General features: G+C 51.1%; 54 protein-coding genes and 1 tRNA gene (1 of these 55 cut by a window edge). 31 read left to right on the forward strand and 24 right to left on the reverse strand.

All coding sequences use genetic code 11. The features are described 5' to 3' along the window. Window positions 1-49: 49 nt before the first annotated feature. The gene (locus tag FHT67_RS09470) at window positions 50-1,372 is read right to left on the reverse strand and encodes an ABC transporter substrate-binding protein (RefSeq protein ID WP_167197633.1); all 1,323 of its coding nucleotides are present in this window, start codon (window positions 1,370-1,372) and stop codon (window positions 50-52) included. Window positions 1,373-1,523: 151 nt separating this feature from the next. On the opposite strand from FHT67_RS09470, the gene FHT67_RS09475 reads away from it, so the two are divergent. Next, window positions 1,524-3,293, forward strand: a complete 1,770-nt coding sequence (locus FHT67_RS09475) for a sensor histidine kinase (protein WP_208403204.1) — start codon at window positions 1,524-1,526, stop codon at window positions 3,291-3,293. 16 nt (window positions 3,294-3,309) lie between these two features. After that, window positions 3,310-4,812 carry a response regulator gene (locus FHT67_RS09480; RefSeq protein WP_167197636.1) on the forward strand — a complete coding sequence of 501 codons (1,503 nt, stop codon included), beginning with the start codon at window positions 3,310-3,312 and terminating at the stop codon, window positions 4,810-4,812. Between the two features lie 87 nt (window positions 4,813-4,899). Here FHT67_RS09480 and FHT67_RS09485 read toward each other — a convergent pair. Continuing rightward, window positions 4,900-4,972: transfer RNA gene (locus FHT67_RS09485), tRNA-Val, on the reverse strand. Between the two features lie 133 nt (window positions 4,973-5,105). Between FHT67_RS09485 and FHT67_RS09490 the strand changes: the two genes are divergently transcribed. Next, window positions 5,106-5,444: a cupin domain-containing protein gene (locus tag FHT67_RS09490; protein ID WP_132306197.1), complete on the forward strand. Its 339-nt coding sequence runs from the start codon at window positions 5,106-5,108 to the stop codon at window positions 5,442-5,444. Window positions 5,445-5,499: 55 nt separating this feature from the next. Here FHT67_RS09490 and FHT67_RS09495 read toward each other — a convergent pair whose 3' ends face one another. The 5 genes from FHT67_RS09495 to FHT67_RS09515 all read right to left on the reverse strand — a co-directional run bounded on the left by FHT67_RS09495 (window position 5,500) and on the right by FHT67_RS09515 (window position 9,219). Then, window positions 5,500-6,240 (reverse strand): anti-sigma factor, encoded by a 741-nt coding sequence (locus tag FHT67_RS09495; RefSeq protein ID WP_132307154.1) that lies wholly within the window; start codon window positions 6,238-6,240, stop codon window positions 5,500-5,502. Continuing rightward, window positions 6,237-6,809, reverse strand: a complete 573-nt coding sequence (locus FHT67_RS09500) for an RNA polymerase sigma factor (RefSeq protein WP_132306195.1) — start codon at window positions 6,807-6,809, stop codon at window positions 6,237-6,239. Before FHT67_RS09500 ends, FHT67_RS09495 begins: the two co-directional genes overlap by 4 nt. A gap of 108 nt (window positions 6,810-6,917) precedes the next feature. Continuing rightward, window positions 6,918-7,610 (reverse strand): cupredoxin domain-containing protein, encoded by a 693-nt coding sequence (locus FHT67_RS09505; RefSeq protein WP_167197639.1) that lies wholly within the window; start codon window positions 7,608-7,610, stop codon window positions 6,918-6,920. A 10-nt stretch (window positions 7,611-7,620) separates the two neighbouring features. Continuing rightward, window positions 7,621-8,880, reverse strand: a complete 1,260-nt coding sequence (locus tag FHT67_RS09510; RefSeq protein WP_167197642.1) for a plastocyanin/azurin family copper-binding protein — start codon at window positions 8,878-8,880, stop codon at window positions 7,621-7,623. Window positions 8,881-9,027: 147 nt separating this feature from the next. Beyond that, complete coding sequence (locus tag FHT67_RS09515) at window positions 9,028-9,219, reverse strand: DUF2524 domain-containing protein (protein ID WP_132306189.1); 192 nt, start codon at window positions 9,217-9,219, stop codon at window positions 9,028-9,030. A gap of 165 nt (window positions 9,220-9,384) precedes the next feature. On the opposite strand from FHT67_RS09515, the gene FHT67_RS09520 reads away from it, so the two are divergent. Continuing rightward, window positions 9,385-9,552: a hypothetical protein gene (locus FHT67_RS09520; protein ID WP_165930630.1), complete on the forward strand. Its 168-nt coding sequence runs from the start codon at window positions 9,385-9,387 to the stop codon at window positions 9,550-9,552. Between the two features lie 44 nt (window positions 9,553-9,596). Here the strand turns inward: FHT67_RS09520 and FHT67_RS09525 are convergent, their stop codons facing one another. Beyond that, on the reverse strand, window positions 9,597-9,830 hold the full coding sequence (locus FHT67_RS09525; protein ID WP_132306187.1) for a DUF3892 domain-containing protein: 234 nt from the start codon (window positions 9,828-9,830) through the stop codon (window positions 9,597-9,599). Between the two features lie 159 nt (window positions 9,831-9,989). Then, entirely contained in the window at window positions 9,990-10,709 is a 720-nt protein-coding gene (locus FHT67_RS09530; RefSeq protein ID WP_167198394.1) for an MBL fold metallo-hydrolase, read from the reverse strand. Between the two features lie 145 nt (window positions 10,710-10,854). Here FHT67_RS09530 and FHT67_RS09535 point away from each other — a divergent pair, with 145 nt between their 5' ends. The 3 genes from FHT67_RS09535 (at window position 10,855) to FHT67_RS09545 (ending at window position 12,248) form a co-directional block, all read left to right on the forward strand. Continuing rightward, entirely contained in the window at window positions 10,855-11,070 is a 216-nt protein-coding gene (locus FHT67_RS09535; protein ID WP_132306185.1) for a hypothetical protein, read from the forward strand. A 171-nt stretch (window positions 11,071-11,241) separates the two neighbouring features. Beyond that, entirely contained in the window at window positions 11,242-11,811 is a 570-nt protein-coding gene (locus tag FHT67_RS09540; protein ID WP_132306183.1) for a stalk domain-containing protein, read from the forward strand. Window positions 11,812-11,927: 116 nt separating this feature from the next. Continuing rightward, window positions 11,928-12,248 carry a DUF1292 domain-containing protein gene (locus tag FHT67_RS09545; protein WP_127493555.1) on the forward strand — a complete coding sequence of 107 codons (321 nt, stop codon included), beginning with the start codon at window positions 11,928-11,930 and terminating at the stop codon, window positions 12,246-12,248. Between the two features lie 57 nt (window positions 12,249-12,305). On the opposite strand, the gene FHT67_RS09550 is transcribed toward FHT67_RS09545, so the two are convergent. Both FHT67_RS09550 and FHT67_RS09555 read right to left on the reverse strand, forming a co-directional pair. Further along, entirely contained in the window at window positions 12,306-12,704 is a 399-nt protein-coding gene (locus FHT67_RS09550) for a DUF1885 family protein (protein ID WP_167197645.1), read from the reverse strand. A gap of 111 nt (window positions 12,705-12,815) precedes the next feature. Then, complete coding sequence (locus FHT67_RS09555) at window positions 12,816-14,285, reverse strand: aminotransferase class I/II-fold pyridoxal phosphate-dependent enzyme (RefSeq protein ID WP_132306179.1); 1,470 nt, start codon at window positions 14,283-14,285, stop codon at window positions 12,816-12,818. Window positions 14,286-14,484: 199 nt separating this feature from the next. On the opposite strand from FHT67_RS09555, the gene FHT67_RS09560 reads away from it, so the two are divergent. Continuing rightward, window positions 14,485-15,669, forward strand: a complete 1,185-nt coding sequence (locus tag FHT67_RS09560; RefSeq protein WP_165930629.1) for an MFS transporter — start codon at window positions 14,485-14,487, stop codon at window positions 15,667-15,669. Between the two features lie 123 nt (window positions 15,670-15,792). Next, the gene (locus tag FHT67_RS09565) at window positions 15,793-16,407 is read left to right on the forward strand and encodes a YitT family protein (protein ID WP_208403205.1); all 615 of its coding nucleotides are present in this window, start codon (window positions 15,793-15,795) and stop codon (window positions 16,405-16,407) included. Between the two features lie 83 nt (window positions 16,408-16,490). On the opposite strand, the gene FHT67_RS09570 is transcribed toward FHT67_RS09565, so the two are convergent. From FHT67_RS09570 to FHT67_RS09580, 3 genes are read right to left on the reverse strand one after another with little or no spacing between them, the layout of a single operon-like run. Next, the gene (locus FHT67_RS09570) at window positions 16,491-17,150 is read right to left on the reverse strand and encodes a TetR/AcrR family transcriptional regulator (protein WP_132306173.1); all 660 of its coding nucleotides are present in this window, start codon (window positions 17,148-17,150) and stop codon (window positions 16,491-16,493) included. A 55-nt stretch (window positions 17,151-17,205) separates the two neighbouring features. Next, window positions 17,206-18,225: an ABC transporter permease gene (locus FHT67_RS09575; RefSeq protein ID WP_167197647.1), complete on the reverse strand. Its 1,020-nt coding sequence runs from the start codon at window positions 18,223-18,225 to the stop codon at window positions 17,206-17,208. Beyond that, complete coding sequence (locus FHT67_RS09580; protein ID WP_167198400.1) at window positions 18,222-18,923, reverse strand: ABC transporter ATP-binding protein; 702 nt, start codon at window positions 18,921-18,923, stop codon at window positions 18,222-18,224. The genes FHT67_RS09575 and FHT67_RS09580 overlap by 4 nt, the downstream gene beginning before the upstream one ends. Before the next feature lie 402 nt (window positions 18,924-19,325). On the opposite strand from FHT67_RS09580, the gene FHT67_RS09585 reads away from it, so the two are divergent. Then, complete coding sequence (locus FHT67_RS09585; RefSeq protein WP_167197650.1) at window positions 19,326-22,343, forward strand: efflux RND transporter permease subunit; 3,018 nt, start codon at window positions 19,326-19,328, stop codon at window positions 22,341-22,343. A gap of 250 nt (window positions 22,344-22,593) precedes the next feature. Here the strand turns inward: FHT67_RS09585 and FHT67_RS09590 are convergent, their stop codons facing one another. Further along, window positions 22,594-23,244, reverse strand: coding sequence for a DUF1054 domain-containing protein (locus FHT67_RS09590; protein ID WP_167197653.1), 651 nt, complete (start codon window positions 23,242-23,244; stop codon window positions 22,594-22,596). 401 nt (window positions 23,245-23,645) lie between these two features. Between FHT67_RS09590 and FHT67_RS09595 the strand changes: the two genes are divergently transcribed. The 3 genes from FHT67_RS09595 (at window position 23,646) to gndA (ending at window position 27,827) form a co-directional block, all read left to right on the forward strand. After that, the gene (locus FHT67_RS09595) at window positions 23,646-25,364 is read left to right on the forward strand and encodes a proline--tRNA ligase (RefSeq protein WP_167197656.1); all 1,719 of its coding nucleotides are present in this window, start codon (window positions 23,646-23,648) and stop codon (window positions 25,362-25,364) included. 184 nt (window positions 25,365-25,548) lie between these two features. Further along, window positions 25,549-26,145 (forward strand): hypothetical protein, encoded by a 597-nt coding sequence (locus FHT67_RS09600; RefSeq protein WP_132306163.1) that lies wholly within the window; start codon window positions 25,549-25,551, stop codon window positions 26,143-26,145. A gap of 269 nt (window positions 26,146-26,414) precedes the next feature. Then, window positions 26,415-27,827 (forward strand): NADP-dependent phosphogluconate dehydrogenase, encoded by a 1,413-nt coding sequence (gene gndA, locus FHT67_RS09605; protein WP_132306161.1) that lies wholly within the window; start codon window positions 26,415-26,417, stop codon window positions 27,825-27,827. Between the two features lie 10 nt (window positions 27,828-27,837). On the opposite strand, the gene FHT67_RS09610 is transcribed toward gndA, so the two are convergent. Next, complete coding sequence (locus tag FHT67_RS09610; RefSeq protein WP_132306159.1) at window positions 27,838-28,134, reverse strand: hypothetical protein; 297 nt, start codon at window positions 28,132-28,134, stop codon at window positions 27,838-27,840. Between the two features lie 146 nt (window positions 28,135-28,280). Between FHT67_RS09610 and FHT67_RS09615 the strand changes: the two genes are divergently transcribed. From FHT67_RS09615 to ptsP, 5 genes are all read left to right on the forward strand, one after another. Next, the gene (locus FHT67_RS09615; RefSeq protein WP_132306157.1) at window positions 28,281-28,796 is read left to right on the forward strand and encodes a shikimate kinase; all 516 of its coding nucleotides are present in this window, start codon (window positions 28,281-28,283) and stop codon (window positions 28,794-28,796) included. Window positions 28,797-28,831: 35 nt separating this feature from the next. Then, complete coding sequence (gene aroA / locus FHT67_RS09620; RefSeq protein WP_167197659.1) at window positions 28,832-30,124, forward strand: 3-phosphoshikimate 1-carboxyvinyltransferase; 1,293 nt, start codon at window positions 28,832-28,834, stop codon at window positions 30,122-30,124. Window positions 30,125-30,154: 30 nt separating this feature from the next. Beyond that, the gene (locus FHT67_RS09625) at window positions 30,155-30,589 is read left to right on the forward strand and encodes a CoA-binding protein (protein ID WP_132306153.1); all 435 of its coding nucleotides are present in this window, start codon (window positions 30,155-30,157) and stop codon (window positions 30,587-30,589) included. Between the two features lie 280 nt (window positions 30,590-30,869). Next, the gene (locus FHT67_RS09630) at window positions 30,870-32,756 is read left to right on the forward strand and encodes a glucose PTS transporter subunit IIA (protein WP_167197662.1); all 1,887 of its coding nucleotides are present in this window, start codon (window positions 30,870-30,872) and stop codon (window positions 32,754-32,756) included. Beyond that, window positions 32,753-34,501: a phosphoenolpyruvate--protein phosphotransferase gene (gene ptsP, locus FHT67_RS09635; protein ID WP_132306149.1), complete on the forward strand. Its 1,749-nt coding sequence runs from the start codon at window positions 32,753-32,755 to the stop codon at window positions 34,499-34,501. The genes FHT67_RS09630 and ptsP overlap by 4 nt, the downstream gene beginning before the upstream one ends. Window positions 34,502-34,536: 35 nt before the next feature. Here ptsP and FHT67_RS09640 read toward each other — a convergent pair whose 3' ends face one another. Then, window positions 34,537-35,064 (reverse strand): type 1 glutamine amidotransferase domain-containing protein, encoded by a 528-nt coding sequence (locus FHT67_RS09640; protein ID WP_167197665.1) that lies wholly within the window; start codon window positions 35,062-35,064, stop codon window positions 34,537-34,539. Between the two features lie 55 nt (window positions 35,065-35,119). Between FHT67_RS09640 and FHT67_RS09645 the strand changes: the two genes are divergently transcribed. The 4 genes from FHT67_RS09645 (at window position 35,120) to FHT67_RS09660 (ending at window position 37,930) form a co-directional block, all read left to right on the forward strand. Then, window positions 35,120-35,536 carry a VanZ family protein gene (locus FHT67_RS09645; protein ID WP_132306145.1) on the forward strand — a complete coding sequence of 139 codons (417 nt, stop codon included), beginning with the start codon at window positions 35,120-35,122 and terminating at the stop codon, window positions 35,534-35,536. Window positions 35,537-35,652: 116 nt separating this feature from the next. Continuing rightward, the gene (locus FHT67_RS09650; RefSeq protein ID WP_132306143.1) at window positions 35,653-36,066 is read left to right on the forward strand and encodes a hypothetical protein; all 414 of its coding nucleotides are present in this window, start codon (window positions 35,653-35,655) and stop codon (window positions 36,064-36,066) included. A 155-nt stretch (window positions 36,067-36,221) separates the two neighbouring features. Continuing rightward, window positions 36,222-37,232, forward strand: coding sequence for a catabolite control protein A (ccpA, locus tag FHT67_RS09655; protein ID WP_132306141.1), 1,011 nt, complete (start codon window positions 36,222-36,224; stop codon window positions 37,230-37,232). Further along, a complete protein-coding gene (locus tag FHT67_RS09660; protein ID WP_167197668.1) occupies window positions 37,232-37,930 on the forward strand; it encodes a 5'-methylthioadenosine/adenosylhomocysteine nucleosidase in 699 nt (232 codons plus the stop codon). The genes ccpA and FHT67_RS09660 overlap by 1 nt, the downstream gene beginning before the upstream one ends. Window positions 37,931-37,991: 61 nt before the next feature. Here FHT67_RS09660 and FHT67_RS09665 read toward each other — a convergent pair whose 3' ends face one another. Beyond that, on the reverse strand, window positions 37,992-39,167 hold the full coding sequence (locus FHT67_RS09665; protein WP_167197670.1) for an arginase family protein: 1,176 nt from the start codon (window positions 39,165-39,167) through the stop codon (window positions 37,992-37,994). Between the two features lie 27 nt (window positions 39,168-39,194). Continuing rightward, complete coding sequence (locus FHT67_RS09670; RefSeq protein ID WP_132306135.1) at window positions 39,195-39,830, reverse strand: GNAT family N-acetyltransferase; 636 nt, start codon at window positions 39,828-39,830, stop codon at window positions 39,195-39,197. A gap of 237 nt (window positions 39,831-40,067) precedes the next feature. Between FHT67_RS09670 and acsA the strand changes: the two genes are divergently transcribed. Continuing rightward, window positions 40,068-41,792: an acetate--CoA ligase gene (gene acsA, locus FHT67_RS09675; protein WP_132306133.1), complete on the forward strand. Its 1,725-nt coding sequence runs from the start codon at window positions 40,068-40,070 to the stop codon at window positions 41,790-41,792. Between the two features lie 184 nt (window positions 41,793-41,976). On the opposite strand, the gene FHT67_RS09680 is transcribed toward acsA, so the two are convergent. Further along, a complete protein-coding gene (locus tag FHT67_RS09680; RefSeq protein WP_167197673.1) occupies window positions 41,977-45,066 on the reverse strand; it encodes a penicillin-binding protein 1A in 3,090 nt (1,029 codons plus the stop codon). 457 nt (window positions 45,067-45,523) lie between these two features. Here FHT67_RS09680 and FHT67_RS09685 point away from each other — a divergent pair, with 457 nt between their 5' ends. Together FHT67_RS09685 and FHT67_RS09690 are read left to right on the forward strand one after the other, a co-directional pair. Next, window positions 45,524-46,054, forward strand: a complete 531-nt coding sequence (locus tag FHT67_RS09685) for an NfeD family protein (RefSeq protein WP_132306131.1) — start codon at window positions 45,524-45,526, stop codon at window positions 46,052-46,054. Between the two features lie 28 nt (window positions 46,055-46,082). Then, a complete protein-coding gene (locus tag FHT67_RS09690) occupies window positions 46,083-47,615 on the forward strand; it encodes a flotillin family protein (RefSeq protein ID WP_132306129.1) in 1,533 nt (510 codons plus the stop codon). Window positions 47,616-47,690: 75 nt separating this feature from the next. Here FHT67_RS09690 and FHT67_RS09695 read toward each other — a convergent pair whose 3' ends face one another. Then, window positions 47,691-48,464, reverse strand: coding sequence for a class I SAM-dependent methyltransferase (locus FHT67_RS09695; protein WP_167197676.1), 774 nt, complete (start codon window positions 48,462-48,464; stop codon window positions 47,691-47,693). Between the two features lie 154 nt (window positions 48,465-48,618). Then, complete coding sequence (gene rpsD / locus FHT67_RS09700) at window positions 48,619-49,218, reverse strand: 30S ribosomal protein S4 (RefSeq protein ID WP_132306125.1); 600 nt, start codon at window positions 49,216-49,218, stop codon at window positions 48,619-48,621. Window positions 49,219-49,581: 363 nt separating this feature from the next. On the opposite strand from rpsD, the gene FHT67_RS09705 reads away from it, so the two are divergent. The 5 genes from FHT67_RS09705 to FHT67_RS09725 all read left to right on the forward strand — a co-directional run bounded on the left by FHT67_RS09705 (window position 49,582) and on the right by FHT67_RS09725 (window position 54,325). Continuing rightward, complete coding sequence (locus FHT67_RS09705) at window positions 49,582-51,534, forward strand: diguanylate cyclase (RefSeq protein ID WP_208403208.1); 1,953 nt, start codon at window positions 49,582-49,584, stop codon at window positions 51,532-51,534. A gap of 121 nt (window positions 51,535-51,655) precedes the next feature. After that, a complete protein-coding gene (locus FHT67_RS09710; RefSeq protein ID WP_132306121.1) occupies window positions 51,656-52,357 on the forward strand; it encodes a hypothetical protein in 702 nt (233 codons plus the stop codon). 75 nt (window positions 52,358-52,432) lie between these two features. Next, on the forward strand, window positions 52,433-53,548 hold the full coding sequence (locus tag FHT67_RS09715) for an aminopeptidase (RefSeq protein ID WP_132306119.1): 1,116 nt from the start codon (window positions 52,433-52,435) through the stop codon (window positions 53,546-53,548). A gap of 101 nt (window positions 53,549-53,649) precedes the next feature. Beyond that, window positions 53,650-53,892: an HPr family phosphocarrier protein gene (locus FHT67_RS09720; RefSeq protein WP_015845356.1), complete on the forward strand. Its 243-nt coding sequence runs from the start codon at window positions 53,650-53,652 to the stop codon at window positions 53,890-53,892. Window positions 53,893-54,037: 145 nt separating this feature from the next. After that, the gene (locus FHT67_RS09725; protein WP_127493480.1) at window positions 54,038-54,325 is read left to right on the forward strand and encodes an Fpa/YlaN family protein; all 288 of its coding nucleotides are present in this window, start codon (window positions 54,038-54,040) and stop codon (window positions 54,323-54,325) included. Between the two features lie 33 nt (window positions 54,326-54,358). On the opposite strand, the gene cax is transcribed toward FHT67_RS09725, so the two are convergent. Beyond that, entirely contained in the window at window positions 54,359-55,417 is a 1,059-nt protein-coding gene (cax, locus tag FHT67_RS09730; protein WP_132306117.1) for a calcium/proton exchanger, read from the reverse strand. 184 nt (window positions 55,418-55,601) lie between these two features. On the opposite strand from cax, the gene FHT67_RS09735 reads away from it, so the two are divergent. Beyond that, window positions 55,602-55,985 (forward strand): Asp23/Gls24 family envelope stress response protein, encoded by a 384-nt coding sequence (locus FHT67_RS09735; RefSeq protein ID WP_132306115.1) that lies wholly within the window; start codon window positions 55,602-55,604, stop codon window positions 55,983-55,985. A gap of 61 nt (window positions 55,986-56,046) precedes the next feature. Here the strand turns inward: FHT67_RS09735 and ftsW are convergent, their stop codons facing one another. Continuing rightward, on the reverse strand, window positions 56,047-57,215 hold the 3' portion of the coding sequence (gene ftsW, locus FHT67_RS09740; protein WP_132306113.1) for a putative lipid II flippase FtsW. 7 nt of this gene lie beyond the right edge of the window; 1,169 of the gene's 1,176 nt are visible here — the last part of the coding sequence; its start codon lies off the right edge, out of view; its stop codon occupies window positions 56,047-56,049.

Here is a 57,215-nt window from a genome sequence, read left to right on the forward strand (position 1 = left end):
CGTTTGGAACAGCAGCCGCAGGTACGTCTAACAGGTTTATAATTGTCGCTTAGAAGCCGGCTTCGCCTTTGTCTTTCATCAGCTCGGCAAACTTGTCATTCCAGGTTTGAAGCACTTGCTGGGACGTTTTGCTGCCCGTGAACTGGTCTTGAAGGCTTCTATACAGTTCGCTGCGGTCAACGAGCATGAAAGCGTCCATCGTCATGGCAACCTTCTTAGGCGTAATGTAGTTGTCCAAAATTTCTTGCTTGTAAGCAGGAAGCTCAGGCGTTGTCACGTCATTGAGATTGGACACGTAGCTTTGGTTGTTCACGATTTTTTGCGCTACCTCTTTTGTTGCAATGAAGTCTAGGAATTTTTTGGCTTCTTCGATATGCTTCGCTTTTTTCGGAATAAACAGCTGGCCGCCAAGCGGGCTTGCGCCAAGGTAAGCGTCGCCGCTGTTATCCGTAGGGTAAGCGAACAGGCCAAGGTTCATGTTGGCATCCTGTTGCTGAACGGATTCGATCAGCCAGTCGCCCATGAACATCATCGCTACTTCCTTGTTCAGGAATTTACCCGCGGCCATATCATAGCTGTCGCTCAATACGTCCGTATTGGTGTAGCCTTTTTTATACAGATCGTATTGCTGGTCAAGGATCGTTTGGAACGCTTTGATGTCCGTCCATTTTTTCTTGTTAGCGTTCAGGTCGTCAAAGAGAGTAGGCTCGTTTTTAGCCACGTATTCGCCAAACGCTGCGCCCGGCAATACGTTTGCCGCCCAGTTGTCTTTGAATGGCATAAAGATTGGCGTGTAGCCGGCTGCTTTTATTTTCTCGCATGCCGCAAGGAATTCGTCGTAGGTTTTCGGAATTTCAAGGCCAAGCTCTTTGAAGATATCTTTGTTATAGACAACCCCTTGCATGCCCGTATCTTGGCTTACGTGGAAGCTGTAAACATGGCCGTACGCGGACAGAACGTCTTTGTTCAGAAGACGGCTCACCCAAGGCTGGTCATCCAATATTTCAAAGTTGCGCTCGAGATTAAGGTCGGTCGTCGCGCTTGCCAGATTGTATTGCAGAATGTCGGGCGTTTCATTTACGGCTAGCTTGGTTTGGAGCACGGTCGACGTTTGCTCTGCAGGAAGCAGCTGTAAATTGACTTTGATATTCGTTTCTTTCTCGAATTCGTCGAGCAGGTCCTGCTGTACGAATGCGGAGTCCTGCGAGCTTTTGGATAGAGCAAGCTCAATCGTTACTTTTTTGCCGCCTCCTGTGTTTCCCTTGCTTCCGCTTTCTGAATTCGAGCCAGCATTGCTTCCGCATGCTGCCAGCGATAAAGCTAGTACAGCGCTTACCGCGCCTAACGATAACTTGCGTGCTGTGTACTTCATGTTTTTCTCCCCTCATGTTGCGCTTTGTTGTATCTTCGACTGAATCCGTTTACAATCCAATTGTAGGTTTATTTCACCTGGAGGTACATGTTTGACCTTTACCTTTTCTGTGTAAAATTCTGAACTCATATCGAATCGGAGGCTATCATTCTTGAAAGGCATCAGCAAGAAAATCAAATTTACTCCACGACACACCAGCCTGCAAACGAAGGTAGTTCTTATGTTTCTAATCTTGCTATTGTTTGTGCTGTGCTGTTTTTTGGCCTATGTGAACTGGCAGGTCATCAGGCCATTGAAGGAAAACAATGAGAACGATAAGCAGCTAACGGCAGCCAAAATCAGCGGACAGCTGGACCAGTATATTAAAAACCAGAATCAGCTGTCTCAGCGCGTCTTGTCTAATCAGCAGGTTGCGGCGGCATTATCCGGAGGTTACCATTCGGCGGATTCCGCGGAAGGCCTGACTCAGAGCCGCATATTGAAACAAATGATGTTCGAGGCAATCGGTCCCAGCGTGGATATTCGGGATATGATCATCTATGATCTTGAAGGACGGGCGCTTTCATCCTACATCGGTTATTCGTCGAATCCGTTGCTGCTGGAAGCCGGGCTAAGAACGGCAATGGATGAAAACGACTATATTTTATACCAGCAAAAGAATGGCATAACGGCGTTTGATAGAGCGATTATCAATCAGAATGGCCAGATTTATGGCTATCTATCCATTCAGCTGGACCAGTCCGAGCTGCAGCTTCCGACGGAGGATGTTGCGGTTGGCGACGTCTATATCATGGACCAGGAGCATCAGCTGATTGCCCGCTCGCGGAATGCCGAGGAGCCGGGCAAGCTGGAGCTTTTGGAGGCTGATCCGGAGAGCAGCGGCATGTATGTGGACGGCGATTCCAATTATATCGCCTATAACCGTTCGGCCAGCACCGATTGGACAACCTATGTCGTTACGCCGAAGCAGGCCGTGCTTGGACCGGTCAATTCCGTCCAATACTTATCGATTACGCTTATTTCCATACTGATGCTGTTTTCATTCGTGTATATTTATTTCAGCACCCGGAATCTGCTGCTGCCGATTCGGAAGCTGCGGGGTCAAATGTCGCGCATCAACTATAGCAACCTGGATGTCAGAGTGGACAACCGTTCCCATAACAACGAGCTGATGGCTTTAAGCGATTCCTTTCAGGAGCTGTTAGGCCGTCTCCAGCAATCGATCGAAAACGAAAAGCTGGCGCTGCATGAAGAAGTGAAGGCGAGAAACTCGGCTCTTCAAGCGCAAATCGCGCCGCATTTTATTCACAATGTGTTATATTTGATTAGCATTGCCGCCCAAGAGGGCAAGAACAAAGCGGTATCCGATATGTGCAAGCATCTGTCCGATTCCTTGCGTTATATCGTGACGTCTCCCTACCAGCATGTCTCGCTGGCGGAAGAACTGGAGCATATCCGAAACTATTTGTCGCTTGTCGAGCAAAACTACGAAAACGATCTTGAATGGGAAATTATCGCCGAGGATGCAGCCGCCAATCTGATACAGCTTCCACGGCTGGTCATCCAGCCTTTCGTCGAAAACTGTATCGAGCATGCGTTTACGAATACCGATCCGCCTTGGCGCATCAAAATTCTGGTGAAGCTGTACAACGGCATTTGGGCCATCGAAATCAGCGATAACGGCGAGGGGATTGAAGCCGGCAAGATTAACGAAATCATGAATAATATTTCGAACTCCGAAGCGAGGGAGCATGAACTGCATATGCCATCAAGCTTTGGAAATATGGGGATTGTGAATACGGTGAATCGGCTTAAGCTGATGTATAAGAACCGGCTTTTTTTCAATCTGTATAATAATGCGGGAGAGGAAAAAGGTTCCACCGTGCAAATTATCGCCTCTCTCACGAAAGACTTTTACTAGAAGGAGAAGAAAGCCTATGTTTACCGCCTTGATAGCCGAAGACAGCAAGCCGATACTGCGTAATATCAAGGCGCTTCTCGAATCATCCGAACTGCCGATCCGGATCGCCGCTACGGCCTATAATGGGGAAGAGGCACTGGATTATTTGAAGAAGCAGCCCGTCGACATCCTGATTACCGATATCCGAATGCCCAAGCTGGGCGGACTTGAACTTATAGAGCAGGCTAAGAAGCTGCATTCGTCTCTAAAGGTTGTGCTCATTAGCAGCTACAGCGATTTCGAATATACGCGCAAAGCCATTAATTTGCAGGTGTTTGATTATTTGCTGAAGCCCGTCGAGCGGAGCCAGCTGATCGAGGTTATGCAGCGGATCGTTGATTCGCTCGCGGAAAAGCTGGAGTATAGCCTGGAGCCTCTAAAGGCGATTGTGCCGCCTGCCTTTCTATCCGGTTTGCGTCTTGGACCGCCATTTCATGAACAGCCGATTTCGCTGTTTCTGATTGGCAAGCAGCCTTTTACTCCGGATTCGGGCAAGTGGAAGACCGAAACGCTGCAAACGATGCTTGAGGCTATTTGCCAGCCGAGCAGCTGCTGGGTGTTTCCTGCTAAGGATTCGGGCCGTTTCCTTGTTTTTGTCCAGCCCGATATGAAGGATCGTTTCGCCACAACTCTCGCTTGGATGGAATCCGTTGAACGTCTGCTGCTAAGCGTTGGTATCGAAATCGCTATGGCGGGCCGTTTCCAGCCGGTTGATTTCAACCAGCTGCAGCCTTTATACGACAGGCTGAAGGATCTGCTCGATGAGGAAACGCTGCTGGATAAAAGAGTGCTGCTTGATACGGATTATCGCATTCCCGAGCAAACGGGGAAGGAAGACATCATCAGAGGCTTTACCGATATGATCGAACAGCGCCAATCGCAGCCATTCCTGATAAAGCTCCGCGAGTTTCTGCAAATCTCGTATAGAGAGCATGCCCGTTATCTCGATCTGGAGAGGCTTGTATCCGCGATCGGCGATGCTTTTGTTCATGCGCTGCCGAGCAGCGGGCCCGAGGAAAGGCTGGCAGCGGCAGCGGCCGTCAAGGAAATGCTGGAGCAAGGCAGCTATCAGGGTTTCTGTGAGCAATGTTTGGACTGGTGTGTCCACAGCTTTGAATTGCTGCAATCGCGCAACAGGAAAAGCGGGGAAGAGCTGTTCGAGCAGATGGATGCCTACGTCAAGCTCCATAAATTTTCGCAGCTTTCCATCAATGACCTGGCTGCCAAATTCCATGTCAGCGCGTCTTACGTGAGCCGGATCATAAAGCGTTATACGAACACAACGTTTGTCCAATATTACATGGAATTAAAGATCGAGGAAGCCTGCAAGCAGCTGCGGGCTAAGCCGGATTTGAAAATCAAGGAGCTCGCGGATGCTCTTTCCTTCAGTGACCAGCATTATTTCTCCCGCGTGTTCAAGGATCATACGGGATTAAGCCCAAGCGAGTATAAGGAGCAGCGCGTGGGCTCAGGGCATTAAAAAGCGGTGCATGGATAGTCCATGCACCGCTTTTTAAGCTATAAGAAAACCCGCAAAGCACAAGGCTTTGCGGGCTTTCTGTTCGTATGATCTGTAGTGGGCTCGAACCACTGACCCCTACCCTGTCAAGATAGTGCTCTCCCAGCTGAGCTAACAGATCGTGTAAGTGATGAATACTAATATATCAGCATCCAAATTGAATGTCAACACAATTATTACCTTTTCATAAACCCGGAAAACTGCTACGATATTTATCACATTACGGGTTAAGCTGACGGCAAGGAGCAGATGCGATGAAGGTAAGCACAAGCAATGCGGAACATTACATATGGGGGGACCGATGCGACGGCTGGCATCTGCTGAAGCAGCAGGATTTGAGCATCATCCATGAGAAAATGCCGCCGCATACGGCAGAAACGCGCCATTACCACGAGAAGTCCCAGCAGTTCTTCTTTGTGCTTGAGGGGACGGCGACGATAGAGATTGCGGGAGAGACCTTTAAGCTGGAAGCGCATGAAGGGATCCGCGTTGCCCCGCATACTCCGCATCAGATGTTCAACCAATCGGATCGAGACATTCAGTTTCTCGTCATCTCGGAGCCTACAACCAGGGGAGACAGATATCCTTCCTAATCGTGTAAATAAACCGCCATTCGTACCTGACCGTACGGATGGCGGTTTTGCTTCATCAGGAGATCGAGCTGTACATTCTGGTTCCCCGAGGCTGGTCGCCATGTTCGTCCGGTTCAAGCGTGATGCCGATGGAGTCAAAAGCAAACGAATTTTCGGATATAGGCATGGCAAGTACACCGATACCTTTATCGTCAACCCGGAAGGTGCCTGCGCTGTCCTTTTGTCCGGCATGGTTCAGCCATACCTGGTAGACGGAGCTGTCCTTGGAGGCCGGCGCGCCAAAGACGTAGACGACAAATTGCTTGTTGCTTCCGTTATCGACAATACACGCAACGGCATAGGACGAAGCGACGTCATCGGATACCGGCTTTAAGGATATTAGCTGATTGATCTGGGAGGCGGAAACGGACAACGCTTGTTCGATAGGGATAACGGCCGGAGCGCTTCGGCTGCGGTACAGCTCCACATTCCATGCCGTGCCCGCAACCAATACGGCAAGTACGGCCGCGGCAGCAGCTCCCCAGGTCAGCTTCCGGAAGGAGGAACGCGCTGCCGGTCGCGGTTGAACGGAGACGAGCGCGGCGTTCATGACCTGCTGCTTCAAATCTGCCGGCGGTTCGATCAGCTCCATATCGGAAGGGAGAGAGTCCCACACGAGCCGAAGCTCTTCAAGCTCGGACTGGCAGGCCGGACAGCCTGGAAGATGCCGTTCGAAAGCTTTCTTTTCTTTATCGGAACAAGCACCCGAAATATAGTCAAGGGCATTATGGCAAACCGTCACATTTTGCTGCTTCATGATTGCTCTCCTTCGGCCACGAGATGCCTGCGTAATATTTTTAACGTCTGATGCAGACGGTTCTTAACCGTTCCGATTGGCTGGTTATATATCGCCGCAAGCTCGCTGATGCTGTAGCCTTGCCAATAGAAATGCTCTAGCAAATGGATCTGCTGGGCGGACAAATCGCGGTAAGCGCTGCGGATCTGGTCCTTCATTTCGCTGTGAACGGCAGCCGTTTCCGGCGTGGCGGAAGCTTCGTCCGGGATTTTAGCCAGCTGCTCCGGTTCGACCTGCACGAGAGGGGCCGTGTCTCTCCGTCTTTTGCGCAGCCAGTCGGTCGTAATATTGCGGGTAATGGTCAGCAGCCAGCTGGAGAATCTGCCTTGCTCGGGATCATAGACGGATTTGGTTGTCCATAATCGCATAAATACGGCCTGGACGATTTCTTTCGCGACATTCTCGTCCTTCAGCGTCTTCCAGGCGAAGGAATACACGAGAGACGAGTAACGGTCATATAAAACGGAAAGCGCCTCGCTCTGCTTGCTCTGAATGAGCAGCATCAATTGATGATCCGTAAGCTCCCGCATACAATGGTACCTCCAAGGATAATGTAATTCTATTCTACCAAGTGTTTAAAGCCGCGCAATAATAAAGTAGAACAGGGATAACCGATTTCGGTTATCCCTTCATTTATTTTAATTATCCGAGACGCTAATCGCGGCTTGCATGCCCGGATGCGGCATACAGTGATAGGCGAACTCGCCTGCTTTATCAAAGGTAACGGTTTTAGCTTCATTCTCCGCCAGCAGCCCGGTGTCGAAAGAACTGTCGTCGGCGGTTGCGCTATGCTTGATTTCATCCTTATTAATAAATTTGACGCTGTCTCCCGGCTTTATTTCGAGCTTGGCGGGGGAGAAGGCGAAATTCGAAATCTCAACCACATATTCCTTGCCGCCATCGTCTGCGCCCGATGCTGCAGCGGCAGGCGGGCTTTTTGGATGATCCTCGCTGGCAGCAGGAGATGTCTTCGACTCATCATCATCGTTAGCACGCCCGCCATGATGATCATCATGGGAGGGAGCTGGCGAAGGTTTTGGCGTTGCCGTCGCCATTGCCGTTGGTTGAGGTGTGGCTGTTGCCGATGCTTCCGGAGCGACGGACGGCGACGATGATTCCGAAGGCGCGGCTGTTTCATGCTCCATATGCTCATGCTCTTCGCTTGTCATGGAAGCTTCAGGTGAAGGGCTTGGCGTCACCGTCGCTGCCTCTTGCGACGGAGGGGGAGCGGAGGCTGCCTTGTCGGATGAGCTGCCGCATGCCGCAAGCAGAAAGACAAAAAGTAGTCCGGACAGCAGGAGCAGCAGACTTCTCCCGGCTAAGAACTTCATGGCATATCCCTCATTTCACAATAATCTGACCGGTCATAAACGATTTGTGCAGCTCGCAAAAATAATTGTAGGTGCCCGGTTTATCAAGGGTAATCGTGTAGGACTCGCCTGTTTTGAGCACGGGAACCTTAAAGCTGCCGTCAACGGCTACCGCGTTATGCTCCATCTCGTCATAGTTGGTGAAGGTGATTTTGGAGCCGGCTTCAACGGTAAGAGGCTCGGTGCCGAAAGAGAATTGTTTTATGTCAATCCGGTAGGTTTTGGCTTCCGGGGTTATGCCTTTGAAGGTAGACGGATTAATAACAAACCATACCTGATTTACGCTTTGGCCAAGCACATCACCCGCTTGCGTATCCTTGATAAAGTAGTAGAGCGGGTAGCCTTTGTAAGTCCATTGCTTCGTGCCGTCGGCACGGATAATGCTCGAGAAATCGGCTTTATTCAGGAAGGCGGGAATTTGCAGCTCATCGGAAGTGAACACAGGCCAATTGACGAGGCATTGTCCTCCGCATGCATTGATATTCTCGGCATCTTTGGTGAAATAGTACAAGGTCATGCCGTTATTGTCGGCCAGATAAGTACCCAGCTTTTGGGAGCTTCGCAGCTCAATCCTTTTCCCGTGTGGTAGCGCCGCGGTTTGCGGGAGCACGCCTGTCTCCTGGAGGCTCGCAAAGAAGGATTGCCCCTGCGGTGTTTGCACGCTTAAGGCCTCGATAAGCGCTGTCGCAAGATGAGCGTTGGTTAACGGGCTTGCTGCCGCAATGGATGCCATGCCTTTGGATGCGGCAAAGGTTAACGTATCCGCGTAAGCGAATTCGGATCCGGAACGGAAGCCGATATTTTCGAGAAGCACCTTGTACAGCTGTTGGGAGCTGACGGGATCGTTCGGATGGAAGGTGCCGTCCGGATTGCCGGCCCAGCCCAGTTCAGGATGCTGTTTCAAGTAAGCAAGGATGGGAGCGTTGAATTGGCCTGCTTTGTCTGCGTCTCTAAAAGAAGATGTGCCCATGCTCGCCATGGCTTCCTTTAAATGGCCGTTCAGGCGCAAGGAAATGATGGCCGCTTGCATGCGCGTCGTTCGTTTGGCGAGGTAAGCTTCGTTTACGCCGCTGCCGTCGCCCAGCAAGAGTCCCAGCTTCGCAGCGGATTCCGCGTCGGTTGTTACGGAAGCGGGCTGCGGCTCCGCAGCCGATGCTCCAATGACAGAAGACAGCAGACCCGTTAAAAGTACGGCGGCAAACATAAACATCGTTAATTTTTTGGTAGTCATGAATCATCCTCCTTAAAGAATAATGGTTTCTTATAGGAGGTAACGAAGGAAATGAAATAGCGGTTTGAGGGAATTTGAAATTTTTTTTCGGGGGTATGAAAAAGGGAAGGTCCATGCGAGTGGACATGGACCCTTCGTATCTCGTTATTAATGGTTGCTATGCGGAATATCGCATTTGTTCTGAATGAACCGGATCTGATTCTCGAGCCGGTTCATTTCTTCCTGCTGCTCGGCTGTGGATGCGGATCCGTTTCTTAACGAGTCAAGCTGAGCGATAAGATTCGGCAAATCGGAAGAAGCATTCGCGCAATCATAGCTGCTGTTCAAATCTGTAGTCATGGCTGTAATCACTCTCCCTCTGTATGGTAGTTACGATTGTCCGCCAGTTAGTATGATCCGGATCGGCAATTATGATGCGAACTTGTGACAAAATTAGCATATTTGATTCCGGTCGTACATACCTGTATAGAAAGCATTTGCATCACTAATAGGAGGCGGTATCGTTTGGCACAGGAGTATGCCTATATGGCCGTATGGCTTCTGGGCTTGTTTGGCATCGTGGGTACGGTAATCGCTTGTGTGGCAAAGTTTGTCGTTAAAGATTCCTTATCTTATGATCAAACGCATGTATGGCGTAGAAAACTGCCTCCCGAAACGAAGAAAAAAGAATAAGAAAAAATCGGCTGTCCGCGATTGCGGCAGCCGATTTTCTGGTTTTAGAAGGTTGGCAGATTGTCGAGATTATTGTCCTTGCGGCCATCCGCGTTTGAACGAAGATGCTCTTCGTGGTCACGGCCTTTAAAAACGTTTAATCCCGCAATTTCATTATTTTTAACCATCGATTGAGCGGTTTTATAATCGACGACCCGGCCAGAGGTTAATTGCAGCTCCACGATATCGCCGTCTCCGTTCTTGCGTACGGCTACTACTTCTTCTTGTGTTTGATCCATATTATCATCCTCCCGATGATAGTATGGATCAAACTGGACGAATACATGCATACGCCTGTTGGCTTAAGCATTAAATTTTTGACCGGACTCCGCCCACCTGCATAAGCTATACCTAGAGCGGATGTCTGCAGCGCCAGTAGCGCGGTGGATATCTGCTTGTTAGGTTTTAATCTCGTATACGGCAAGCTGCTCGACGAAGCGCATTTTCCCCGTATGGCCGACGAACTCCTCCATATTGTCGTTATAGTGCATCAGCCACACCTTCTCCTGGATGTCCTCAGGCAGCGTCAGCAGCTCGTCCAGACTCGCATGAACGACTCCCGGGGAGATCAGTTGGCAGTCATGAAAGATCGTTGTTACCCCGTTTGCGATTAATTCCTTCAGCAGTCCGCCGTCAAACTTCATATCCGCGGAATAGAAAAAGGTCTCGTTAAAGAGGAAAGAGTAGCTCAGCTTGCCCGCAATATGCTCCGTCCGGATCAGCTTCACGCGAATCCCGGGGTGGATTTCGCGGGACTCGCCTTCCTTTATAGGACGAACGTCAAAGAAATCGGAAAGCGCGTTAAGCGGCTCTTGTGTCAGTCCCCCGCGAAGCGTCTGCTCCCATAATGGCTCAACCAGCGTGTCGGCGATATACAGGACGGGCTTTTTGCCGTAACGGAACATCATTTGAAACGCGTATTCCTCCAGCCCTCCGACATGGTCGCCATGCATATGGCTGATCAGCACCGCATCGAGATCGTCAAACGAGTAGCCGGCATCGTGAAGCGACCGGGGCAGCGTGATCCCGCAGTCGACAAGCAGTTTGAAGCCATCAACCCCAATCAATCCATTATTGTTCGAATATTTTTTCGCGAAAGCACCGCCGGTGCCAAGCATTTGAATGCGCAAGCTTAGATCGCCTCCCCTTACATGGTTGTCTCCACTTTACCAAATAAAGCAAGATGTTGACAAACAACAGATGCATAATGCCCTCAGCCTACATATAATGCAGAAGCAAAAACGGCGGGGGGATTGAACGAAGATGAGTGCAGCAGCGGCAAAGGGCAAAGGCAAAGTTGCGAAGAAGAAAAAGTCGTCCAGTGAGAGGAAGCAATACCATTACAAGCTCGTATTGTCTGACACTTGCGCGGTGTGCAAAACGCCGTGCGAGCGTGGGATGCGCTATTGGAAGCGAATGCAGGAGCCCGGAGCGGTAGGGAAGGGCGTGCCTTGCGTCTTGACCCGCACTTACAGCTAACCGCGGGCAAATACGTTAGTATTTCCTGGGCAAGCGCATGATTCAACAGCTTTTGACAAGTTCAGCCTAGAACGGCTGTGCTTAAAAACTTTTATTGCCGGGCGCAACTTTGGGCCAAAACCCGAGTATAACCAAACATCCAGACAAACCGGATGGAGGGGGGGAACAGCAATGAAAGTCGGATTCAAAAAAGTAGCTATTCTGCTCGCTATTTTGTCGGTATTCGGAGGTACACTCATTTTTGCCGATTCAGCATCCCAGAAAGTACGCGTTATCGTAAACGGCAGTGAGCTGGATGACGGCGGCATTATTGTGGACGGCAAAACCTACTTGCCTCTTCGACAGATGGTAAACAGCCTGAATGCGTTAGTTGACTGGGATAATCAGAGCAAGAAAGCGACAATTAACAAGCCTAACGTCCATATGATCTTGTTCCAGGATAAGGTGATCTTTGGCAATGTGGACAAAGGCAACAAATATACGTTTAATGTCTTCTCCCAAATCGACAACCTTAAGACAGACATCTCTGCTGTAAAAGTGTCGATTACGGACCCCTATGGCACAGAGAAGGTCATTCAATCCCAGAATGTAAGCATCACGAAGGATAACTTCTGGTACCGGACGGAGGATATCAAGTATAACTTCGAGTACGCCGGCAAATACGCGGTTCGGTTCTATTTAAAAACATCGGCCTCGGATGACTGGACGGTTGTATCGGAGAAGCTGATCACCTCCCAGTAAACAAGGATCGATAGGAGGACGCTCTGTGCTGCGGCAGGGCGTCTTTTGTTTGACCGGCGTTCCTCCGCATGGTACGATACGTAAGTATGTATAAATAACTGAAATGGGGTAATTCCATGAGCGAGCATCAACATCAGCACGGCGAAGACTGCGGCTGCGGACATGATCATGAACATGATGAGCATGTGTTCATCGTGACAGACGACGAAGGCCAAGAGCGTGAAATGGTCATGGTCTATACATTTGAATCGGAGAATAACGTTTATGCTGTATTGCTGGATCGCAACGATCCGGAGGCTGACGGCGTGATCTTCCGTATTGAAGAAGAGAACGACGAAGCATTCCTCGTTGGTATCGAAGACGATGCGGAATGGGATCGCGTAACGGCGATCTACGAGGAAATCGCGCGTACCGAGAACGAGAACAAAGAAGGTTAATGACCGAAAACACCCGTCTGATCCAAACGGCTTTCAGCCCGGATCGACGGGTGTTTTTTATTTGCGAGGATTATAATAAATCGTACGGCCGTTAAACATCGTAAGCTCGGCAAGCAGCTGCTTCGCTAAATACTTGCATAGCTCGTTAGCCTTTGCCTTGTCGCCATGAGTGGACCCGTCGGGAAGGACGACTTGAATCGTGGAAGGGCCTTCCGCTCCATTGCCAAACACAATATATTTGTATCCGGGATTGGTGCCTTGCAAGTAAAACCATCGGTCATCCTGCTTCGTTTCGATTGTATACGGAAAAGCCGCTCCCGCATAATCCCATTCGAGCTGCGAGCCGGTTAAAGCGGTCTGATCCCGGTAACGCAATAGCTTTTCCTTCAGTTCGTCAAGCGGAAGTTCACTAACGGCAGATCCTTGAACAAGCTTAATAAATGCGCTTTGACTCATTCGTCCCACCCCCATCTCATCATAGCATGGCGCTCTGTGGATTTACAATAAGTGGAATCATGCGAAAAAAGCCAACGGCATCGCTTTAAAGCTCTGCTGTTGGCTTTTCGTTTAGAAGATCGCGTTTTCTTCCACAATGACCTTAACGAATTGAATGCTGCGGTCCTCCGGCCCTTTAACGGGCAGGCCAACCTCAACATGGTCCACGATATAGTCGATGTTCTTCTGCGAGATGACTTCGCCCGGCAGTAGAATCGGAATGCCCGGCGGGTAGACGTAAATAAATTCGGCGATAATCCGTCCCGCGGATTCCTTGAACGGCACGATCTCGGTCTCGCCGTAGAAAGCGTCGCGCGGCGTCAGGGAAAGCTGCGGGATTTCCGGGATTTTTACGACAAGCTCGCGGGCTTCCGCGCCTTCATGGTAGGTCTCGGACAAACCGCGGAGCGCATGCAGCAATTTATCGACCGACTCCGAGGTATCTCCAGGCGTCACAAGGCAAAGAATGTTATACATGTCGCTCATCTCGATCTCTACGTTGTAGTGATCGCGGAGCCAGTTCTCAACCTCGTAGCCGGTTACGCCAAGATGGCGGACATGGACCGTAACTTTGGTCGGATCGTAATCGTAGGTTGCTTCGTCGCCCAGAATCTCTTCGCCAAAGCAATAAAGGCCGGGGATCTGATTGATCTGTTCACGGGCATATTGGGCAAGTTCAATCGCGCGCTCCGCGATTTCGTGGCCGTTCATCGCCAGATTGCGCCGCGAAGTGTCCAGCGATGCGAGCAAAATATAGGATGTCGAAGTTGTCGTCAGCATACTCAGAATCGTCTGGATGCGGAACGGGTTGATCCGGCCTTTGCGTACGTTCAACACCGAGCTTTGCGTCATGGAGCCGCCAAGCTTATGCACGCTTGTGGCTGCCATGTCGGCACCGGCCTGCATGGCGGACATCGGAAGCTTCTCGTGGAAATGAATCAGTACGCCATGCGCTTCGTCTACAAGAACCGGAATGTCGTAGCTGTGAACGAGATCCACGATTTCCTTCAGGTTCGCGCAAATGCCGAAGTAGGTCGGATTAATGACCAGAACGGCTTTGGCATCCGGATGGCGGTCAAGCGCGCGCTTCACCGAACGGGTCGTTATGCCGTGGTCGATCCCCAGATTCGAATCGCGCGCGGGCGAGATGAATACGGGACGCGCGCCGGCGAAAATAATAGCGGCCATGACCGACTTATGGATGTTGCGCGGCACGATAATTTTGTCGCCCGGGCTGCAGACGGTCAGAATCATCGTAATAATCGCGCCGCTCGTGCCTTGTACGGAGAAGTACGTGTAATCTGCGCCAAACGCATCGGCGGCAAGCTTTTGCGCTTCTTCAATAACGCCGGTTGGCTGATGCAAGTCATCAAGCGGAGCTATATTTATAAGATCGATCGACAAGGCGTTGTCGCCGATAAATTCGCGAAACTCAGTATCGCTGCCGAGACCTTTCTTATGCCCCGGAATATGAAATTGTACCGGATCGTTCTCCGCATGGCGGCGGAGTGCGCTGAAGAGCGGGGTTTTGTTATGATCCATCGCTTTCGTCCCTGCCTTTCGACTGTCGTCAAATGTCTATTGTACAAACAAAGTTGAGTATAGCAAAAACAAGTCGGAATGCAAGCAACAATTTTACTGATGAAGACGGGCATTCCGAAGCTGGACTAGTATTGTTCTCCATTTGTTCATAACTATGGCCAGCTTGATATGTTACGATAAGGGATGGGGTGAAGACAAAATGCGAGATAAACGACTTCTAATAGTAATGGCTATTCTAATGACCACCTTCATTGGGTTCGGGATTATTATTCCTGTTATGCCTGAAATGATTAAAGCCGTAAGCCCGGGTAACGCCGAGCATCATACGGGTTTAATGCTCGCGCTCTACTCGGCCGTGTCGTTCATACTCTCTCCATATTGGGGAGGCTTATCCGACCGGATTGGCCGGAGGCCGATTATTATCATTGGCGTGACCGGTTTCGCAATCAGCTTTTTCTTGTTTGGCTTATCCTCCGACAATTTGACCATGATGTATCTTTCCCGTATTCTCGGGGGCTTGTTCTCCGGAGCGGTCACGTCGGTTATTGTTGCTTACGTAGCGGATATTACGCCGCCTGAGCAGCGTACGAAAGGAATGGGGCTTGTCGGCATGTCGATTGGCTTCGGCTTTACGATTGGTCCCGGCGTAGGCGGTCTGCTCAGTCAGGTTTCGCTCGAAGCGCCTTTTTACGCCGCCTCGATCATGGCGTTAATTACTTTGTTTTTTGCGATAACCAAGCTGAAGGAATCGCTGCCGCCCGAGAAACGAAGAGCCGCGGGCGAGAAGCGGGAATCGCGCTGGTCCGCCTTTACCGGGCCGCTTAAGTTTCTTTACGTTCTTGCGTTCTTCGTTACGTTTACGCTCGCGGGCATGGAGGCAACGCTGCAGTTCTTCGGCATTCAGCGCTTTGACGTAACGCCGGTTCAGGTAGGCATGCTGTTCTTCGTATGCGGCTTTGTCGGCGCGCTTGTGCAAGGCGGAGTGGTGCGGCGCAGAATCAAGCGCGGACAGGAGCCTCAATACATCGCGCTTGGGTTGATCATCTCGGCAATAGGCTTCTTCCTGCTGCTGGCGGCCCATTCCTTATGGTGGGCTACCTTGTCGCTTGCCGTATTCGGCATCGGCAACTCGTTGATCCGTCCGTGCGTAACCTCGTTAATTACCCAGAAGACGCAGGTGGGACAAGGCGTTGCATCCGGCCTCAGCTCTTCGATGGACAGTCTTGGACGTATTCTCGGACCGCTTGTTGGTTCATTCTTGTTTACGGTCGATTTGCGCCTGCCGTACGTTTCCGGCGGCATTCTGTGTCTCTTGGCACTGATCCTGCTCGTGCAATTCCGCAGAATGGACAGCTCGGCAGGTACAACTGCAGCGCAGGAATAAGGAATGGGGCTTAGCCTGCTTCTCATGAATACATGAGAAGCAGGCTTTTTTGTTTTTTCCAGAGAATGGCATGTACCAAGCCTGCATATAAATGAGGTAGAGCAAAAAGAGGTGAAAGGAAGAATGGGGATACTGTCTTGGCGCAGGTGGGCGGCCATCATATTGGGGAGCCTGCTGATATCGGTCGGGATTAATTTTTTTCTTGTACCATTGATGATTTTGGATGGTGGACTTATTGGGATCGCTCTCATCGTCAATTATCTGCTTCACATGCAAGTAGGGCTGACCATGCTGATATGCAGTATCCCGATTTTTGCCCTGGTCTGGTTTCAAAACCGGAGTATGATCTACCAGAGCCTGAACGGCCTGCTGTTATCCAGCTACGTCATCGATTTGCTCAGCCCTTACCGCTTCCATTTTCTCTATTACATTGAATGGACACCTTTTACGCGCGCGGTGCTTGGCGGCTTTTGCATCGGGACAGGCCTTGGAATCATGCTTAGGAACGGTACATCCACCGGAGGGACGGACCTGCTGGCCCATTTTTTGTCCCGTTATATTCCGCTAAACGTTGGGGTGATTATTTTTTTAACCGATTTTTTGATCATCGGGACGGGGGCTCTTCTTCTGCCCGAGGATACGTTTGTGCTATCCCTCATCACGGTTGCGGCAGGGGGAGTGGCGACAAGCCTTTGCACGTGGAATTTGCCGCATAATCATCAGTTCAAGCATCATTAAAAAAGCCGAAGTCATCGCGGGAAGCCGCTCTCTTGGAAGAGGGGAGTTTCCTGCCATGCCTTCGGCTTTTTCATTCTATTCCTTTACGGAGTTAACCCTTTCATGATAAAAGCGATCGTCGCTTCGCGTTCCTGCTCGTCATTCCAGCTGCTGCCTTCCCGTTTGCCGTATAACGTCCGGACCGCGGCATAACCGATAAGGGAGGAGACGGTAAGTCTGATTATCGTGTAAGGGGACCAGTCCACAAGACTTCCTTCTTCCTGGAACCTGCGGATATTCGGCGTGACCTTCTCGAATACCTTCGCGAGAATCAGCTTCTCGAATTGCTCCTGCAGCTCGGGATGAAACGGAATCTCTTGGATAAAAATTTTCAGCACGTTTAAATGCTTCTCAAGAAACGCCAGCCGGTTCTCGAGAATCGCGCGCAGCATCTGGTCGTAGCTGTCGTATTTGCCGTCCAGCACTTTATAAAATTCCCTCATGACAAACGGCGCGACAAGCTTTGCCATCACCGGTGCCACGATGGAGACGAGCAATTCTTTTTTTGTTTTGTAATGCCGGAAAATCGTGCCTTCCGCAACCCCTGCACGTTGCGCGATTTCGCTCGTGGACGAAGCGGCAAAGCCTTTCTCCGCGAATATCTCGGAAGCAGCCCTGACGATTTTCAGCTGCTTATCGGTCATCGATTTCTCGTCGCCAAGCTTATTCAGCTCATCCAGCCATTCTTCAATCGGCTCGCTCATGCCAGACACTCCCTTTTTGCCCATTCCCGTCATTATAGCAGAAAAAGAAGGAATCCTACATGCGGCGGTGCTTCTTCAACGCCATTACGTTCAAAAGCGCGAACAGGACCGACAAGCCGGCCAGCACGTAAATGTCCAGCTGGATATCGGCAAGGCCGTCCCCGCGGATCATAATCCCCCGCATGGCATCCGCTCCGTAGTAGAGCGGCATGATGAAGCTGAGCTTTTGCAATGCCGGATTCATGGCATCGAGATTAAACAATCCGGAGAAGAATGCCTGAGGCACGATAATAATCGGAATGAACTGGATAATCTGAAATTCGCTGCTCGCAAACGAGGACAGCAGGGTGCCAAGCGTTAATGCGGTTAAGGACAGCAGCAGATTAATCAGCAGCATATGGACGATATGGCCGGCCATCGACATGCCAAGCACCTGAACGGAGAACCAGGCGATCAGCGAAGCCTGGAGCAGCGTGAAGATGCCAAAACCAGCCAAGTAGCCCAATACAATCTCCGATCTGCGGATTGGGGTCGCCAGCAATCTTTCCAGCGTGCCGCTTGTTCGTTCGCGAAGGAAGGATACTCCCGCGAGCAGGAAGACAAAAAAGAAAGAAAAGAAGCCGATCAGCACGGGGCCAAATGAATCAAAGGAGGCCATATTTGGTCCCCCGTACAGATAGTGAACCGCTGGAGCAAGCTCCTGAACATTGCCCTGAAGCGCTTTTTGCATGATTAACTGCGTACTGCGGCTTACCGACGGATCGCTGCCTTCCAGCGTAATATCCGGTTTGCCGTCTTTGATCTGCACATAAGCGTCCAGCTCTCCGCTATGAAGGGCTTTATCTGCTGCTTCGACGGTATCGTAGACGGTAATGCTGGCATTCTGTTCCTCCAGCTTTTCAGCGAATGCGGCTGAGGGACCGGTTAATCCTATCTCCGGCGATACGGTTCTTCCGTCGAATACAAGCTTCGTTAAGCTAAGAATGAGCAGAGGGGCGAGGAACAGCAAGGCCAACGTCCTTTTGTCCCGGACGAATTGCCGGATAATGCGCACAACCAGCGCTCGTATTCTCATGCTTGCTCCTCCTTCCGGCTGCCAAGGGCGATAAACGCTTCTTCAATCGTGTGGACACCGGCATGCCTGATAATGGCTTCGGGCGTATCGAGCGCGATTAATTTCCCGTCCCGGATCAGGGCCAGCCGGTCGCATTTCTCGGCTTCGTCCATGACGTGAGTAGTGACGATAATCGTTACGCCTTGCTGCGTCAAGGCACGCAGCTCATTCCAGATAGCTTGCCGGAGAACGGGATCGATGCCAACCGTCGGCTCGTCAAGCACAAGCAGCTGAGGCTCGTGCAACAGAGCAATAGCAAGCGATAAACGGCGCTTCATGCCGCCGGAATAAGCGTTTGCCGGTTTATCCAGATGGTCGGTCAAATTTACCAACGCGGCAGCGGACTGGATACGGGAAGCAAGCGCTTTGCCGGACAGCCCGTAGAGGGAGCCGTAAAAGGCCATGTTTTCCTTGCCGGTCAGCTCCTGATAGAGGGCATCGGACTGTGCCATATAACCGAAGGTCTGCAGCATCTTGAGCTGAGGCATCGGTTCGCCGAACAATTCAACCTGACCGCCGTCTGCCCTGTCGATGCCTGTCACGAGCTTGATAAGCGTTGTTTTCCCGGAGCCTGAAGGACCAAGGAGTCCAAACAGTTCTCCGCGATTGACGTTAAGGGTAATGTCGTCCAATACCTTCCGATCCCCAAACCTCCTCATGATTCCGGAGAGGGCAATAGCAGGCTTTTCCGCTGATTTCGTCAATAGAAACACCTCTTTGAGTGGAGTGAGTGAATACTCACTTTCAGTATAAGTACGGTCGGATCAACTGTAAAGTGAGTACTTGCTCATTTTTGACTCCGCACTTGAATTAACAAGTTAGAGTCAGTCGAAAATACAATTCCAATTGACGATAAACCACCTCTAAACGCGGTCGATCATTTTGGGGAAGCTTCGATAGAGGTTATATCATACTGGACCTAAGTCGTAGACGCTCTCCGACCCGGGGCGAGAGTAAAATACCGTCTGGAGACGTTTTTACATTATTTTCAATGCAGGTATGCTTAGAAATGTCAAAAACACAAAAAAGAGAATTCCGAATAGGGAGAAGGAGTAGTTGTAATGAACAAGTTAACCGAATGGTCGTTCCGCAACAAGGCGGCCGTTATCCTGATCGTCGTTATGGCATTGACGGTTGGGGTCATCAGTTATTTGAAGCTGCCGATGGAGTTCCTGCCGGAAGCGGATAACCCGCAAGTCATGGTGACCGTAATCGGGCCTGGCATGGACGCCAAATCGATGGAGCAGCAAGTGACCAATCCGCTCGAAGAAGCGGTCATGTTCACGAAAGGCAAAACCGATATGTTCTCGACCTCGGGGAACGGTTACGCCCAGGTTAACGTTAATTTCGATTCCAATACGAATATGAAGGAAGCAAAAGCCGAAATCGAACGTTCGGTTGATCAAGTTCAGCTTCCGCAAGGCGTCATGAAGCCTTTTGTCGTCCAGTTTAATACGTCGATGATTCCGATCTCCTGGATCGTTGTTACCTTTGACGAAGGTCTTAGCGAGCAGGAGAAGGACGCGAAGCTCAAGCTGGTCAACACGGAATTGCAAAAGTCCGAAGGAGCGGGTCAGATCAGCGTAAACGGCAAGTCTACGCCATCGATCCACATTACTCCCGATACCGGTAAGCTTGCGCAAAAGGGACTTCCGGTTCAATCCCTTCTTGGCGTGCTCCAAGGACGCGGCGTTTCCGCTTCGATCGGCGAGCGCAATGTAGACGGCGCTGCCGGCAACATTAATGTATATGACGAAGTAACAAGCCTCGATACGCTTCGCAATCTTCCGGTTGCGCCTGGCGTGAAGCTGTCCGATGTCGCAAAGGTGGAGCAGGCGAAAGAGCAGGAGAGCATCAGCCGGATGAACGGCAAGGACGCGATTTTGTTCACGGTATCGAAGTCGGCGAATGCCAATGCCGTATCAACGGGCAAAAACGTGGAGAAGACGGTCGAGCGTCTGAACAAGGATGTAAAAGGCGTGGAAGCGGTTGTTCTGCTCAGCACGGCCGAATCGGTAACCCACTCGGTAAACAGCATGCTTCGCGAGGTGCTGATGGGTGCTTTGTTTGCAACCATTATCATTCTGCTCTTCATGCGCAACCTCCGCGCAACGGTCGTTACGATCGTATCGATTCCGTTGTCGCTTGGCATCACGCTGTACTTGCTCGATTTGTCCGGCGTCACTCTTAATATCATAACGCTTGGCGGTGTGGCCGTAGCGGTTGGGCGTCTCGTGGACGACAGCATCGTAGTAATCGAGAACATCTACCGCAGGCTGCAAAAGGAGCCGTTCTCGGTTACCGTCATTACCGATGCAACCAAGGAAGTCGCAACGGCGATTACCTCTTCGACACTGGTTACCGTAGCGGTATTCCTGCCGATGGGTCTGCTCCGCGGCTCCCTGCAGGCCTTCCTGCTGCCGTTTGCGCTGACCGTAGCTTATTCGCTTTTGTCCTCGCTGCTGGTTGCCTTAACGGTCGTGCCGCTGCTTAGCGCGATTCTGCTCCGCGGCACAAAGGAAAAGCCGCATAAGGGCTCGGATAAATTCGCATCGTTTATAGGCTGGAATCTAAAGCACAAATGGGTGACGCTTCTTATCGCCTTGCTGCTATTCGTAGGCTCCATCGGGTCTTACGCGATGATGCCGAAAGGCGCGCTTGATTCCTCCAGTGCGGAGAACCTGAACATTTCCCTGCAGTATCCGAGCGATACGCCGTCGGATAAGGTTGAGCAGGGCGGTACGCAGCTGGAGAGTTTCCTGAAGGACAGTAAAAGCGTGGAATGGGTAATTATGCAGCTAGGCAACAGCTCCGAGAATGCGCAATACGGTTCGGTGTCCTCGCCAACGCTGGTTACGTATATGGTGGATCTGAAGAAAGGCGTAGACGCCGAAGTATTCATGGATGAAGTGAAGAAGCAAAAAACGAACTTCAGCGATGCCGAGCTGTCCGTCAACGCGACCGATCTGATGATGGGCGGAGGAGGTTCCCAGGTCTTCATTGACGTGACGGGCGATGATCCGGAAAAACTGACGCAAACCGCGGATCAATTGATTGCCGCAATCAAGCCGGTTAAAGGCGTGCTCAAAGTTCAAAGCAACCAGGAAGAGAAAAAGCCGGTGTATACCTTCCAAGTGAACCCGGAAAAAGCAAAAGGCCAGGAAGTTTCGATGCAGCTGCAAAGCATTCTGAATCCGGTACCGGTAGGCAGCATCAAGGTAGACGGACGCGACACCTCTGTCGTTGTGCAGCCGGTTGTTAACCCGGATACCGAAGCGGCGCTTAAGGATCTAACCATTGCAACGGAATCCGGCGCGGTTCCGGTATCAAGCGTGGCGAAGCTGGTCCGTACGGAAGAACCAAGCTTGTATTACCACAAAGAAGGCAAGGTCTATGTACGGATTACCGCTGAAGCCGATCCCGAGAAGCTTTCGGTCGTTGGCAAGGATATTCAGAAGGCCGCGGATAAGCTCAAGCTTCCGGATGGCGTCGAACTGAAGGTTGGCGGCGCATCGGCAGACCAGGCAAGCGATTTCGCAGACATTGGCATGACCGCTCTTATATCGATTGGCATCGTGTACTTGATTATGGTGCTGACGTTCAAAACGCTGCGCGCTCCGCTCGCCATTATGTTCTCGCTGCCGCTTGCGGCGATTGGCGCAGTCGTAGGACTCTTGATCTCTGGCGTTACGCCTGACTTTACGGCAATGTTCGGCGCGTTGATGCTGATAGGCATCGTGGTGACGAACGCAATCGTTCTCATCGACAGAGTGAAGCAAAACGAAGAAACGATGTCGATCCGCGACGCGCTGGTTGAAGCGGCGACAACCCGGATGCGTCCGATCATCATGACGGCCGTTGCAACGATCTGCGCTATGCTTCCTCTCGTATTCGGGGCAAGCGAATCGGGCAGTATCGTATCGCAGAGCTTGGCGATCGTCGTGATCGGCGGTCTGGCGGCGGCAACGCTTCTGACGCTGATCGTTGTTCCTTGCATGTACGAATTGTTGTTCTTCCGCGCTTCCCGCAAGCAGCGCCGTGCCAAAGCGCAGGCCGCCAAAGCGGTTACAGCAGTATAATCTATAAAATCAAAAAAGCTGTGCGGAGTTCATTCCGCACAGCTTTTTCTTCTTCCCCCAGCCTTTGTTTCGGTTTTTGCTTTTGTTGTTCAGGTTACGAGCAAACGAAGCATGAAATGATTCTGGAGAAACGTAGTGGTCGCTTTTGCTCGGGGATTCCAACCTTGTACAATCTAATCGAAGGAATCCACGAGCAATGGCGATCGGAAGAACATTTCATGCGCAGTGTGCAAATAGTAACCTGATCCTCTTAAACCGAAGCGGCCAAACGATACAAAGGCATCAACGTTTCATAGGTGTCCTGAGCCAGCTTGTACAGCGCATCCCCATCGCGCAGAAGCGGGTCTCCGGCGGGAAGATGGCGGCCGATCAGAAGCTCGGCTTTTTGCACGTCGCGAAGCCGGGTAAGGGCGTTGATCCAATCCTGCTTGCCCATCTCGCTTACGGCCTTGGACTCCTTCTTCATATGGTCAAGCGAAATCACGTAATCCGAAGGAACCGCTCCAATCACCTCATCCAGATGGTTCAGATAAACGGAAGCGATCTTGGACTTATCCGGCGCTTCGTAAATAAGGGCAAACCACAGGAACAGATGGTCGTCGAACAAGCCAAGCTGGAAATGCGGATGCGCTTTGTAGCCGCGTTTGTTGTTGCAGATGGCTAGCCAGGTATCCTTAGGCGGATTTACGGTCCGGCGGGCATGCCTCGCGATATGCAGGAACATTTCGTCGCCTGCCTGCACGGCAATATCGCCGGCAAGCCTTTCGCCCAGATAACGGAACTTCGGGCGAATCCGTTCCTCAATGGCAGCCATGCGCTGCTCCAAGCCATCGATCAGAAACGTGTCAAAATCCTTTTGTTCAAAGCCCGTAAAGGTGCCGGTTGTTGGTGTTATAGTCATCTATTTGATCTCTCCTCGCGATAAAAACCGATAATTAAGCTTGATTATAGCACGTTTGTTCCTATATGCGCATCTTGGACATCTTTACGCGGAAGAACACTTGTTGTAAATTTATCTAAATATTCCAACAGCTTTGATCAAGGTCGAGCTTAAGCGATTGTTCATTTCAGAGAGGAAGTCCACCGCTGCGAGGCTTCCATGAACGCTTAAGACTCATCCTGCCTTGTGAGCTGCAAAGGCTGCCGATTCATTTAAGTCTTTGCCGGGATGACAATCCCGTTATCTATTAGAGAGCCGGCAGCGCTGCTGCCCCGGTTAACAAAGGGTGGTACCACGAGCACATTCGTCCCTTGCGAATGTGCTCTTTTTGTTTTTCCATCAACCAGTAGGAGTGAGGATCGATGCGTCAAAGCCAACTGTTATTGCCAACCTTGCGCGAAGCGCCTTCCGAAGCGGAATCGGTCAGCCACCGGCTAATGCTGCGCGCGGGCTTGATCAGGCAGCTTGCTGCCGGAATTTATACGTATTTGCCAACGGGCCGCAGGGTGCTGCGCAAGCTCGAGGCGATTATTCGGGAGGAGATGGACCATGCCGGCTGCCAGGAAGTATTTATGCCCGCGATGCAGCCCGCCGATCTATGGCGGCAGTCCGGCCGTTACGAGAAATACGGTCCCGAGCTGATGCGGCTGAAGGACAGGCACGACCGCGAGTTCGCGCTTGGTCCAACCCATGAGGAAGTCATAACGGATCTGGTTCGCGGGGAAATAAACTCGTACCGGCAGCTGCCGGTTACGTTATATCAGATCCAGACCAAATTCCGGGATGAGAAGAGACCGCGTTACGGCTTGCTTCGCGGCAGGGAATTTATGATGAAGGATGCCTACTCCTTCGATGCAGACTGGGATGGCCTTCATGCAAGCTACCAAAGGATGTATGACGCCTATCACCGGATATTCTCCCGATGCGGGCTTCATTTCCGTCCGGTGGAAGCGGATGCGGGGACCATCGGCGGAGAAGGCGGCACCCACGAATTTATGGCGCTTGCGGATATCGGCGAAGATACGATCGCAGCCTGCGACCGCTGTCAGTACGCGGCTAATCTCGAGAAAGCCGGATACAGGATCCCTGAAGGGGATATCCGTAGTACAGGTGACTCTGCCGCATACCCTGAGCCGGCGAAAATCCATACTCCGAATGTCAGAAAAATCGATGAGCTTGTTCAAGCGCTGGGGGCCTCCGCGGATAAGATGCTGAAGACGCTGCTGTTCCTTGCGGACGGCAAGCCTGTTGCGGTAATCGTCCGAGGCGATCATGAAGTCAACGAGATCAAGCTTGCGGGCTTGCTGCAGGCGGATAAGCTGGAGCTTGCCGACCAAGAAACGACGGAGAGTCTGACTGGCGCAGCCATTGGCTTTGCCGGACCAATCGGATTAAGCGTTCCTGTTATCCTCGATTACTCCGCCGCGGCTATCGGTTCAGTCATTGCCGGCGCAAATGTAACAGATTACCACTGGAAAAATGTCCGTCCAGGCGTACATTTTGAGATTACGATGCTGGGGGACGTGCGAAATGCCGCAATCGGGGATGGTTGCCCGAATTGCGCGGAAGGGAAGCTCCGGATGTCCCGGGGGATTGAGGTTGGGCAGGTATTCAAGCTTGGGACCAAGTACAGCGAGGCCATGCAGGCTAATTATCTTGACGCTGCGGGATCGGAGAAGCCCGTCATTATGGGATGCTACGGAATCGGGATATCCCGCGTTATGTCCGCGGTAGTAGAACAGCATCACGATGAGCAGGGAATTCGCTGGCCGCTTGAGCTGGCGCCTTACCAGGTCCATGTCGTGCCTGTGTCCGCCAAGGACGGGCTGCAGATGGATATAGCCGGCAAACTGTACGGCGACCTTAAATCTGCCGGTTTCGAAGTGCTGCTGGACGACAGAGACGAGCGCCCTGGCGTGAAGTTCAAGGACTCCGATCTGATCGGCGTTCCGATCCGGATCGTTGTCGGAAGACAAGCGGCTGACGGAGTGGTCGAACTGAGGTACAGGAACAGAGGAGAAGCCCAGCTGGTATCAACCGAGGAAGCGTTGGCGCTTGTCAGGGGCTATTTCGGTTCATAATAAACGAGAATAGGCGGTTAGGCATACCGATTGGACGGCTTGACTGCCCTTTTTTCGATTTGGACGTCCAATCCTTTAAAATTAGTCAATAATCCAAGTTGCCAGATCATAAGATGGAGTATAAGATAGAAGTAAGAACAAATTGTCAGACTATTTCGTCAAATGCTTGAAAGGAGGGATTGCCGTGAATAAGAGCTACGAAGTCGAATATTGCAATTTGGAGCTGCGTTTTGACCGCCGGCAAATCCAGAACCTCATCCGTGATCTCATTCAGGAAGGGTACTCCTTGTATTGGAGCGAGACGGAGGGGCAGTTCCTCATTTCAATTCGAACAGGTCGTAAGCTCGTGAAGTTAAGGTTTCAGCGGATGAAGAACCGTTACAAGATCGTTGGGGATTACACCATTAAAGACGAGAAGCTGTCGGAGTTGCTTGAAAAGCTTATTAATGACACACGTGGACATGCGATAGTCAAGCGGATCAAAGATCGTCAGATCGTCATTGAGAACATCATGTTTGGTGAAATAATACGACTTGTGGAGGTGTCCGGAATGGAACATCGGATTATTTATCAAAAGAAGCCATTCGTAACTATAGAGGAAATGATTAAAGCTTTCCAATCCAAGCGTGCCGAGGAACGCGCGGCGGTGCTCCGTTATGAACTGGATTACGAGCTGACGGTGCTGTTCGACGCTCTCCAGGAGAACAACGAGGAGGTTATCGCCGAGTCGAAGGAAAAGCTGGCGCTGCTTCGTTCGGAGATGCTGCAGCTGGAGCTTTGAGATATCATTGATAGATTTTTTTCGGAAAACGAATCAACGGATGGTTCCTGGAGAATCATTTGATTGATTCGTTTTTTTGTGCGCGCCGGATTTCTCATATTCTGGTTAGCATTTCTTCGCAATATAAGGTAAACTTTCTAAAGCGGTCAGGAAAACTAATGGACGAATGCCGACAAATTCCGCGCAAATGGTTTTCATCTCCTTGCAAAAGGAGTAATATAAGACTATTGAAGACCACCATATTATAAAGAAAAGGATGGAAGAACCAAATGGCTAAACAGCAAATCGGCGTTATCGGCCTCGCAGTTATGGGTAAAAACCTTGCCCTGAACATTGAGAGCAGAGGTTTCACGGTATCGGTGTACAACCGTTCCCGTGAGAAAACAGATGAATTGATCAAAGAATCCGCAGGCAAAAACCTTGTTCCTGCATACACAATTGAAGAGTTCGTGCAATCGCTCGAATCTCCTCGCAAAATTCTGATCATGGTACAAGCCGGCGCAGGTACTGACGCAACCATCGACGCTCTTGTTCCGCATCTGGACAAAGGCGACATTATCATCGACGGCGGCAACGCTTATTTCCCAGACACGGTTCGCCGCAGCAAAGCTCTTGAAGAGCAAGGCATCCGCTTCATCGGTACCGGCGTATCCGGCGGCGAAGAAGGCGCCCTGAAAGGTCCTTCGATCATGCCGGGCGGCCAAGAATCGGCATACAAGCTGGTTGAGCCTATCCTTACAGCTATCTCGGCAAAAGTCGGCGACGACGCTTGCTGCACATATATCGGTCCGGACGGTGCGGGCCACTATGTAAAAATGGTTCACAACGGCATTGAGTACGGCGACATGCAGCTCATCTGCGAAGCTTACGACCTGCTGAAAAACACGCTGGACCTTAACGCTGAAGAGCTTCACAGCATCTTCACGGAGTGGAACAAAGGCGAGCTCGACTCCTACCTGATCGAGATTACGGCCGACATCTTCTCCAAATACGACCCAGAGACTGGCAAGCCTATGGTTGACGTTATCCTTGACTCCGCCGGCCAAAAAGGTACCGGCAAATGGACAAGCCAAAGCTCCCTCGACCTTGGCGTGCCGCTGTCGATCATCACGGAATCCGTATTTACCCGCTTCCTGTCCGCTATGAAAGACGAGCGCATCGCAGCTAGCAAAGTACTGAACGGTCCTGAGAAAAAACCTTTCGAAGGCGACAAAGTAGCATTCATCGAATCCGTCCGCAAAGCGCTCTTCGCTTCGAAAATCTGCTCGTACGCACAAGGCTTCGCGCAAATGCGCGCAGCATCCGAAGAATACGACTGGAACCTTCGCTATGGCGACATCGCTAAGATCTTCCGCGCAGGCTGCATCATCCGCGCGCGCTTCCTGCAAAACATCATGGACGCTTATGACCGCGATCCTAACCTGAGCAACCTGCTTCTTGACCCTTACTTCCAAGGTGTCGTTGATTCGTACCAAGGCGCATGGCGCGAAGTGGTTGGCACAGCCGTAGCTAACGGCGTACCGGTGCCTGCATTCGCAAGCGCTTTGTCGTACTTCGACAGCTACCGTTCAGAGCGTCTGCCTGCTAACCTCTTGCAAGCGCAACGCGACTACTTCGGTGCGCATACCTTCAAACGTCTGGACAAAGAAGGCACGTTCCATTTCAACTGGATGAATTCCTAATCCGGTTTGATTATTTTAGCCCGTATGAAGCTTCGATGAGGCAATTCCGCAGGCGGGTAGCCTCCTGCTCGGAGTAATGCTTGCGGCGGATCAGCAGCATGGAAGCTTCGGCGAAATAATGAAAGTTTTTCAATAAGCGTGGCTGCGAAAGGTCCCTGAGTGCAGGGTCCCCGTCAGCCACCTTTTTTTTAATATATTCAAGCATCCAGACGACGTCCTCGCGGCAAAGCGGGTGATCGGGACTCAGTATTCGGTCGATTCTTTCGCTGGTCAGGCGGCTGTCGGGCAAATGCGATTCATTGGTCATGCCTTTTCACTCCTATTTATGAAATATGCATCATTATCATCCATACGGCATATGCAACTTTTTTATACCCTATTCCAGATAAAAAATGATATGATGTTGTGGAAAAGCATGCATGTAGGGGAAAAGAAGATAGGGGAGTTCTTGCATTGAAGCAACGCACAAGCAAAATTGTATTGGTAGGCTTTATGGGAACGGGCAAATCCACCGTCAGCCGTTTGCTTGCAGAGCAGCTTGGCTGGTCCCGTTATGATTCGGATGAAGTGATCGTGGAGCGCGAAGGGACGATCTCGAAGCTGTTCGAGACCCTCGGCGAAGCAGGCTTCCGCGATATCGAAAGCAACGTGCTCGCATCGCTATTGGAAGCGGAGGAAAGCGCCGTTATAGCGACCGGCGGCGGCTGCGTGCTGATGGAGCGGAACCGGGAAGCCATGCTGAAGCACGGCTTCGTAGTCGCGCTTACGGCAGACGCGGAGCATATTATCGACCGGGTGAAGTCCGATACGGCCCGTCCGCTGCTGCAGGGCGACATTGCAGCTAACGTTCACCGGATTATGGAGCAGCGTAAGAACGCTTACGATTTTGCGCATCTCCGTTTGGATACAACGTCATTAACGCCGCAGGAAGCGGCCGAAATGATATTGAAGGCATGGCAGGAGAAATAACGAACGACTCTAATAAAAAGGAGAATTGCTGCATAATGGACGTAATTGTTACACCTACTCCAACACTCCAAGGGGAAATTCAAGCGCTTTCCTCAAAAAACTATACGACTCGCTACCTGCTTGTCGCTGCGCTTGCGGATGGGACAAGCACGATCTACTATCCGGCCCACAGCGAAGACAGCGACGCGATGCGCCGTTGCATCCGCGATTTGGGCGCGATCGTGGAAGAGGACGACGAGAAAATCGTCATTACGGGCTTTGGCAAAAATCCGAAGGCCGTGGATCAACTGGATGTAGGCAATGCCGGCGCGGTTCTGCGTTTCCTGATGGCTATTGCCTCGCTGTGCCCGGATGTTACTTTCATTAACCGCTATCCGGATTCCTTGGGCAAACGCCCGCATAACGATCTGATCGAGGCGCTGGGCCAAATGGGCGTAAAGATTGAACATAACGAAGGCAAGCTGCCGATCCGCATCCAAGGCGGAGCGCCAAAAGGCGGCAAAATCCAGGTGTCCGGCAATGTCAGCTCGCAATTTTTGAGCGCGCTTTTGTTCCTTACACCGCTTCTCCCGGAAGACAGCGAGATCGAAGTGCTGCATGATCTGAAATCGAAGGTTGTTGTGGGTCAGACGCTTGAAGTGCTTGAGCAGGCAGGCATCGTGATCCATGCAAGCGAAGATCTCATGCACTATCGCGTACCTGGCAACCAGAAATACGAAGCAAAGAAATACGTCGTTCAAGGCGATTACCCGGGTTCGGCGGCGATTCTTGCCGCGGCTGCGGTAACGAATTCGGACGTCATCGTTCACCGTCTGGCCGAGAACAGCAAGCAAGGCGAACGCGCGGTTGTTGACGTGCTTCGCATGATGGAAGTACCTCTTACGCACGAGAACGGCATCGTTCATGTTAAAGGCAACGGCAAGCTGAAGGCTGTCGAGTTCGACGGCGATAAAGCAACCGATGCGGTGCTCGCGATGGTTGCCGCGGCAGTCTTTGCCGAAGGAACTTCCCGCTTCTACGACGTTGAGAATCTTCGTTACAAAGAATGCGACCGTATTACGGACTATCTGAACGAGCTGCGCAAAGCCGGCGCAAACGTAGAAGAACGCCAAGCCGAGATTATCGTGCACGGACGTCCGGAAGGCGTAGAAGGCGGCGTGGAAATCAATGCCCATTATGACCATCGCGTGATTATGGCGCTTACCGTCGTTGGTCTGCGCGCCAAAAATCCGATCCGGATTCGCGACGCTCACCATGTTGCCAAGTCCTATCCGATTTATTTCGATCATTTGAAAGCGTTAGGCGCTAACGTAGAATGGGTAGAATAAAGGAAAAAGGATGAAAGCGAGGCGCTGATTATGGCATTTGAAAATCCGACCCGAGAAGAAATCAAGGGCATTCTGCAAGCGAGCAACACCATTGCCGTTGTCGGATTGTCCGACAAGCCGGACCGCGTATCTTACATGGTATCGGAGGCGCTGCAAAAGAAGGGCTACCGCATCATTCCGGTAAATCCCGCTGCCGAGAACATTCTGGGCGAGAAGAGCTACGCTTCCCTCAAGGATATTCCGGAGCCGGTGGATATCGTGAACGTCTTCCGCCGCCCGGAGCATACGCCTCCAATTGCGGAAGAAGCGGTTGCCATCGGAGCCAAGACCCTTTGGCTGCAGCTTGGCATCGCGAATGACGAAACGGCGAGAATTGCTTCCGAAGGCGGACTTCAGGTCATTATGGACCGCTGCATCAAGGTGGAGGACTCGATTCTTCTGCCGCATGGGAAGCAGACAACCTAAACAATGCCTTTTAAGCTATACCTTACTTTTGGCGGGCCATCAGGGCCCGTCTTTGCTTTGACAAAAAAGCTTCAACGCCGTACCATCGTTATAGAGATAAGGATTAGGTCAAAGAATGACCGCAAAGTACGCAATAATTCTTAAGCACATGCTTACGAAGTAAGAATTGCTTCGCAATTCTTTAAGTCCATGCTTACGAAGTAAGAATTGCTTCGCAATTCTTTAAGTCCATGCTTACGAAGTAAGAATTGCTTCGCAATTCTTTTTAGGAGGTGACAAAGTGAATTTTCTAGGAAGGTTTCAGCAGCTTGGACGGGCTTTCATGCTGCCTATGATCGTTCTTCCCGCCGCCGCAATCTTTTTATTTTTAAGCCAGCTGCCATGGGATCTTCTTGGAATTCCCAATGCCGCCGATTATCTAAAGGCGGCAGGCCACGCGATTTTTACGTTTCTTCCTTATATGTTCGCCCTTGGCGTCTCGCTTGGTTTAACGGGCAACGCTCTGGCAGCCGGTATGGCTGCGCTCGCGGGGATGGTAATCTATGTCGGCGTAACCGGTACCGCGGATCCGCAGATTGAACCTACCGTGTTCGTAGGCTCCATCATCGGTATGATATCCGGCTTCAGTTACGAACGTTTTAAGAACCTGCGCTTGCCGGAATACATACAGTTTTTCGGCGGACCCCGGTTTGTGCCTTTATTCGTCAGTGTTGTAACCGTTATCCTGTCCATGGCCATGATCGGCGTCGCGCCGTTAATTCAGCGCATGCTGGAGGGGCTGGGCGATATCGTCGCTTCCGGCGGCGGATTTGGCGTGTTTTTGTTTGGATTTCTGTACCGCATTCTTGTCGTGTTTGGCCTGCATCACCTGCTCAGCCATGTGTTCTGGTTCCAGGTGGGGGGGTACGAGACGACGGACGGATCGATGGTATACGGCGATTTGCCGCGGTTTTTCGCCGGCGATCCGACAGCGGGGGCATTTATGGCCGGCATGTATCCGATTGTCATGTTTGCTTTGCCGGCAATAGCGTTCGCCATCATTCACGAGGCCAGGGAAGATTTGAAGCCTAAGATCCGCAAGACGTTCCTCTATGCGTCATTGGCTTCTTTTCTGACAGGAGTCACGGAGCCGGTTGAGTTTGCCTTCTTGTTTGTAGCGCCCTACTTGTTCGTGGTGCATGCGATATTGTCGGGCGTCATTATGTGGGTCACCTATGAATTGGGCATCCGGCACGGGTTTTCTTTCTCCGGCGGCGTTATCGATTACATTATTAACGAACATCTGGCTACGAGAGGCTGGCTGCTGATCCCCATCGGGATTGTTGTTGGACTTGTATATTACGTGGTGTTCCGCTGGGCAATCAACCGGTTCCGGATTCCTACCCCGGGACGCGAGGAAGGTTCGCAGCTCGACGAATGGGCTGGCGACATTCCATACCGCGCTCCCCTGATCCTGCAAGCAATCGGCGGCAAGGACAATATTGTGCAGATGGAGTCCTGTATCACAAGGCTTCGCCTCAAGGTTTCCAACGAGAAGCTGCTTGACAATAACGCCTTGAGAAACCTGGGTGCGGCTGGGGTGCTTAGACTTGGCGGAGGCAACGTCCAGGTTGTATTCGGCACGTATTCGGAATTGATTCGGGCAGAGATGCTAAAAGCCATTCAACGCGACCAGGAGCAGGTGTTGTTCAGTTCGCCTGTCCAAGGACGCATGATTCCGCTTGAGGATGTTCCCGATCCGATATTCGCAGGCAAGCTGGTTGGACAAGGCGTTGCCTTCATTCCCGAGAAGGGCGAGCTTGTATCGCCTGTAAAGGGCACCGTTATAATCGTGTACCCAACGATGCATGCCGTAGGCATTCGCACGCAGGAAGGGCTTGAGGTTCTGCTTCATATCGGCATCGATACTTCCAAGCTCACCGGAAAATCGTATTTCAAAGCGGTCGTCGAAGAAGGACAGGAAGTTATGCCGGGCGATATGCTCGTGCGCTTTGATCTGCAGCGTGTCCGCAAGGAAAGCAAATCTCTTGCTACGCCGATGGTTATTACCAATTCGGATCTTGTTCATTCCTGGCGCTTCGCGCCGTTTAAAGCAGTGAAGAAGGGGCAGTCTTCGGTTTTGTCCGTTGTCCTTAAAGAGAGAAATGGTGGAGGGGAAAAACCATGATACAAGGAATAGGCGCTTCGGCCGGCATTGCGATCGGGAAGTCGTTTGTACTGCCGAACTGGGAATGGGAATTTCCCGAGCAGCGTGTCGATGTTGCTGATTTTGCGCGGGAGTTCGAGAGGGTCTACGAGGGAATACGCACATCCAAGCATGAGATCGAACAGATCAAGGATGAGCTAAGGGAAGTGGTAGGCTCCGACGAGACGCAAATTTTCGACGCGCATCTGGCGATTTTGGACGATCCGGTGTTTATGAACGAGATTCAGGGGATCATCCAGCGTCAATACAAAGCTGCGGAAGTTGCGGTGAAGGAAGCCATCGATCACTTTGTAACGATGTTTGATCTGCTCGATGACGAGTACATGAAGGAACGCGCCCTCGACATTAAAGATGTCGGGAACCGTCTGCTCAAGCATCTGCTTGGCGCTCCGGAGATTACTCTCCCATCCGATACGCAGCCTTTTATTCTGATCGCGCGGGAGCTGTCTCCATCCCAGCTGGCCCACATTAACCCGAACAACGTGCTTGGCATTGTTACGCTTGCCGGAAGCTCGACCTCTCATTCCGCCATAATGGCCCGCGCTCTCGGCGTTCCGCTAGTCGTAGGGGTGGAGGCAAAGCTGGAGGAGCCGATCCAGACCGGCCAATCTCTTATTATTGACGGTACGGAAGGTCTGCTGTTTATTGAACCCGATGACTCGTTAGTCCGGCATTACTCCGAGCTTCAAACCAGACAGGCGGAAGCGAGACATCGCCTAAGCAGCATTGCCGGTCATCAGTCGGTGACCCCGGACGGCAAGGTGCTTGGTCTGGCGGCCAATATCAGCTCTCTGAAGGAGCTGGAGGTCGCGTTGTCGAGCGGGGCGCATGGCGTTGGATTGTTCCGCACGGAGTTTCTGTATATGGACCGGAACCGTTTTCCCAAGGAGGAGGAGCAGTTCGAGGTTTACAAAAGCGTCGCCGAGAAGCTGGGCGGCGAGCCGCTTATTATCCGGACGCTGGATATCGGCGGAGATAAGCAGCTCGATTACTTCAATATTCCGGAAGAGGATAATCCGTTCCTTGGATACCGGGCCATTCGGATCTCGCTGGATCGCAAGGACCTGTTCAAGACGCAGCTGAGAGCCATTTTGCGCGCAAGCAGCTTTGGACAGGTAAAGGTGATGTATCCTCTGATTTCGTCGGTAGAGGAAGTAAGAGGAGCTAACCAGGTGCTGGCGGAAGCCAAGCAGGAGCTGGAAAGAGAAGGGATCTCTTACGATCCGGGCATCCAGGTGGGCATTATGGTTGAAGTGCCCGCTGCGGTAATGCTGGCGGATTTGCTTGCGCAGGAGGTTGATTTCTTCAGCATCGGTACAAACGATCTTGTCCAGTTCACTCTGGCGGTCGACCGGATGAACGATGAAATCAGTTATATGTACGAACCGTTTCACCCCGCGGTGCTTCGCATGCTGAAGCAGACGGTTGAAGCGGCCAAGCGGCATGGAATCAAGGTAGGAGTTTGCGGCGAGCTTGCCGGCGATCTGCGTGCCCTGCCGATCTGGCTGGGGCTTGATGTGGATGAAATCAGCATGTCCTCCCATTCCATTCTGCAAGTGAAAGAGCGGCTGCTCTGCACAACGCAGGAAGACAGCCGCTCGCTGCTGCCGCAGCTGCTGGAATGCCGCATGAGCGCGGAGATTCATAAGAAGCTGAAGCAGTTTATGGATTCGGTTGACGAAAAAGGGGCAGCCTCCGCGATTTAGCGGGCGGCTCCTTTTGTCTTCATGCCGTATGGAGCTTAAGCTTGCTGCTCCAGAGCATCGACAAACGCCTTAGCATAAGGCGGCAAATCCGGCGGACGGCGTGCGGAGATCAGGTTGCCGTCGACCACAACCGCTTCATCGAACCATTCGGCGCCGGCGTTTTCCATATCGTCGCGAATGCCCGGCGTGGAAGTGACTTTGCGTCCCTGCAGGATCTTGGCGGAAATGAGAACCCAGCCGGCATGACAGATTTGGCCGATCGGTTTGCCGGCCGCGTCAAGCTCCCGGACAAGCTGCAGCACCTTTGGATAACGTCGCAGCTTGTCCGGTGCCCAGCCGCCGGGAACGAGCAGGCCGGCAATATCGGCGCTGTTGACCTCGTCGAAGGAGAGGTCGGATACAGCGGGAACGCCGTATTTTCCGATATGCTTCTTGCCCTTTTCAGGGCCGGCATACAGGACGGTGGCTCCGGCTTCGCGGACGCGGTACACCGGATACCAAAGCTCGAGATCCTCGAATTCGTCGTCAAGCAGACAAATAACGGTTTTATTATGTAACGACATGATTGATTTCCTCCCGTATTTATTATTTCATATTCATTGTAACGAAGGAGAACACATGAATCAAACGAACAGACGCCGGATTCTCCGTTTTGCGCCGGCAGTGATTTGGATGGCGGTTATTTTCGGATTTTCCTCCCGCACAGGCGATGAGATGAATACGATGCTGCCGTTTTTCCGGAAGTTTTTCCCGCATATGGCGAGCTTCGACTGGGGGCATTTCCTCGCTTACTTTATATTGGCTGCCGCCTTCGATTACGGTGCTGGTAAAAAGGGCGACCGCTTTCTCAGTAAGCTGTCGATTATTATCGGATGCGGTCTGTACGGGGTGACGGATGAATACCATCAATCCTTTGTTGGCGGCAGGATGCCCGATGTGATGGATATCCGCAACGATATGATCGGTGCGGCCGTTTGGGTCATCCTGGTATCGATTCCATTCTTGAAGAAGCGTTGGCGGAAAGTTGCCCCATAGTAAAAATTACATAGTGCGGATAAGCAGGATTTTATGCAGAAAAGGTCGAATCTTTTACGCATCTCGAAATAGAAAAAAAGGAACGGAAGAGAAGCGCGTAAAGGGAGTTGACCAAAGTGCAGAAAAGGTGTCATTGCGGTGACATCATGAAGATGAAACTGCGTACAGTGATTTATTCGGGGAAAGTCGAAATTGACAATGTTCCGATTTATTCATGCTCGGTATGCAGCCGCAGCGAAGTACTTCCCGATGTGAAGCCGGATCTGACCGGACTCATCGCAAAACTGGGCCAAGAGCCTCCGAAGCAAACGTTTTTGTTTAATGAATGCAACGAATGGGCAGATTTGCTCGTAGAAGCAAGCGAGGACAAAAGTCAGCCGGATCCGTATCAGATTGAACGGCTGACGCAGGAGCGCATCAACAACCTGCTCGACCTGCATCTGATTGCGCAATCGCTTCATGATGAGGAATGGATTGCTGATATTAACAAAAGGCTATCTCAACTTAGCAGACGGTCCATGCATACATAAGCCATACGGGAATATCACTCTCCATTTCGCTGCAGGATGAAGCACGGATTGACGCCAGTGCATGCGCTAACATTGCGAAAAGTAATATTTTGTCGTATGATTACGTTAATATGCAGCGAACGTAAATAAAATTTGAGATATTGGAGAGAAGTACCGTGACGGTTACCATTTATGATGTAGCAAGAGAAGCAGGAGTATCGATGGCTACGGTTTCCCGGGTTGTGAACAACAATCCGAACGTGAAGCCGGCAACGCGCAAAAAGGTATACGAGGCTATTGAACGACTTGGGTATCGTCCAAATGCGGTTGCTCGGGGCTTGGCCAGCAAGAAAACGACTACCGTCGGCGTTGTCATTCCGGATATTTCGAATGCCAATTTCGCCGAGGTTGCGCGTGGAATCGAAGATATTGCGAATATGTACCATTATAATATTATTTTGTGTAATGCGGACAAGAAGAAGGACAAAGAGATCCGCGTTATCAACACGCTTCTGGAGAAGCAAGTGGACGGGCTGCTCTTTATGGGCGGCGCTGTGACGGAAGAACATATGCAGGCATTTAAGACCGCTAACGTGCCAATCGTCCTTTGCGCGACAACGGACGAGAACGGTCAAATTCCGTCGGTTGACATTAACCACGAAGAAGCCGCTTACGACGCCGTGCGCAAGCTGGTCCAGGAAGGCCACAAGCGTATTGCGATGATCAGCGGTACGCTGCAGGACCCGGCTAATGGTTATGCCCGTTTCCAAGGGTACAAACGTGCGCTTGAAGACTCCGGCATTCCTTATGATGAAACGCTGGTTCGCACGGGTAATTACCGTTACGAATCCGGTGTTGAAGCCATGAAATATTTCATCGACTTGTCTGTGCGTCCTACTGCCGTGTTTGCCGCAACGGATGAAATGGCGATCGGCGCCATTCATTGCATTCAAGACTCCGGTCTGAAAGTACCTGACGATGTCTCGGTTATCAGCGTTGACAATACGCGTATGGCTTCGATGGTTCGTCCGCAGCTGACCGCCGTCGCTCAGCCGATGTATGATATCGGTGCGGTATCGATGCGTCTGCTCACCAAGCTGATGAAGAAGGAAGTTGTCGAACACGCGAAAGTCATTTTGCCGCATGAAATTGTTGTTCGGCAATCCGTTGGAGGTTTGCAAGCATAATGGCTTTTAATAAAATCGGTATTATCGGTGCAATGGTCGAAGAGATCGAGCTGCTGCACCAAAACGTGAATGTAACAAACAGTGTAACGAAGGCTGGCATTACCTATTATGAAGGCCAGCTTCATGGAAAGACGGTTGTGTTCTGCAAATCCGGTGTAGGGAAAGTTAACGCAGCTGTCTGCACGCAGATTCTGATTGATCTGGGTGTTGACAGCGTGTTGTTTACCGGCGTAGCAGGCGCGCTTGATCCGCGTCTGAATATCGGCGATATCGTGGTTTCGTCCAGCTGCGTACAGCATGATATGGACGTAACGCCGCTCGGATTCGCCAAAGGGGTTATTCCTTATCAGGAGCGTTCGGAGTTCGCGGCCGACGAACGGCTGGTCAAGCTTGCAACGGAAGCAAGCGAGCGTTTGTTTGAAGGGCGCAGCCTGATTGGCAAAGTACTGTCCGGCGATCAGTTCATCGCAAGCCGCGATACGGTTCGCGAGCTGTACGAGAACATGCAGGGCGCGTGCGCGGAGATGGAAGGCGCTTCGGTGGCGCATGTGTGCGATTTGAATGAAGTACCGTTTGTTGTTATCCGCTCGATGTCGGATAAAGCCGACGGTTCGGCGCATGTGAATTACGCGGAGTTTACGGTAACGGCAGCGAACAATTCTTATGCGATTATTGATGACATGATCCAGCATATCTAATGTAAATAGGAACGTCCGTACCTAAAGGTACGGACGTTTTTTAATCTCCGATAAAGGCCTCTTATAGATCTTGGATGGCAATAGCAACAGTCTGTCGGTTTTTACTCTCAATCTCGGCTCTCCGGGGAATAGGCAGGACCTCGCTCATATCATCCAGCCAGCTGACAGGCAAGGGATCGGGGCTTGAGGTGGACCATTTATCCAGCCAGGCTTGAGGCAGAGGAACGTCCTCTTGACGGTTGAGCCGGTCGATGATCGGATCATCCGTCATCGTCAGCCAGACAAGGGACCATGCTCTCGGCACAACCCGCCACCAGTCATAACCGCCGCCACCTAAAGCCACCCAACGCCCCTCGGCATGCTTGTGGGCAAGCTCATGGATGATCATAGGCATTTCCTGATAGATCCGCATGCTGCAATGAATATGCGATAAAGGGTCATAGGCATGCGCGTCGCAGCCATGCTGGCTGACGATAATGTCGGGTTTAAAGGCTTCCGCGATTTTCGTTACCGAGGCGCGAAAGCACTCCAGCCAGGAATCATCCTCTGTATACGGCTCCATCGGAACGTTATAGCAGGCTCCGTAACCGGCGTCCGCTCCTTTCTCATGGACAAATCCGGTTCCGGGGAAGAGGAATTTGCCTGTTTCATGAATGGAGTAGGTGCAAACATCCGGGTCATGGTAAAAGCTCCATTGCACGCCGTCCCCGTGATGGACATCGGTATCGATATAGAGAACTCGCGCCCCGTAGGTCTGGCGTATGTATTGAATGGCAACGGCGGCATCGTTATAGACGCAGAAGCCTGCTCCGCGCTCAGGAAAGGCGTGGTGAAGTCCGCCGGCCATGTGATAAGCATGTAAGGCTTGGCCGCTCATGACGAGTTCGGCAGCGTGAACGGAGCCGGCGGTTATGGTAGCCGCTGCGTTGTGCATACCGGGAAAAAAGGGGGTATCCTCCGTATCCAGGCCGTATTTTCCGGCAGCCGACGCCGCAGTCTGAGCAGGGATGTCCATGCTTAGCTGCTGAACGGCATTTATGTAATCCGCCCGGTGAACGAGCGCAAGCAGCTCCTCGTTTGCCGTAGCAGAAGGGGAGTTAATCTGTTCTTGGCGAAGCACTCCCGCAGCCTGCAGCAAATCAAGCGTAAGAGCGATGCGAAACGGGCTGAAAGGATGCTGCTCCCCAAATTGATAACGGGTACTGTCAGAATGATGAACGAATATAGCGTTAGTCACTTCTTAACCTCCCAAATAAAAAACACGCTAATACATGAAACGCTGCCGGAAGCGGATTCGATCGAATTGCTCTTCTGACTCCTGCGGTACTTCTTTGCCGATGCGAACCATCAAGCAGTTGGCAGGATGCGAGCAAATCTCCGGATCATCGGTTGCGTACCAGACCATGCCGACGGATTTCATCAGCTTCTCCATAATGCCCCGATACTCCCATACGCTCAGCTTGGTTCCTTCTAAATCCCAATGCCAGTAATACTCTGTGGTAAAGACGATCATATTTTCAAGCTGATCCTCTGCAAAAGCCAATTGAATCATTTTTTTGCCGAGCCCATAGGAACGATATTGATCGGCTACCTCGATCGCCCCCAGCTCTACTAAATCCGGCATGCCGGCTTCGTACCAGCGTTCCAATTCATCCGGGTAATGAAAGGTAACGTAACCAACAATCAGCTCGTCTACGCGGGCTAGAATAATGCGTCCTTCTTCTAGACCGGCAATCTCTACCAGCGCTTCATGCTGGTCCCTTGGCCGACGAAACGCGTCCAGGTCCGCATGCATGGCGAGAGTTCGCAAGGATTCCGGCGGAACGGGGCCTTCAATAATGCAAATTCGGCCGTCCCGCAAATCAATCTGCTGCCTTTGATACATTTTGCGATGCTCCAATAACGGTATCTCCTTTCCGAGGCCGTGAGCTCCCTTATATTTAAGGTTATAGCAAACATCGGGGAAAATGAAAAGCATAGTCGAATGGAAACTCATTATGCTATAATTGTTGTGGCGGTTGAGTAACCGGAAAAGACGCGAACGATAGACGGCTTGTTTGCCTGCGAGATCCGGCTAGCATTTGTAAGCGTATTCTTTACGGTTAAGGTTTAACAGATTTGATGGGAGAGTGATAGAATGATCAACTTGCATCAAGAACGAATTCCAGCAGTGGCAACAAATCCGAATCTTAAGAATTACGAGCAAGCAGCGAATGATTTCAAATGGGAAGAGATTGAAAGCCAATTCAGCTGGCATGAAACAGGGAAAGTTAACATGGCGTACGAAGCCATTGACCGTCATGTGGAGTCTGGCAAAGGGTCGAATATTGCCCTTTATTATAGTGACAACACACGAGACGAATCTTATACGTACGAACAAATGAGCAAGCAGTCGAACCGGTTCGCGAACGTGCTGCGGAAGTACGGTATCGGAAAAGGCGAACGCGTATTTATCTTTATGCCGCGCACGCCGGAATTGTATTTTGGCGTACTTGGCGTATTGAAGGTAGGTGCCGTGGTTGGACCGTTATTCGAAGCGTTTATGGAGACGGCTGTCAAAGACCGCCTGCAGGACAGCGAAGCAACGGCGATTATTACAACACCGGCTCTTCTTCCGCGTATTAAACGCGACGAGCTGCCTAACTTGAAACATATTTTTGTATTTGGCGAGAACGTAGCGACTGATGATGTTATTGTCGATTTCAGCGCGGAGATGGCGCAAGCTTCGGAAGAAGCCGAGATCGAATGGCTCGACCGCGAGGATGGCCTGATTCTCCATTATACTTCCGGTTCGACCGGCAAGCCTAAAGGGGTCTTCCACGTACAGAACGCCATGATTCAGCATTACTACACGGGTAAAATCGTACTCGATCTGAAGGAAGGCGATATTTACTGGTGTACGGCCGACCCGGGCTGGGTAACGGGAACCTCTTACGGTGTCTTCGCGCCATGGCTGAACGGAGCGACTAACGTTATTCGCGGCGGACGCTTTAGCCCAAGCGATTGGTACGGCACGATTCAAAAATACGGCGTAACGGTATGGTATAGTGCTCCTACCGCGTTCCGTATGCTGATGGGAGCAGGAGATGACCTTTCCAGCTCGTTTGACCTGTCGAGCCTGCGTCACGTGCTCAGCGTTGGCGAACCGCTTAACCCGGAGGTTGTGCGCTGGGGAATGAAAGTGTACAAACAACGTATCCATGATACCTGGTGGATGACGGAAACGGGCGCTCAGCTGATCTGCAATTATCCGTCCATGGATATTAAGCCGGGGTCGATGGGTAAACCGCTGCCAGGCGTCAAAGCGGCGATTATCGACGATCAGGGCAACGAACTTCCGCCGTATCGCATGGGTAACCTCGCCGTGCAGACTCCATGGCCATCGATGATGCGCAAAATTTGGAACAATCCTTCGAAGTACGAAGAATATTTCCGTATTCAAGGCTGGTACATTTCCGGAGACTCTGCTTACATGGATGAAGACGGTTACTTCTGGTTCCAGGGCCGAATCGATGATGTCATCAACACAGCCGGGGAACGAGTAGGTCCGTTTGAAGTTGAAAGCAAGCTTGTAGAGCATCCAGCGGTCGCCGAAGCCGGCGTAATCGGCAAGCCGGACCCTATGCGCGGCGAGATTATTAAAGCGTTTATCGCGCTTCGTGAGGGCTATACGGCTTCGGATGAGCTGAAGGCCGAGATTGCGCAATTCGTAAAGGTCGGATTATCGGCTCATGCCGCGCCGCGCGAAATCGAGTTCAAAGATAAATTGCCGAAGACGCGCAGCGGCAAAATCATGCGCCGCGTCCTTAAAGCTTGGGAGCTTAACCTTCCAACAGGCGACTTGTCAACAATCGAGGACTAATATATTGACAGTATTTAAAAAGCGCCACGGAATTAGTCCGTGGCGCTTTTTTCTGTTCTTTTCTTAAAGGAGCAGATTGAATGATTCTGGAGACTCGCCTTTGTACACGGATTCCCCCCATAGTAAACTTGTTCAAGGAATCCGGGTACAACAGCGATCGGAAGAACATTCAAATGCGGAGTATTTATTTCCCCACTTTAACTTGCTGCGAAGGAGGGGATTTGCCGGTGTCATTTTCCGCAATGACGTAGAAGGTACCGGTCGTTAAAGGCGAAGCATATTCAAAGCTTGGATTTTGCGTTTTTCCTACCTCAACGTATTTACCGTCGTTATTTGCGCTAAAAAATACATGATAGGTCGTAACGTATTCGGCATCCGCGTTAGCGTTCCATGTCAGCAGCACGCTCAAATCGGTAGGGGCCGCTGCCAAGCCGCTCGGCGAGGAAGGAGGGGCCAAATCCGGATGCTCCGACCCTTGGTTACTGCCGTTATCGGTGTTATCGCCAGGCAATCCAGGAAGGCCCGGAAGCTCGACTGCTCCTTTTCCGAAGGTAACTACTTGACTTGCTGCCGATTCTTTGCCTGCTACGTCAACCGCAGTGACGTAGAAGCTGTAGCCTTGATTGCCGGATACCGTAATTTTTGCCTTGAGCTCGTCGCCAACGAGAATGGATTCCCCAATCTTCTGGACTGGCTGTCCGTTAACCGACTGATAGACCCGGTAGCCTACGATGTCCTTCTCGGTGCCGCCCGTGAAGGTCAGCATAACGACTCCGGAGCCAATGGATTGCAGTTTCACATTGCTTGGAGCATTTGGCGCATTACCGTCATCGACCCGAGGATCTACTTTGGAAGGCGCGTTGGAATCCGCGTCTGCAGGCAGATAAGATTCAAGCGACTTTCTGCTGCTTGCCGGAAGCTTCTCTTGCGCTGCCTTGATTTCTTCCATTAATTCGTCAAGCGGTTTCTTCCGTTTGATCACGATTCGTTCGCGGACCATATCCTGCGGTGTGGCAGGATTAGGTACATAGTTAACGCCGTTGAAAGGAATATACGCCATTTTCACTAAAGCGTCGTCGGTTTCCTTCGGCAAATACTTCTGATTGAACCAGTCTGTAACAAGCATGCCCGCTTCCTTCGTCAACTGGCTTGGAAGCTTGCCGCTTGCGCTCGATACCGTAGCTTTTACAAGACCGGAAGGACGTTCGAATTCCTTCGTCGGGAAGAGCTCGGGCTTGGCTTTCGTAATTTCGTTCATCATAAGCGCCCAGATGGAGCGTGCCCGCTTCTTGCCGGGGTCGGACAACGTATGAATCTGTTCTTCATAACCCGCCCATACGCCCAGGGTTACATCCGGGGTGAAGCCCATAAACCATACGTCGCCGTAGCTTTGCGTCGTACCGGTTTTGCCCGCGATCGGAATTTTACCGTATTGCTTGAAATCACTTGTCAAGGAGTGTGCCGTACCTTGACCGCTCGATACGACCGTCTTCAGCATGTCGGTAACGAGGAATGCCGTTTGCGGCGAGAATACCTGTTTTGGAGCAGCTTTATGCTCGTAAACCGGTTTTCCTTGCGAATCGGTAATTTTCGAGATCATGTAAGCATCGTTAAAGACGCCTTTGTTCGGTATAGCGCCATAGGCATTCGTGAGCTCTTCAACCGAAACCCCGATGCTAAGGCCACCGATTACGCCGGTCTGCGCATTGTCGTCCTGCGGCTGCAAGGTTGTAATGCCAAGCTCGCGTGCGAAGCTCCAAGCGCCTTTGATCGTAACATCGTCAAGGAAAATCTTGATAGCCGGCAGATTGAGCGAGCGGTTTAACGCTTCGCGCGCCGTTACCAGCCCAAGGTATCGGTTCGTCGAGTTTTTCGGGATGTGGAAGCCTTTTTGTCCATCCTTCAGCACGACGGGAGCATCATCGACGATACTCGCAGGCTGTATGAGTCCTTTATCGATGGCTGGCAGGTAGGCAGCGATTGTTTTCATCGCGGAGCCTGGCTGACGCGTCATCTGGGTGGCAAAGTTCATTTGCTCCTCATAGAAGTCGCGGCCTTCCAGCATGCTTAGAATCGCGCCGGTCTTGTGGTCGATCATGACAGCCGCAGTCTGCTCGAGACCCTTCTCCTTGCTGAATGCCGAGAAGTTCTTAGGGTTCGCCGCGATATCGTGCATGATCTTGTAGATGTCTTTATCAATCGTCGTATAGACATGATAACCGCCGTTGAGCAGGCGCTGACGGGCATCTTCTACAAGCGCGGAGTTTTCCTTCTTCTTCAAGTCTGCCTGCGTAAGCTTCGGGTTTTCCTGAAGTACCAGGATTTCAGCTGCCTGGCGTTCCGCCTCCAGCATCAGGTATGGATAAGTGGTATAAGCCTTCTCCGATGGCGGCGCAAGGGAGGAGCGGATATCGAAAGCTTTCGCTTCATCATATTGCTGCTTCGTAATCCGTCCGAACTTCAGCATTTGCGACAAAACAGTGCCTTGGCGCTCCACCGCTAGCTGGAAGCCTTCCTCATCGAATTGCCCTTTGCTGGTGAACGCGGTATAAGCGGAAGGGCGCTGCGGCAGTCCGGCCAGATAAGCCGCCTGCGCAATATTTAATTGGTTAAGGTCGGTGATATTGAACAGACCCCGGGCCGCCGACTTAATGCCGTATAGATTATAACCGCTGGATCCGTTGCCAAATGGCACTTTGTTCAAGTAAGCGGCGAGAATCTCGCCTTTGGTCAAGTAACGTTCCATCCGGAGTGCAAGAAACATCTCTTTGACTTTGCGGCTGTCCGTCTTGTCCAAGCTGAGGAATACGCGTCGCGCCAGCTGCTGCGTCAGAGTGCTGCCGCCGGTTTGCGTATCTTCATTTAAGAGCTTCTGTTTGACGGCCCGTCCAAGGCCGCTGATGTCGACGCCTTTGTGATGCATGAAATTGTTGTCTTCAATGGCAAGCACGGCGTCGATAACCTGCTGAGGCAGATCGTCGTATTCGATCGGCGTACGGTCCTCTTCGGTCCGAAGCTGGCCAACCAGCGTATCGTCGTTGAAATACACATATCCTGTAATCGAATTTTCGTTTACTTTTTCCTCAATTAATGTGCGAGGACGCACAACCTCGTCCTTGACTAGCGAGGCGACATAGCCGGTCACGGCCCCGCCGGTTAATAAACCGATAAAAATGCCGAAATAAATGAGCCATTTGACAGTCATCAATGATATGATTCCGAAAGTACGCCATCCGCTCCTGCGGGGCGGCGATTTGCGATCTTCTTCTTGCATATGTACAAATTCCCCCTCTAAATGACCAGAACCTATTATAACACAGAACGTTTATTTGGAGCACTAGCATGATTGACTTCCCTTTAGCTCTGTGGTAGCGACTCCCAAAATGCTTAATAGGCGTGGAGTTAGCTCGAATGGTGTCAATCATTGGCTTCCTTGGAGCGGCAACCCCGTTCTGAACGTCGCGCATTTTCATGCATTGTTATCTTGCCCAAATGTTTGGTTTCGGCAGCGCACCTTCTGCGGGGATGAGGCGCGACATCCCCTAGCCGTCTATATAGACGTAGCAGGTCAGGAAAAGTTGTATGGTTAATGGGAATAATTGCGCCGCCGATGCTTGGAATCATTAAAAAAATGAAGCTTGCGATTAGAAATCCCCCATTTTTCCGAAACAAAAGCGGGGGTATTCGCGTATGAATTAACAGCATATGGTTGCTGTGAGAGGAGGAGGAAGTTGGAGGCGGTATTTTGGGGTTGTCTCATCGGCGGAGCTTTATATGCCATTATTAGCGCACTGCTTGGGGATTTGATCGGTCACGCGCTGGGCGGCATTCTTGATTTCTTGTCGCTGGACGGCCATCCGTGGCTTAATCCGACAACCTTGGTTGGCGGAATTACCGCATTCGGCGGTGCGGGGCTGCTGCTCGCGCATTACACGGCGCTAGGTCTTGCGGCCGTATTCATTCTTGCTCTTGCCGGCGGCGTGGTTATCGGCGGCAGCGGTTATTTCCTGTACGTTAAACCGATGAGCGAAAGCGAGAATTCGATTGCGTTTTCGGAGAAGGATCTGAGCGGCAAGATCGCCGAGGTGATTACAGCGATCCCTTCCAAGGGGTATGGCGAAGTTCTGGTCAAGGCGGGTGCGGGACATACCAACCAGATTGCCGCAAGCTTCGACGGTGATGCTATACCAGGCGGTTCACGGGTTGTTATCGTGGAAGTAAAAGAAAACACGTTGTATGTCTCCAAGCTTGACCCTTACTAAAAAGTGCTAAACTGAGAGGAGAAAGTTCATGCCAGAGTATTTTGTTATTCCTTCTATTGTAGTTGCCGTATTCGTTATTCTCGGTATTGCCTTTTGGGCGCGCTACCGTACCGTAAGCCCGGACGAAGCGATGATCGTAACGGGTTCGTTCTTGGGAAGCCGGAATGTAAGCACGGATGAATCCGGCCGCAAAATCAAAATCGTCCGCGGCGGGGGCGCTTTTATCCTTCCGATTTTTCAGAAGGCAGAGTTTCTGTCGCTGCTCTCCCACAAGCTGGACGTCTCTACTCCGGAAGTATATACGGAACAAGGCGTACCCGTTATGGCTGATGGCGTGGCGATTATCAAAATCGGAGGTATCGTCGAGGATGTGGCCACGGCAGCCGAGCAGTTCATGGGCAAACCAACCGAAGCGCTGAAGAGCGAAGCGCAAGAGGTGCTGGAGGGTCATCTCAGGGCTATTCTCGGTACGATGACAGTAGAAGAGGTTTACCGGAACCGCGACAAATTCGCGCAAGAGGTGCAGGGCGTCGCAGCCAAGGATTTGAAAAAGATGGGTCTTCAGATCGTTTCCTTCACCATCAAGGATTTACGGGATAAGCACGGATACCTGGATGCTCTGGGCAAACCGCGTATTGCCGCCGTCAAACGCGATGCGGACATTGCGGAGGCGGAAGCGGTAAGAGATTCCCGAATCAAGAAGGCGCTTGCCGAGGAAGAAGGGCAAAAGGCCGAGCTTCTGCGCGATACCAATATCGCCGAAGCCGCTAAAGAGAAGGAGCTGAAGGTTGCTTCCTTCAAACGCGAGCAGGATATGGCGAAGGCGGAAGCGGATCAGGCTTATTCGATTCAGGAAGCGCGCGCGAAGCAAAGCGTAGTAGAAGAGCAGATGAAGGTTGAGCTTGTTCGGAAGGAACGCGAGATCGATCTGGAAGCAAAAGAAATTCTGCGCCGCGAGAAGCAGTACGATGCGGAAGTGAAGAAAAAAGCCGAAGCCGACCGTTATGCGGTGGAGCAAGCGGCCGAAGCGGACAAAACGAAAAAGCTCCGCGAAGCGGACGCGGTGCAATACCGCATTGAATCGGAAGCGAAGGCGCTTGCCGAGCAAAAGCGTCTGGACGGTCTTGCGATCGCCGACGCAGAGCGCGCGAAAGGGACGGCGGAAGCCGAGGTTATCCGTCTGCGCGGTCTTGCCGAGGCGGAAGCGAAGGAAAAGCTTGCTCAAGCATTCGAAAGCTTTGGCGAAGCTGCGGTTCTCGATATCATTGTGAAAATGCTGCCTGAGCTGGCCGGCAAAGTGGCAGAACCGATTAAAAGCATCGACAAGCTGACGGTTGTGGATACCGGACAAGGCGAGGGAGCGGCCCGCGTAAGCAATTACGTGACCAGCTTGATGGCGACAGCGCCGGAGATGCTGAAAAGCGTATCCGGAATCGATGTCAACTCGCTGATGAAAAGCTTAACGTCCCGGGTATCGGGCACGTTGTCCCAGACGGCAGCTGCTGCCGAGGCACCCGTACAAGTCCCGCAGCCAGCGGAGCCTGCCCAGGGAAAAGAATAAACGAAACATAAAAATCCCGGAGAGGACGCAAGGATCCTCTCCGGGATTTCTTTTCCGGCAATAGAACAGGTTACGTCATAATTTCACGGCCGAGATACGAATACGTCTGTAATCGGCCAGATAGACGCCGCTGGCGGTCGGCAGCTTCTGTTTGGCTGCCTCGTATACTTCTTGCTTGGCGGACTGTCTAGCCGCGTCCTCCAGCCCTTTGAAGAAAGCATCCCCGAATCCGTCCAGCCAATGCATAACCCCAGTATCGCCTTCAGGCAAAGGAGTAGGTCGATCGAAATGCTCGGCGATTCTTACTTCGAATCCATATTCCTCGAGCAGGCTTGTGTATTCGCCAATGGAAGGGAAGTACCAAGGATTCCGTTCAGCCGGCTCTATGCCGTACCGCGGCATCACCTCGTAAAAGGCCCGGACAAAACCATCTACATTGCCCTTGCCGCCAAATTCGGCAACAAATCTTCCTCCGCTTTTTAAGGAATCCCGCACGGATTCGATTACCCCTCTGGCATTTTTCATCCAGTGCAAGGCTGCATTCGAGAAGATAGCATCAAACGGAGCTTCAAAGCTGAACTGTTCACCGTCGCCAACGATGAAGGTTATTTCGGGATATTTGCTTCTTGCCGATACAATCATGGCTTCCGACTGATCCATCCCGGTTACCTTCGAGCCGGTACCGGCGATCTCAACCGCCAGATCACCTGTCCCGCAGCCCAGATCCAGAATATGTTCCCCCGGCTGCGGATCCAGCCAATCCAGAATGCCTTTGCCAAGCTTTGATACAAATCCGAGCTGCGTATCGTATGTTCCGGGATTCCATGACTGCGTGCCTTGCTTGATCATGTTTCATCGCCTCCGTTCGGTTATACATTAGTTTTACCTTCTTTAGCCATATAAATGAAATATATAATATCTATTCTCTTTATAGGTTTCGCCTATCAAACAAACAGTAAAAACCCCGGAGAGCGTAAGCTCCCGGGGTTTCCGCGTCAAGCTATTAACGGCTGTAGAACTCGACGATTTGTTTCTCGTCGATCTCTTGGGAAAGCTCAGCGCGTTCTGGAAGACGAACGTATTTGCCTTCAACAGCTGTATCGTTGAATTCCAGGTAATTCGGCAGGTGATGACGGCCTTCGATCGCTTCTTTGATCGATTTCAGACCACGGCTGCGCTCGCGCAGACCGATTACGTCGCCAGTCGATACGGTGTAGGAAGCGATGTCGACTTTTTTACCGTTAACCGTTACGTGACCATGGGATACCAACTGACGTGCGCCTGCACGGGAGTTAGCGAAACCAAGACGGAACACGAGGTTGTCCAGGCGGCTTTCGAGAAGGACCATGAAGTTTTCACCGGAGATACCTTTCAGTTTAGCCGCTTTGTCGAACAAGTTGCGGAATTGCTTCTCGTTCAAGCCGTACATGTGACGCAGTTTTTGTTTTTCTTGCAATTGAACGCCATAACCGCTAAGCTTTTTGCGTTGGTTAGGACCGTGTTGGCCTGGAGGGAATGGACGTTTCAATTCTTTGCCAGTACCGCTCAGGGAAATACCGAGACGGCGGCTTAATTTAAATTTAGGACCTGTATAACGGGACATGAGTTGTGTAACTCCTTCAAAATTGTATTTTTGAGGATGGGGTTGTGTTTCGCCGAATACGCTCTATGCCCGAATTCTTCGAAGCCTGATAAACAGTTCAGCCGCTGGTATATCAGCGAACGTATTTCTGAGGGTGACACAAAACCGTACGCCCATGCATTCATTTATAGATAATATATGAAAATGCTTGCCTTTGTCAAGGCACCAGCGCTTGCCATTAACGGCACTGGATGCGGTTCGAAAGACCTAAAAGTTGGAATTTTGAGTAGTGCAATATTCTCAAAAATAAAGTATATTATAAATTGAAATAATAGTTTGATAGACTCGTCTCCTTTATATAGAGGGAAGGGCTGGGTGTTGCCGATGGCGGATCTATATAATAATCCACAGGCGATAGATGAAGCTGCCGCGCCAGCTCATCGGATTGAAGAGGATATGCGGACAATTTGGTTTGAGAATGAAGATATACAAGCAGCGGATGAACCGTACTTGCTGCCATTGCTGCAGGAGAGCTTCGCATGCTGGCGCAAGGATTCCGAAGAACAAGAGCTGCAAGTAGATGGACAGTTTGTATTATTTGATTTAAACGGCAACGTAATTGGTTCCGCAGGAACTATGGAGATAAATCATCAGGCGGAGATCCTTGCCGCCGCGCGGCAGGCTGCTGCCGCCGTTACCATGACGTCAGAAGCTGCGACGGAAGATGAGCAGACGCTGGAGGCTGCGGCCGTTCCCGTACTTACTCGATCGGATCGTCGTCCTTTTTGCGTCCTGGTTTATGTAACAGATTTTCCGAACGGATCTCAGGCCAAGGCGGTAGCGCAGCTAAGCGCGCTTCACTTCCGGACATGCTTTTACCGGAGGTTTGAGCAGCTGTACATCAAAGATCTGCTTCTGCAGCAAAAACGGACGGACAAGGAAGCAAGCAGGCGGGATGCCTTGTTTTTGGCGGCCAAAAGGCTGTATGACCAGTTCGACGTCACTTCGGTCTTGTCCGAAATGCTGAGCAGTCTGGAGCAATTATATCCGAATTCGGTTGCGCAATTGTATTTATCGCAGGATCATGTCAATGGCGATTCACGCGTCAAACCGCTTGTATTCAAGAATGCGGCGCATGATCTGGTAGCGAAGTCTTTTCTCGAAGGGAAGCTTGTGACCGAACAAGACAGGGATGGGACGAAACGACTTGCGGTACCCATGACGGGCAAGCAGGCTGCTTACGGCGTATTATGCTTAACGGTTGACGCTAGCGGCTGGGATGATGCGGATCTGCCGGCTTTCGTTTTGCTGGCCGATACAGCGGGCACGGCGTTTGAGAACGCGAAGCTGTACGAGCAGTCGAATCTTCTTATTAATGAACTAAGACTGATTAATGAGCTTACAAAAAGATTGAACCAGTCGCTCAAGCTGAAAGAAATTTTCAAATTTGCTTCGTCGGAGCTGCTCAGCGTATTTGATGCCGATTATTGCTGCGTGCTTCAGCTTAACAAAGAGAAGAATCAATTTGTCGTGATGGCAAGCAATATTCCCGCCATGTCGAGCGAGCATTTCTCGCCCGAATACGGGTTCTGCGGCATCGTGCACCGGACGAAGGAACCGCTTATCATTTCGGATTATTGGCATACGCGGGTTGTCAATTCCAAGCTGATGGACAATACGGGTGCACGCTCGCTTATCGCTACGCCAATCCTTGTCGATTCGGAAGTCGTTGGCGTCATTATGGTTGCCCATAAAAGCGCGAATTTCTTTTCCTATGACAATTACAAGCTGCTGCAGGTTATGTCTACGCATATCGGGCTGGCCATTACCAATGCATCGCTGCATGCCGAAGTTCGGAGAATGGTGATAACGGATAATTTGACGGGCCTGCACGCCCGCCATTATCTGAACGAGCAAATTCAAAGCCGTCAACGGAAGGATCCGCTTGGAGCGCTGATCCTTGTTGACATCGATCATTTCAAGCAAATCAACGATACGTTTGGCCATCAGGTTGGCGATCAGATTTTGGTGCAGGTCAGCAGCATTATCCGCAGCTCGATCAGGCAGGGGGATATTGCGGCGAGATGGGGCGGGGAGGAGTTAGCCGTCTATTTGCCGGGTATCCGTTCGGAACAGGCTTACCGGATTGCCGAACGGATCCGGACCCATGTGGAGGCTGAGACCCAGCCCGTCGTGACGGTATCCTGCGGTGTTTCCGAATGGACGTTTGAGAATGAGAAAATCAGCGTGGAATCGTTGTTCTATCGAGCCGATATGGCGCTGTATGAAGCAAAAAACAACGGCAGAAACCGGATTTATATCGGACAAGCCAATTGATTGTTACGAAGGACACCACCGGGGGTGTCCTTTTCTTTTTGGGTATGGACCGAATAAGTCGCTGTCCGTTCAGGGGACGATAAAGGTATGTGTAACGATTTAACGAAAGGTGTTGTGTTAAATGAAGACCTTAAAACATACTACACTTATTAGCACGCTGCTTGCGGTGCTTGCCCTGGCCGTAACCGGATGCTCGACCTCCAGCCGTCCGCCTGAGGAATGGCTTAACATGTCGATCTCCGGTCTTGCCGGCAAGGATCAATACGCGTTCTCCGGCCAGACGACCATCTACTCGGCGGAAGGCTGGGCTTACGCGCCCCGGACCTTTCAAGGACATATCGAGGAGCATACCAAACTGCATGCGCAAGGCGATGACGGACAAGATCTGGAATGGAGCCCGATTGAGGTGCTGAACAAAGTGAAAAACGCTCATAAAAAAGTAAACTTCATCGACGCGGCAACTACGGCGAACCAGGTTGCCCTGCATATTGAGCTGAACGATCAGGACGCCAACAAGCTCTGGATAGAGCAGCTTCAGGACGAGATGAACGCGCTGGCAGCCAAAGAACCGTTGGAAGAAGGGCCATACAAGCAAGCCTGGCTGAAGGAATTTAACGCATCCCGAAAACAGATGGACAAAATGCTGAAATCGCTGCAGGTCAAGGCCCAATATGAGGTGCTCATCGACAGAAACAGTCTCGTTCCGACGAAGCTGGAGGAGCATTCCGTCCTTAATTATTCGCTTTCCGGACAAGACAAGCAGGAAAAGCGCGATACAAGCGTTACCTTTAGTTCTTATAACGGAACAGGAACTGTTCAATAAGCATGCAACATGCTAATATGTTCGAAGGCTGTTTTTCCTAAAACAGCGCTCATAAGTAATGGAGGTTTGAGAAAGATGCGTGATGCAAGATTACAGAAGCTGGCGGCCAACCTTGCCGGCTACTCGATTGATGTACAACCCGGCGATAATGTCCTGATCGATTTGATCGGCCTTGAGCTGGAGCTGGGCAAATGCCTGATTGAAGAAGTAACGAAGCGCGGCGGGAGACCGTTTGTGGAGCTGAGCGACCGCTCGGTCCTGCGGACGATGCTGACGCATGCAACCAAGGAGCAAATCGAGCTTTGGGCGAAGCACGACCTTGAGCGCATGGAGCAAATGCAAGGCTATATCGGCGTGCGTTCAGGCTCGAACGTAAACGAGCTGTCCGATGTGCCAAAGGAAAAAATGCGTTTATATGAGCAATTATATACCCATCCCGTACATATGGAGGAGCGCGTTAAGCGGACGAAATGGGTCGTGCTCCGTTACCCGACTCCATCGATGGCGCAGCTGGCTAACATGAGCACGGAAGCGTTCGAGGATTTTTATTTCGACGTATGCAACCTGGATTATGCGAAAATGGACCGCGCCCAAGATCCGCTCCAGGCCTTGATGGCACGTACGGACAAAGTGCGGATCGTATCGCCGGGTACGGACTTAACGTTCTCTATTAAAGGCATCGGTGCGAAAAAATGCTCCGGCCAGCGCAATATTCCTGACGGCGAAGTATTCTCCGCGCCTGTCCGCGATTCGGTTAATGGCGTCATTACGTATAATTCGCCAAGCGTATATTCCGGAACGACGTTCCAGAATATCTCGTTTACGTTCGAGAATGGCAAGATCGTTAACGCTACCAGCAACGATACGAAGAAATTGAATGAGATTTTGGACAGCGATGAAGGGGCGCGTTATATCGGCGAATTCGCAATCGGCTTTAATCCGTATATTTTGCATCCGATGAATGATATTTTATTCGACGAGAAGATTGCGGGAAGCCTTCACTTTACGCCGGGTCAGGCGTACGAGGAAACCGATAACGGCAACCGTTCTTCCATTCATTGGGATTTAGTATTGATTCAACGTCCGGAATATGGCGGCGGAGAAATTTATTTCGATGATGTACTAATCCGCAAAGACGGCGTTTTCGTGCTGCCTGAGCTGGAAGGATTAAATTCCGAAAATTTGAAATAAATGAAAATGAAGCGTTTTTGAACTTTTCTCTTGATGGATGCTATATTTCGGGTTATCATGATGTCAAGGAAAGCTTTACTAATTAACTGGAGGGATTCCCCATGTCCAACAATGCAGCCATCGTAGAAATTTCTCAAGCGGCTAGCCAATTCCGCTCTTCAATCGTTCTGCAAGCCGACAACAAATATATCGATGTAAAGAGCATTCTTGGACTGTTTACGACGTTGGTAGGCGGCCACGCTTACGAGCTTCATGTTCATGGTCCTGATGCGGAAGAAGCGAAAGCAAAAATGGCAGAAATTTTCGCAAAACATAACTTGAATGTATCTGTAATTAGCGAATAGGACCGTATTGGTCACAAACAAAGCGTTTCTTCTTCTGAATCTGAAAAGAAGAAGCGCTTTTTTGTTTTGTCCTTGTGTATTGGCTCTTTTTCGTCTAATATAAAAGATATAGACGACGGCGGGTACACGCACAGGGGGGAAAACGATGTCTTCACCGGAAGTCACGGTTCAATTGCATGAGAAAGCGCTTCGTCTCCTAACGGAAGATGCGAGTAAAATAGAAAAACTTATCGAAGTTCAGATGGAGAACTTGACGACCCGTCAATGTCCGCTGTACGAGGAAGTTTTGGACACGCAAATGTATGGATTCTCGCGGGAGATTGACTTTGCTGTGCGCGCGGGATTGATTGCCGAGCAGAGCGGAAAAGAAATGTTAAGCCGCTTGGAACGCAACTTGGCCCAGTTGTATGAAGCGTTAAATAATAAAGAGTAGACTCCGTTTGGAGCCTACTCTTTTTTTGTTTTCTCAAACAAGATAGAAAGCAACGCCTAGTATGACATAAACCATAAGCAGCAGGAATCCTTCATACCAGTTGGTTGTGCCGTCTCGGGATACGGATTTCGCGATAAAGACGGATACGCCGATGGCCGTTAATTCGATTGGGGTGAAGATAATATCCATCGTATTCCCCATAAATACACTAACCAGAATCAGCACCGGAGCGACAAACAGAGCGATCTGTAAGCTGCTGCCGATGGCGATTTCGACTGCTGCGCCGATTTTGTTCTTGAGCGCCAGCATAACCGCTGCGCTATGCTCGGCTGCATTACCGATGATCGCAATAACGAACGCACCGACAAACAGCTGGGACAGGCCAAATTTTTCAGTAAAGCTGTCGAGAGTATGTACGAGCCATTCGCTGACGAACGCCACCATAATCGTCGCTACAATCAGCATGATAACGGAAACGCCTTTCGACCACATCGGCTCCTCGCCGTGATCGGCATTCATGACGTTATCAGCGAGAACATCTTTATGGGTAATCATCGAGAACACAAGCCACAGCAGGTAAGATACGATCAGAATGCAGGCAACCGTAATGCTGAGGAAATGGTCCTTATTAATCGTGAAGTGCTCTGCGCCAACGAAGACAGCGGGTACAAACAAACCGATAACAGCCATAATCATCAGCGTTGCGTTATGCTCGGCCAATTGGTTATTGAAAAACTGCTGTTTGAATTTAATGCCGCCCGCAAGAAGGCTAAGTCCAAGGACGAGAAGCAGGTTGCCAATAATGGAACCGGTGATACTCGCTTTAACCGTATCAAACAAGCCTTCTTTGACGAGGAAGATCGCAATGATCAGCTCAGCCGCGTTACCAAACGTGGCATTAAGAAACCCGCCAAGCCTTTGTCCGGCGTAATGGGCTACACTTTCCGTCGCTTTGCCGAGAAAGCCCGCTACAAAAACGACGGCGATAGCGGAAATGATAAATTGAAGCGTCATGTCCCAATGGGCGAAATGCCCGATTGCGCTCAAGAGGAACATAACAATTAATCCGCCGAAAAACAGTTTCTGTCTCACCAAATCCACCTCTTCAATTATGTAAGTCTAAAAAACATTATTAATCATAACGAAAAAAGGCAACCATGTAAACTTTTCCAAAAAAATATTACATAGGGCCTAACATAGAACAACTTCCTTCCTTGCTTCAAATTGAGCCATCCAGTACAATGATGGTATATGGCAAATTGAGGAGTGGAATAACATGAACGAGGACCTTCAAACAGGCATTATCCGTATTTCAGACGATGTAGTGGCAACGATTGCAGGACTCGCTGCGCTTGAGACTCCAGGCATTGCCGGAATGTCAGGCGGGATCTCCGAAGGACTGGCGAAGCGCCTTAGCGGTAAAAACGTGCAAAAAGGTGTATCCGTCGAAGTAGGCCAGCTTGAAGCGGCAATCGATCTTCGCATTATCGTTCATTACGGCATTCCGATTCAGGAGGTCTGCAGACAGCTGCAGCTTAACGTAAGGGAATCGGTTGAGAATATGACCGGTCTTAACGTTGTTGAAGTCAATGTAAAAGTAGAAGGCGTCGCCTTTAAAGAAGAGGAAACGTCGGAAGAACCGCAGCAACGTCTGAAATAAAATGCGGAGCTTACATAAAAAAGGCTGAACCGTTACTTTGACGGGTTCAGCCTTTTTTGGTTCAGTGATGATGACGTTTCGCTCGTTCCGGCTTGTCCTGCTTGTTGGCCTCCCGCGAGATGCTGAGAAGCACCCCGATACACATCAGACAGACTAGCAGGGAGGAGCCCCCGTAGCTGACGAAGGGAAGCGTGACGCCGGTCAGCGGAATTGCGCCGGTTACGCCGCCCACATTAACGAAGGCCTGGATTCCGAACAAGCCAACAATCCCGACTCCGACAATAGTCCCGTAGTGATCGGGGCAGCGAAGAGCAACGATAAGCGCCCGCCAGAGAAAGAGCAAGTAAAACAAGAGGAACAGGCTTGCGCCGATAAATCCCAGCTCCTCGGCAATGACGGAAAAGATAAAGTCATTATAAGGATAGTCCAAGTAATGCAGCTTTTGCACGCTTTCCCCGAACCCAGCTCCCGTTAAACCTCCGTGTCCAAGCGCCTGCAGGGAGGATACCAGCTGGAAGCCCGAGCCCTGTTGATCCGCCAGCGGATCGGAATAGGCTGTAAACCGAGCGATCCTGTAAGCCCAACCATCTGGATTTGTAGCCATGCCGATTGCGGCGAAAAGAACGGCGATGATACCGATTACGCCGCCTGACACGGCAACCTGCTTCAGGTTAGCCCCGCCTGCAATAATCATAATCCCCGCGCAAGAGGCAAGAACGAGACAGGATCCCAAATCCGGCTGCATCATGATTAGGAAGCAAATAAAGCCTACGATGATCAATACCGGAAGCAGGCCTTTCTTGAAATCCCGGAACTTCTCGCCCTTCTTGGTAATAAGAGCGCCTATATAGAGAATCATGGCAAGCTTGGCCATCTCCGTCGGCTGGATCCCCATGGTTCCGATTCGGAACCAGCTGCTCGCGCCGTTAAGCGAGCCAATGGTTGGTACAATCATCAGCATGATTATGACCGGTATGAATAGGAAGATAAATCCCCGTTTAAAGATCTGGTAAGGGAGATTCATCAGGAAAAGCATAGCAAAAATGCCGAGAACCGCCCAAATGAGCTGCCGCTTAGTAAAATACAACGCATCATTGTGGAATTTAGCCGAAGTCAGCGTAATGTTCGAGCTTGCGCTGAACACCATGACCAGTCCGAATCCAACCAGCAGCAGCGTTAAAATAAGGAGCAGAAAGTCCGGTCTGCCACGACTGCCATTCTGCTGTGTCT

It is taken from the genome of Paenibacillus sp. BK720 (assembly GCF_011761545.1).
GTDB lineage: Bacteria > Bacillota > Bacilli > Paenibacillales > Paenibacillaceae > Pristimantibacillus.

Bases quoted from the DNA above. Each gene is read 5' to 3' on its own strand.
- FHT67_RS09725 (WP_127493480.1), top strand. From the start codon at position 54,038: ATGTCTTCACCGGAAGTCACGGTTCAATTGCATGAGAAAGCGCTTCGT.
- aroA (WP_167197659.1), top strand. From the start codon at position 28,832: ATGGACGTAATTGTTACACCTACTCCAACACTCCAAGGGGAAATTCAA.
- FHT67_RS09720 (WP_015845356.1), top strand. From the start codon at position 53,650: ATGTCCAACAATGCAGCCATCGTAGAAATTTCTCAAGCGGCTAGCCAA.
- FHT67_RS09480 (WP_167197636.1), top strand. From the start codon at position 3,310: ATGTTTACCGCCTTGATAGCCGAAGACAGCAAGCCGATACTGCGTAAT.
- FHT67_RS09610 (WP_132306159.1), bottom strand. From the start codon at position 28,134: ATGACCAATGAATCGCATTTGCCCGACAGCCGCCTGACCAGCGAAAGA.
- FHT67_RS09490 (WP_132306197.1), top strand. From the start codon at position 5,106: ATGAAGGTAAGCACAAGCAATGCGGAACATTACATATGGGGGGACCGA.
- FHT67_RS09545 (WP_127493555.1), top strand. From the start codon at position 11,928: ATGAGCGAGCATCAACATCAGCACGGCGAAGACTGCGGCTGCGGACAT.
- FHT67_RS09470 (WP_167197633.1), bottom strand. From the start codon at position 1,372: ATGAAGTACACAGCACGCAAGTTATCGTTAGGCGCGGTAAGCGCTGTA.
- acsA (WP_132306133.1), top strand. From the start codon at position 40,068: ATGATCAACTTGCATCAAGAACGAATTCCAGCAGTGGCAACAAATCCG.
- FHT67_RS09715 (WP_132306119.1), top strand. From the start codon at position 52,433: ATGCGTGATGCAAGATTACAGAAGCTGGCGGCCAACCTTGCCGGCTAC.
- FHT67_RS09495 (WP_132307154.1), bottom strand. From the start codon at position 6,240: ATGAAGCAGCAAAATGTGACGGTTTGCCATAATGCCCTTGACTATATT.
- FHT67_RS09645 (WP_132306145.1), top strand. From the start codon at position 35,120: ATGAATCAAACGAACAGACGCCGGATTCTCCGTTTTGCGCCGGCAGTG.
- FHT67_RS09565 (WP_208403205.1), top strand. From the start codon at position 15,793: ATGGGGATACTGTCTTGGCGCAGGTGGGCGGCCATCATATTGGGGAGC.
- FHT67_RS09540 (WP_132306183.1), top strand. From the start codon at position 11,242: ATGAAAGTCGGATTCAAAAAAGTAGCTATTCTGCTCGCTATTTTGTCG.
- FHT67_RS09515 (WP_132306189.1), bottom strand. From the start codon at position 9,219: ATGACTACAGATTTGAACAGCAGCTATGATTGCGCGAATGCTTCTTCC.
- FHT67_RS09575 (WP_167197647.1), bottom strand. From the start codon at position 18,225: ATGAGAATACGAGCGCTGGTTGTGCGCATTATCCGGCAATTCGTCCGG.
- FHT67_RS09595 (WP_167197656.1), top strand. From the start codon at position 23,646: ATGCGTCAAAGCCAACTGTTATTGCCAACCTTGCGCGAAGCGCCTTCC.
- FHT67_RS09580 (WP_167198400.1), bottom strand. From the start codon at position 18,923: ATGAGGAGGTTTGGGGATCGGAAGGTATTGGACGACATTACCCTTAAC.
- FHT67_RS09550 (WP_167197645.1), bottom strand. From the start codon at position 12,704: ATGAGTCAAAGCGCATTTATTAAGCTTGTTCAAGGATCTGCCGTTAGT.
- FHT67_RS09585 (WP_167197650.1), top strand. From the start codon at position 19,326: ATGAACAAGTTAACCGAATGGTCGTTCCGCAACAAGGCGGCCGTTATC.
- gndA (WP_132306161.1), top strand. From the start codon at position 26,415: ATGGCTAAACAGCAAATCGGCGTTATCGGCCTCGCAGTTATGGGTAAA.
- FHT67_RS09625 (WP_132306153.1), top strand. From the start codon at position 30,155: ATGGCATTTGAAAATCCGACCCGAGAAGAAATCAAGGGCATTCTGCAA.
- FHT67_RS09535 (WP_132306185.1), top strand. From the start codon at position 10,855: ATGAGTGCAGCAGCGGCAAAGGGCAAAGGCAAAGTTGCGAAGAAGAAA.
- FHT67_RS09570 (WP_132306173.1), bottom strand. From the start codon at position 17,150: ATGAGCGAGCCGATTGAAGAATGGCTGGATGAGCTGAATAAGCTTGGC.
- FHT67_RS09660 (WP_167197668.1), top strand. From the start codon at position 37,232: ATGGCTTTTAATAAAATCGGTATTATCGGTGCAATGGTCGAAGAGATC.
- FHT67_RS09705 (WP_208403208.1), top strand. From the start codon at position 49,582: ATGGCGGATCTATATAATAATCCACAGGCGATAGATGAAGCTGCCGCG.
- FHT67_RS09640 (WP_167197665.1), bottom strand. From the start codon at position 35,064: ATGTCGTTACATAATAAAACCGTTATTTGTCTGCTTGACGACGAATTC.
- FHT67_RS09710 (WP_132306121.1), top strand. From the start codon at position 51,656: ATGAAGACCTTAAAACATACTACACTTATTAGCACGCTGCTTGCGGTG.
- FHT67_RS09530 (WP_167198394.1), bottom strand. From the start codon at position 10,709: ATGCTTGGCACCGGCGGTGCTTTCGCGAAAAAATATTCGAACAATAAT.
- FHT67_RS09680 (WP_167197673.1), bottom strand. From the start codon at position 45,066: ATGCAAGAAGAAGATCGCAAATCGCCGCCCCGCAGGAGCGGATGGCGT.
- FHT67_RS09735 (WP_132306115.1), top strand. From the start codon at position 55,602: ATGAACGAGGACCTTCAAACAGGCATTATCCGTATTTCAGACGATGTA.
- FHT67_RS09690 (WP_132306129.1), top strand. From the start codon at position 46,083: ATGCCAGAGTATTTTGTTATTCCTTCTATTGTAGTTGCCGTATTCGTT.
- FHT67_RS09590 (WP_167197653.1), bottom strand. From the start codon at position 23,244: ATGACTATAACACCAACAACCGGCACCTTTACGGGCTTTGAACAAAAG.
- FHT67_RS09555 (WP_132306179.1), bottom strand. From the start codon at position 14,285: ATGGATCATAACAAAACCCCGCTCTTCAGCGCACTCCGCCGCCATGCG.
- FHT67_RS09500 (WP_132306195.1), bottom strand. From the start codon at position 6,809: ATGCGGGAGCTTACGGATCATCAATTGATGCTGCTCATTCAGAGCAAG.
- FHT67_RS09695 (WP_167197676.1), bottom strand. From the start codon at position 48,464: ATGATCAAGCAAGGCACGCAGTCATGGAATCCCGGAACATACGATACG.
- FHT67_RS09505 (WP_167197639.1), bottom strand. From the start codon at position 7,610: ATGAAGTTCTTAGCCGGGAGAAGTCTGCTGCTCCTGCTGTCCGGACTA.
- FHT67_RS09510 (WP_167197642.1), bottom strand. From the start codon at position 8,880: ATGACTACCAAAAAATTAACGATGTTTATGTTTGCCGCCGTACTTTTA.
- ptsP (WP_132306149.1), top strand. From the start codon at position 32,753: ATGATACAAGGAATAGGCGCTTCGGCCGGCATTGCGATCGGGAAGTCG.
- FHT67_RS09525 (WP_132306187.1), bottom strand. From the start codon at position 9,830: ATGGATCAAACACAAGAAGAAGTAGTAGCCGTACGCAAGAACGGAGAC.
- rpsD (WP_132306125.1), bottom strand. From the start codon at position 49,218: ATGTCCCGTTATACAGGTCCTAAATTTAAATTAAGCCGCCGTCTCGGT.
- FHT67_RS09560 (WP_165930629.1), top strand. From the start codon at position 14,485: ATGCGAGATAAACGACTTCTAATAGTAATGGCTATTCTAATGACCACC.